The organism is Holdemanella biformis DSM 3989, assembly GCF_000156655.1.
Lineage (GTDB): Bacteria > Bacillota_I > Bacilli_A > Erysipelotrichales > Erysipelotrichaceae > Holdemanella > Holdemanella biformis.
Map to the genome: position 1 here is coordinate 45,175 of NZ_DS996851.1, position 46,350 is coordinate 91,524.

Annotated in this window: 47 protein-coding genes, 2 tRNA genes, 1 riboswitch and 2 other annotated features; of the genes, 42 read left to right on the forward strand and 7 right to left on the reverse strand. The window is 35.0% G+C overall.

Features of this window, described 5'->3' with window-relative positions; all coding sequences use genetic code 11:
• The first annotated feature begins 146 nt into the window (after positions 1–146).
• The 16 genes from EUBIFOR_RS11570 to EUBIFOR_RS11645 all read left to right on the forward strand — a co-directional run bounded on the left by EUBIFOR_RS11570 (position 147) and on the right by EUBIFOR_RS11645 (position 13,781).
• Positions 147–362 carry a hypothetical protein gene (locus EUBIFOR_RS11570; RefSeq protein WP_003866256.1) on the forward strand — a complete coding sequence of 72 codons (216 nt, stop codon included), beginning with the start codon at positions 147–149 and terminating at the stop codon, positions 360–362.
• A 183-nt stretch (positions 363–545) separates the two neighbouring features.
• A complete protein-coding gene (locus EUBIFOR_RS11575) occupies positions 546–1,748 on the forward strand; it encodes an iron-containing alcohol dehydrogenase (protein WP_003866257.1) in 1,203 nt (400 codons plus the stop codon).
• A 2-nt stretch (positions 1,749–1,750) separates the two neighbouring features.
• On the forward strand, positions 1,751–3,097 hold the full coding sequence (locus tag EUBIFOR_RS11580) for an aldehyde dehydrogenase (RefSeq protein ID WP_003866258.1): 1,347 nt from the start codon (positions 1,751–1,753) through the stop codon (positions 3,095–3,097).
• Positions 3,098–3,113: 16 nt separating this feature from the next.
• Entirely contained in the window at positions 3,114–3,599 is a 486-nt protein-coding gene (locus EUBIFOR_RS11585) for a hypothetical protein (protein WP_003866259.1), read from the forward strand.
• Positions 3,600–3,610: 11 nt separating this feature from the next.
• Positions 3,611–3,880, forward strand: coding sequence for an ACT domain-containing protein (locus tag EUBIFOR_RS11590; protein WP_040466562.1), 270 nt, complete (start codon positions 3,611–3,613; stop codon positions 3,878–3,880).
• A 12-nt stretch (positions 3,881–3,892) separates the two neighbouring features.
• On the forward strand, positions 3,893–5,248 hold the full coding sequence (locus tag EUBIFOR_RS11595) for a PFL family protein (RefSeq protein ID WP_003866261.1): 1,356 nt from the start codon (positions 3,893–3,895) through the stop codon (positions 5,246–5,248).
• Between the two features lie 135 nt (positions 5,249–5,383).
• A complete protein-coding gene (locus EUBIFOR_RS11600; RefSeq protein ID WP_003866262.1) occupies positions 5,384–5,734 on the forward strand; it encodes an Hpt domain-containing protein in 351 nt (116 codons plus the stop codon).
• 260 nt (positions 5,735–5,994) lie between these two features.
• Positions 5,995–6,202: a binding site (T-box leader), on the forward strand.
• A 103-nt stretch (positions 6,203–6,305) separates the two neighbouring features.
• Positions 6,306–7,067, forward strand: a complete 762-nt coding sequence (locus EUBIFOR_RS11605) for a transporter substrate-binding domain-containing protein (RefSeq protein WP_003866263.1) — start codon at positions 6,306–6,308, stop codon at positions 7,065–7,067.
• Positions 7,068–7,087: 20 nt separating this feature from the next.
• On the forward strand, positions 7,088–7,771 hold the full coding sequence (locus tag EUBIFOR_RS11610) for an amino acid ABC transporter permease (protein WP_003866264.1): 684 nt from the start codon (positions 7,088–7,090) through the stop codon (positions 7,769–7,771).
• The gene (locus EUBIFOR_RS11615; protein ID WP_003866265.1) at positions 7,764–8,495 is read left to right on the forward strand and encodes an amino acid ABC transporter ATP-binding protein; all 732 of its coding nucleotides are present in this window, start codon (positions 7,764–7,766) and stop codon (positions 8,493–8,495) included. Before EUBIFOR_RS11610 ends, EUBIFOR_RS11615 begins: the two co-directional genes overlap by 8 nt.
• The gene (locus EUBIFOR_RS11620) at positions 8,492–9,583 is read left to right on the forward strand and encodes an aminotransferase class I/II-fold pyridoxal phosphate-dependent enzyme (RefSeq protein WP_003866266.1); all 1,092 of its coding nucleotides are present in this window, start codon (positions 8,492–8,494) and stop codon (positions 9,581–9,583) included. The genes EUBIFOR_RS11615 and EUBIFOR_RS11620 overlap by 4 nt, the downstream gene beginning before the upstream one ends.
• A gap of 29 nt (positions 9,584–9,612) precedes the next feature.
• Positions 9,613–10,125, forward strand: coding sequence for a DUF1307 domain-containing protein (locus EUBIFOR_RS11625; RefSeq protein WP_040466563.1), 513 nt, complete (start codon positions 9,613–9,615; stop codon positions 10,123–10,125).
• 43 nt (positions 10,126–10,168) lie between these two features.
• Complete coding sequence (locus EUBIFOR_RS11630; RefSeq protein ID WP_040466564.1) at positions 10,169–10,789, forward strand: metallophosphoesterase; 621 nt, start codon at positions 10,169–10,171, stop codon at positions 10,787–10,789.
• A 32-nt stretch (positions 10,790–10,821) separates the two neighbouring features.
• On the forward strand, positions 10,822–11,544 hold the full coding sequence (locus EUBIFOR_RS11635) for a GntR family transcriptional regulator (RefSeq protein WP_003866269.1): 723 nt from the start codon (positions 10,822–10,824) through the stop codon (positions 11,542–11,544).
• Positions 11,541–12,380 carry an ROK family protein gene (locus EUBIFOR_RS11640; RefSeq protein ID WP_003866270.1) on the forward strand — a complete coding sequence of 280 codons (840 nt, stop codon included), beginning with the start codon at positions 11,541–11,543 and terminating at the stop codon, positions 12,378–12,380. The genes EUBIFOR_RS11635 and EUBIFOR_RS11640 overlap by 4 nt, the downstream gene beginning before the upstream one ends.
• A gap of 36 nt (positions 12,381–12,416) precedes the next feature.
• The gene (locus EUBIFOR_RS11645; protein ID WP_040466565.1) at positions 12,417–13,781 is read left to right on the forward strand and encodes an MATE family efflux transporter; all 1,365 of its coding nucleotides are present in this window, start codon (positions 12,417–12,419) and stop codon (positions 13,779–13,781) included.
• 71 nt (positions 13,782–13,852) lie between these two features.
• Here the strand turns inward: EUBIFOR_RS11645 and EUBIFOR_RS11650 are convergent.
• A tRNA-Glu gene (locus EUBIFOR_RS11650) sits at positions 13,853–13,928 on the reverse strand.
• A 624-nt stretch (positions 13,929–14,552) separates the two neighbouring features.
• Here EUBIFOR_RS11650 and EUBIFOR_RS11655 point away from each other — a divergent pair.
• From EUBIFOR_RS11655 to EUBIFOR_RS11665, 3 genes are all read left to right on the forward strand, one after another.
• The gene (locus EUBIFOR_RS11655; RefSeq protein ID WP_003866272.1) at positions 14,553–15,812 is read left to right on the forward strand and encodes a substrate-binding domain-containing protein; all 1,260 of its coding nucleotides are present in this window, start codon (positions 14,553–14,555) and stop codon (positions 15,810–15,812) included.
• A gap of 93 nt (positions 15,813–15,905) precedes the next feature.
• Positions 15,906–17,414 (forward strand): sugar ABC transporter ATP-binding protein, encoded by a 1,509-nt coding sequence (locus EUBIFOR_RS11660; protein WP_003866273.1) that lies wholly within the window; start codon positions 15,906–15,908, stop codon positions 17,412–17,414.
• An 11-nt stretch (positions 17,415–17,425) separates the two neighbouring features.
• Entirely contained in the window at positions 17,426–19,084 is a 1,659-nt protein-coding gene (locus EUBIFOR_RS11665; protein ID WP_003866274.1) for an ABC transporter permease subunit, read from the forward strand.
• 16 nt (positions 19,085–19,100) lie between these two features.
• Here the strand turns inward: EUBIFOR_RS11665 and pfkB are convergent, their stop codons facing one another.
• On the reverse strand, positions 19,101–20,012 hold the full coding sequence (gene pfkB, locus EUBIFOR_RS11670; protein WP_003866275.1) for a 1-phosphofructokinase: 912 nt from the start codon (positions 20,010–20,012) through the stop codon (positions 19,101–19,103).
• Positions 20,013–20,170: 158 nt separating this feature from the next.
• Here pfkB and EUBIFOR_RS11675 point away from each other — a divergent pair, with 158 nt between their 5' ends.
• From EUBIFOR_RS11675 to EUBIFOR_RS11685, 3 genes are read left to right on the forward strand one after another with little or no spacing between them, the layout of a single operon-like run.
• Positions 20,171–21,433 carry a zinc-binding dehydrogenase gene (locus tag EUBIFOR_RS11675; RefSeq protein ID WP_003866276.1) on the forward strand — a complete coding sequence of 421 codons (1,263 nt, stop codon included), beginning with the start codon at positions 20,171–20,173 and terminating at the stop codon, positions 21,431–21,433.
• Between the two features lie 58 nt (positions 21,434–21,491).
• A complete protein-coding gene (locus EUBIFOR_RS11680; protein WP_003866277.1) occupies positions 21,492–22,253 on the forward strand; it encodes a DeoR/GlpR family DNA-binding transcription regulator in 762 nt (253 codons plus the stop codon).
• A 23-nt stretch (positions 22,254–22,276) separates the two neighbouring features.
• Positions 22,277–24,133: a PTS mannitol transporter subunit IICBA gene (locus EUBIFOR_RS11685; protein ID WP_003866278.1), complete on the forward strand. Its 1,857-nt coding sequence runs from the start codon at positions 22,277–22,279 to the stop codon at positions 24,131–24,133.
• 17 nt (positions 24,134–24,150) lie between these two features.
• On the opposite strand, the gene EUBIFOR_RS11690 is transcribed toward EUBIFOR_RS11685, so the two are convergent.
• The 3 genes from EUBIFOR_RS11690 to EUBIFOR_RS11700 form a co-directional block, all read right to left on the reverse strand.
• Positions 24,151–24,687, reverse strand: coding sequence for an LOG family protein (locus EUBIFOR_RS11690; protein WP_003866279.1), 537 nt, complete (start codon positions 24,685–24,687; stop codon positions 24,151–24,153).
• A 65-nt stretch (positions 24,688–24,752) separates the two neighbouring features.
• The gene (locus tag EUBIFOR_RS11695; protein WP_003866280.1) at positions 24,753–26,117 is read right to left on the reverse strand and encodes a sodium-dependent transporter; all 1,365 of its coding nucleotides are present in this window, start codon (positions 26,115–26,117) and stop codon (positions 24,753–24,755) included.
• 141 nt (positions 26,118–26,258) lie between these two features.
• A tRNA-Glu gene (locus EUBIFOR_RS11700) sits at positions 26,259–26,334 on the reverse strand.
• Between the two features lie 148 nt (positions 26,335–26,482).
• Here EUBIFOR_RS11700 and EUBIFOR_RS11705 point away from each other — a divergent pair.
• From EUBIFOR_RS11705 to EUBIFOR_RS12260, 7 genes are all read left to right on the forward strand, one after another.
• Positions 26,483–27,307, forward strand: a complete 825-nt coding sequence (locus EUBIFOR_RS11705; protein WP_040466566.1) for a DegV family protein — start codon at positions 26,483–26,485, stop codon at positions 27,305–27,307.
• A 69-nt stretch (positions 27,308–27,376) separates the two neighbouring features.
• Positions 27,377–28,291 (forward strand): nucleotidyltransferase family protein, encoded by a 915-nt coding sequence (locus EUBIFOR_RS11710; RefSeq protein WP_003866282.1) that lies wholly within the window; start codon positions 27,377–27,379, stop codon positions 28,289–28,291.
• Positions 28,292–28,323: 32 nt separating this feature from the next.
• Positions 28,324–28,425, forward strand: a riboswitch (purine riboswitch).
• A 57-nt stretch (positions 28,426–28,482) separates the two neighbouring features.
• Entirely contained in the window at positions 28,483–29,790 is a 1,308-nt protein-coding gene (locus EUBIFOR_RS11715; protein ID WP_003866283.1) for a uracil-xanthine permease family protein, read from the forward strand.
• A 77-nt stretch (positions 29,791–29,867) separates the two neighbouring features.
• A complete protein-coding gene (locus tag EUBIFOR_RS11720) occupies positions 29,868–30,617 on the forward strand; it encodes an FAD binding domain-containing protein (protein ID WP_003866284.1) in 750 nt (249 codons plus the stop codon).
• Positions 30,607–31,068: a (2Fe-2S)-binding protein gene (locus EUBIFOR_RS11725; RefSeq protein WP_003866285.1), complete on the forward strand. Its 462-nt coding sequence runs from the start codon at positions 30,607–30,609 to the stop codon at positions 31,066–31,068. The genes EUBIFOR_RS11720 and EUBIFOR_RS11725 overlap by 11 nt, the downstream gene beginning before the upstream one ends.
• A complete protein-coding gene (locus tag EUBIFOR_RS11730) occupies positions 31,061–33,337 on the forward strand; it encodes a xanthine dehydrogenase family protein molybdopterin-binding subunit (protein ID WP_003866286.1) in 2,277 nt (758 codons plus the stop codon). Before EUBIFOR_RS11725 ends, EUBIFOR_RS11730 begins: the two co-directional genes overlap by 8 nt.
• Positions 33,330–33,869 carry a nucleotidyltransferase family protein gene (locus tag EUBIFOR_RS12260; RefSeq protein ID WP_003866287.1) on the forward strand — a complete coding sequence of 180 codons (540 nt, stop codon included), beginning with the start codon at positions 33,330–33,332 and terminating at the stop codon, positions 33,867–33,869. The genes EUBIFOR_RS11730 and EUBIFOR_RS12260 overlap by 8 nt, the downstream gene beginning before the upstream one ends.
• Here the strand turns inward: EUBIFOR_RS12260 and EUBIFOR_RS12265 are convergent.
• A complete protein-coding gene (locus tag EUBIFOR_RS12265) occupies positions 33,866–34,678 on the reverse strand; it encodes a choline kinase family protein (protein WP_003866288.1) in 813 nt (270 codons plus the stop codon). The genes EUBIFOR_RS12260 and EUBIFOR_RS12265 overlap by 4 nt on opposite strands.
• A gap of 179 nt (positions 34,679–34,857) precedes the next feature.
• Here EUBIFOR_RS12265 and EUBIFOR_RS11745 point away from each other — a divergent pair, with 179 nt between their 5' ends.
• The 6 genes from EUBIFOR_RS11745 (at position 34,858) to rplL (ending at position 38,609) form a co-directional block, all read left to right on the forward strand.
• Positions 34,858–35,493, forward strand: a complete 636-nt coding sequence (locus EUBIFOR_RS11745) for a MerR family transcriptional regulator (protein ID WP_003866290.1) — start codon at positions 34,858–34,860, stop codon at positions 35,491–35,493.
• A 10-nt stretch (positions 35,494–35,503) separates the two neighbouring features.
• Complete coding sequence (locus EUBIFOR_RS11750; protein WP_147349293.1) at positions 35,504–36,232, forward strand: hypothetical protein; 729 nt, start codon at positions 35,504–35,506, stop codon at positions 36,230–36,232.
• 143 nt (positions 36,233–36,375) lie between these two features.
• Positions 36,376–36,795, forward strand: coding sequence for a 50S ribosomal protein L11 (gene rplK / locus EUBIFOR_RS11755; RefSeq protein ID WP_003866292.1), 420 nt, complete (start codon positions 36,376–36,378; stop codon positions 36,793–36,795).
• 14 nt (positions 36,796–36,809) lie between these two features.
• On the forward strand, positions 36,810–37,496 hold the full coding sequence (gene rplA, locus EUBIFOR_RS11760) for a 50S ribosomal protein L1 (protein ID WP_003866293.1): 687 nt from the start codon (positions 36,810–36,812) through the stop codon (positions 37,494–37,496).
• Positions 37,497–37,526: 30 nt separating this feature from the next.
• Positions 37,527–37,646: a sequence feature (ribosomal protein L10 leader region), on the forward strand.
• A gap of 32 nt (positions 37,647–37,678) precedes the next feature.
• Positions 37,679–38,218, forward strand: a complete 540-nt coding sequence (rplJ, locus tag EUBIFOR_RS11765) for a 50S ribosomal protein L10 (RefSeq protein ID WP_040466567.1) — start codon at positions 37,679–37,681, stop codon at positions 38,216–38,218.
• Positions 38,219–38,240: 22 nt separating this feature from the next.
• The gene (gene rplL, locus EUBIFOR_RS11770) at positions 38,241–38,609 is read left to right on the forward strand and encodes a 50S ribosomal protein L7/L12 (RefSeq protein ID WP_003866295.1); all 369 of its coding nucleotides are present in this window, start codon (positions 38,241–38,243) and stop codon (positions 38,607–38,609) included.
• 143 nt (positions 38,610–38,752) lie between these two features.
• On the opposite strand, the gene EUBIFOR_RS11775 is transcribed toward rplL, so the two are convergent.
• Positions 38,753–39,556: a Cof-type HAD-IIB family hydrolase gene (locus EUBIFOR_RS11775; RefSeq protein ID WP_040466568.1), complete on the reverse strand. Its 804-nt coding sequence runs from the start codon at positions 39,554–39,556 to the stop codon at positions 38,753–38,755.
• A 225-nt stretch (positions 39,557–39,781) separates the two neighbouring features.
• On the opposite strand from EUBIFOR_RS11775, the gene rpsL reads away from it, so the two are divergent.
• The 7 genes from rpsL (at position 39,782) to EUBIFOR_RS13330 (ending at position 46,326) form a co-directional block, all read left to right on the forward strand.
• Entirely contained in the window at positions 39,782–40,195 is a 414-nt protein-coding gene (rpsL, locus tag EUBIFOR_RS11780; RefSeq protein WP_040466569.1) for a 30S ribosomal protein S12, read from the forward strand.
• Between the two features lie 25 nt (positions 40,196–40,220).
• Positions 40,221–40,691, forward strand: a complete 471-nt coding sequence (rpsG, locus tag EUBIFOR_RS11785; RefSeq protein ID WP_003866299.1) for a 30S ribosomal protein S7 — start codon at positions 40,221–40,223, stop codon at positions 40,689–40,691.
• An 18-nt stretch (positions 40,692–40,709) separates the two neighbouring features.
• Positions 40,710–42,806, forward strand: a complete 2,097-nt coding sequence (gene fusA / locus EUBIFOR_RS11790; protein ID WP_003866300.1) for an elongation factor G — start codon at positions 40,710–40,712, stop codon at positions 42,804–42,806.
• 72 nt (positions 42,807–42,878) lie between these two features.
• A complete protein-coding gene (gene tuf, locus EUBIFOR_RS11795) occupies positions 42,879–44,063 on the forward strand; it encodes an elongation factor Tu (protein ID WP_003866301.1) in 1,185 nt (394 codons plus the stop codon).
• 171 nt (positions 44,064–44,234) lie between these two features.
• On the forward strand, positions 44,235–45,542 hold the full coding sequence (locus EUBIFOR_RS11800) for an O-acetylhomoserine aminocarboxypropyltransferase/cysteine synthase family protein (RefSeq protein WP_040466570.1): 1,308 nt from the start codon (positions 44,235–44,237) through the stop codon (positions 45,540–45,542).
• Positions 45,543–45,704: 162 nt separating this feature from the next.
• Complete coding sequence (locus tag EUBIFOR_RS13600; protein ID WP_482793269.1) at positions 45,705–45,800, forward strand: DUF6198 family protein; 96 nt, start codon at positions 45,705–45,707, stop codon at positions 45,798–45,800.
• A complete protein-coding gene (locus EUBIFOR_RS13330; protein WP_003866304.1) occupies positions 45,790–46,326 on the forward strand; it encodes a DUF6198 family protein in 537 nt (178 codons plus the stop codon). Before EUBIFOR_RS13600 ends, EUBIFOR_RS13330 begins: the two co-directional genes overlap by 11 nt.
• Positions 46,327–46,350: the final 24 nt, after the last annotated feature.

Here is a 46,350-nt window from a genome sequence, read left to right on the forward strand (position 1 = left end):
AATCGAACAAGGCAGCGAGAATAATCGTAAAGAAATGTATCAAACAATGGTAGACAAAGGATTCAGTATTTCAAGTATCGCATCCATCTTCTCAGTAAGTGAAGAGTCGATTGAAAGGCTGTTGATGAAAGCTTAGGTGAAGTTAAATGTGTGAAGCTGAAAAGAGATGGCTTGAAGTAAAGTCAAAAGAATGGGAAGCTGAAGGGATAAGAAAAGGAATCGAACAAGGTATTGAACAGGGTGTAGAACTAGGACAGGTTCTTTTGTACAAGACGATGTTAATGAATGGAATGAGTGTCAATGAGATTTCTAAGGTTTGTTCGATATCTGTTGAAAATCTAAAACGAGTATTAAGTAATTGATAGGAGGAGATGAAAAATCTCTTCTTTTCTTTTATACAGGGGAAAGGCCTTGAAATGCGGCTTGTTGGCTTTTTGAAATTGTAGAAGTAGATGAAAAGTACATGGATGTGTCTACACTTTTATAGTTGACAAAGTGAACAAATAAATATAAAGTATACAAAGTTAACTAAAAGGAGGTGCTTTATGAATACATTCAAGAAAATATATTGTCGAATTTTTCAGAATTGTTTTAAACTCGTGATACCGGTTTTGCCCTATCGAACTCCAGAAATATTAAAGAGTACATCTTTAATTTCTCATGTTTGTAAGGATAATCATATTTCTAAAGTCATGGTTATCACAGATTTTACTGTACATCAATTAGGAATACTAAATCGTATGTGTGAACACTTAGATCATCATTCTATTGAATATGTGATATATGATAAAACGGTCGCAAATCCAACAAGTGATAATGTAGAAGATGCCAGAAACTTATATTTATCTTCGAATTGTCAGGCTTTGATTGGTTTTGGTGGAGGATCTAGCATGGATTGTGCTAAGGCCGTTGGTGCTAGACTTGCTCGTTGTAAAAAACCACTATCAAAGATGGAAGGAATTTTAAAGATTTGGAAGAAATTACCATTACTTATTTGTGTACCTACCACTGCTGGAACAGGAAGTGAAACAACTCTTGCAGCTGTCATTGTAGATTCAAAAACACGCCATAAGTATGCGATCAATGATTTTTATTTGATTCCTGATTATGCCGTTTTAGATCCTAAGCCTACATTATCTCTGCCTCCATTTATTACGGCATGCACAGGGATGGATGCTTTAACTCATGCGATTGAGGCTTATATTGGTAATTCGACCACAAAGAAGACGCGTGAATATGCGTTAAAGGCTACAAAACTAATTTTTGAGAATATATATAAGGTGTATGAAGATGGAAATGATTTAGAAGCTAGAAGCAATATGCTCGATGCTGCCTACTATGCAGGACATGCCTTTACAGTATCCTATGTAGGATATGTGCATGCAATTGCTCATTCATTAGGTGGTAAATATAATATTGCGCATGGACTAGCCAATGCGACATTACTTGATGTTGTGTTGAAACAATATGGAGATAGTGTGTATAAGAAACTCTATGAAATGGCTTTGTATTGTGGCATCTGTAATGCGAAGGATTCTTATAAGGTTGGTGCTGAGCGTTTTATAGAACAAATCACTTTAATGAAAAAGTATTTTGGTATCTCATCTACATTTAGTGAATTAAAGAAATCGGATATACACGAATTAGCTCTTTATGCAGATCATGAAGCCAATCCATTATATCCAGTTCCAGTTTTGTGGGATGTAAAAGAGTTAGAAAAAGTGTATGATTTAGTAGTGGAGGATTAAGTATGGATCCAATCGTTTTAAAACAAAGAGAATTTTATAATCAACATAAAACACTGGATATTCATTTTAGAATAAACGCCTTAAAAACTTTAAAAAAGGCAATTTTAGCTTATGAAGACAGAATTAACGAAGCTATTAAAATGGATGTCGGAAAATCAAATTTTGAGTCTTATATGTGTGAAGTTGGGTTAGCTTTAAGCGAATTAACTTACATGGAAAAACATGTTCATAAATTTTCAAAAGAAAAAACAGTTTATACGCCATTATCTCAATTTTTATCACGTAGCTTTGAAAAGCCAAGTCCTTATGGTGTGGTGTTAGTCATTAGTCCTTGGAATTATCCTTTTTTACTTTCTATTGACCCATTAATTGATGCACTTGCAGCTGGAAATACGGTGGTATTAAAACCTAGTGAATTTAGTCCATACACATCACAAGTCATCAAAGATATGATTGAAGAATATTTTGATTCTGAATATGTAGCTTGTGTACTTGGAGATAGTGAAGTGAGTTCTAAATTACTAGATTCAAAGTTTGACTACATTTTCTATACAGGATCAAAACGTGTAGGAAAAATTGTGATGAATAAAGCTAGCCAACATTTAACACCAGTCACTCTAGAATTGGGAGGAAAAAGCCCTTGTATCGTTGATAGGGATGTTGATGTTAAATTAGCGGCACGACGAATCGTTTTTGGAAAATATTTGAATTGCGGACAAACTTGCGTGGCACCAGACTACATGTTAGTACATGAATCGATAAAGGATAGATTTATCGAATGTGTGATATCCGAAATTAAGCGTCAATATGCGAGCTTAGATGATTATGGTCATATTATTAATGAAAAGCACTATAAGAGGATTTTAGAGTTGATTGATATGGATAAGGTTGTTTATGGTGGAAAACATCATAATCTACAAATTGAACCAACGGTAGTGGATCGTGTGGATTTTTCAGATCCAATTATGCAGGAAGAAATATTTGGCCCCGTTATGCCAATATTGACATATTCAAATTTAGATGTAGTTATAGATAAAATCAATTCCATGCCTTCTCCTTTAGCTTTATATATTTTCACAAATAATAAACAAGTATCAAAGAAAGTAACGAGTGAAGTTTCATTTGGTGGAGGTTGCATCAATGATGTGGTGATTCACTTAGCTACAAGCAATATGGGCTTTGGTGGTGTTGGTGAAAGTGGTATGGGTTCATACCACGGAAAGCGTGGTTTTGATACGTTTAGTCATACAAAGAGTATTGTGGATAAAAAAAGAATCATTGATTTACCTATGCGTTATCAGCCTTATACAAAATTGAATGAGAAATTGATTCGCTTTTTCTTAAGATAATCTTTATAATGAATATATGGAAAAAAAAGAAAAATTTGAGTATGACATCGATTTAGGTGCCATCATGGACTATGTAGAAAACCGTTTTATGTTAGTAATAAAAGATGAGGATTGGACACAGGAGGAAATTGAAATGTTGAATAGTGGTATTGATCTTCATTTTTGTTACACAAATGATATTGCGATATTTGTGCTTGAGGGTGGAGATATTGACAATAGTGATTTTTATTTCAATATTCAAGAATGTGATTGGAAAGATCATTTGTTTGCGAGTGACTGCTTAGATGTCGATATTATTTTACTAAATAAGGCAAATGAGATTTGTTTTAAAAAGTCAAAAACTTTGACAAAAGAACAAAGTCAAATTATTAAGGATTGTCTAAAACAACAAAATGAGGTATCCTTTATGCCAAGTGAATATGATGTGAATGTGCAAGGAATCCAGAGTGCATATGAACCATATGAGCTAGTACGTTTTGAAAAATGTGCAATAAAACTATAAGGAGAATGATGATGAAGGCTGTTATTAGTGTAATTGGAAAAGACAAAGTAGGAATTTTGGCTATGATTGCCAATGAATGTGCAAACTACAATTTAAATGTATTGGATGTAACACAAACAATTGTAGATTCAATGTTTACCATGACTATGATTGTGGCAATTGATGAAATGAGTATTCCATTAAATGAATTTGCAGAAAGAATGGAGAACTTAGGAAAAGAAAAGAACTTAGTAATTCGTTGTATGCATCAGGATATTTTCAATTCTATGCACAAAATTTAATGAGGTGTTCCTATGCAGACAAATGAAATTTTAGAAACAATAAAGATGATTGACGAAGAATATTTGGATATTCGTACAATCACAATGGGTATTAGTTTATTGGATTGTATGGATCCAGACATTCATGTTTCATGTCAAAAGGTTGAAGAAAAGATTTGCCGCTTAGCTAAAGACTTAGTAAAAGTAGGAAATGATTTCAGTAAGACTTATGGTATTCCAGTTGTTAATAAGAGAATTAGTGTAACACCAATTGCAATGTTAGTGGCTTGTTCTGGCGGAAATCCAGTTGAATATGCATTAACTTTAGAGCGCTGCGCTCAAAAATTAGGTGTAGATTTTATTGGTGGATATTCTGCACTTGTACAAAAAGGATATGCGGCAGGAGACAATGCGTTGATTGAATCCATTCCTGAAGCCTTGGCGAAAACACAACATGTTTGTGCAAGTGTTAATGTAGGTAGTACAAAAGCTGGAATCAATATGGATGCCGTTGCACAAATGGGTCGTATTGTGAAGTGTTGCGCGGAATATACAAAGGATGATAATTGCTTGGGTGCTGCAAAATTAGTTGTATTCTGTAATGCACCTGAAGATAATCCATTTATGGCAGGAGCTTTCCATGGAGTAGGAGAAGCTGATTGTGTAATCAATGTTGGTGTATCCGGACCTGGTGTTGTGCGTGCTGTATTAAGTAAAGCCGATAAATCATTGCGTATGGATCAGATTGCAGATTTAATCAAACGTACAGCTTTTAAGATTACTCGTATGGGACAATTAGTTGGAACTGTTGCGAGTGAAAAATTGGGTGTTCCATTTGGAATTGTGGACTTGTCTTTGGCACCAACACCAGCAATTGGTGATAGTGTTGCCTACATTTTAGAAGAAATGGGATTGGAAACATGTGGCGCTTATGGAACAACTGCATGTCTTGCGATGTTGAATGATGCCGTTAAAAAAGGGGGCGTTATGGCAACAAGTAATGTTGGTGGATTATCTGGTGCTTTTATTCCTGTAAGTGAAGATGCAGGAATGATCAATGCGGCAAGAACAGGTGCATTAAAATTAGAAAAATTAGAAGCAATGACTGCTGTATGTAGTGTTGGATTGGATATGATCGTAATTCCAGGAGAAACAAGTGCAAGTGTTATTTCAGGAATTATTGCGGATGAAGCAGCAATCGGTATGGTTAACACAAAAACGACAGCCGTACGTGTGATTCCAGCTATTGGAAAAGATGTTGGGGATGAATTAGATTTTGGTGGTTTATTAGGTGCAGGTCCTGTTATGCCAATTTCTCAAATTTCAAATGACGTTATGATCAATCGTGGCGGAAGAATTCCAGCTCCTTTACAAGCGTTAAAGAACTAATCATTTAGGAAGCTTTTGCTTCCTTTTTTTATATTGCTTTTTCTTTGGTTAGATTATAGAATATATGTGTTTTAAAAAAGCTTTAATTAAAAATGTTAATTTAATATTCAGTTATATTATAGAGAGGAAAATAGAATGACAATTGAAGAATGTTATATAAAAATGGGTGCTAATTATCAAGATGTTATTAAACGTTTACCAAGTGTTAGTATGATTGAGAAATTTGCACTAAAATTTAGAGAAGATACGAGTTTTCAAGAACTTGAAAAAGCTTTAAATGATAAACAAGTGGAAATAGCTTTTCGTGCAGCTCATACATTGAAAGGGGTATGCATGAATTTAGGCTTTGATCATTTGTATAAACCAAGTTTTGAAATCACAGAAAGTTTACGTGCAGGAAACTTGGAATTGGCTTTGCAACAATTTGATGCAGTGAAAGAGCAATATACGAAAACAATTGATGCTTTAAATGAATTTGCAGCATAGATCTCGAAAGAGGTCTTTTTTCTTGTTGAATGAGCACCTCGATATTCACGCTTTAAAAATTTAAAGGCACATTCTATTACCGAAAAATGATTTTTTTTCAAAAAATGGGAATAGGAAATGCGTTATGCAATTTATTGTTAGAAAGAAATATTTAGATGAGTAGATGGTAACAAGAAGAATGATAATTTATTATTTGTAAATAAATGTAAAATAATTTCATTTTTATCTTGCAAGTTTTCAGAAAATGAATATAATAATTTACATAAACAAAGAAGAGAAGAAGTACAAAAGTAATTTCTCTAAAGAGAGATAACGGAAGGTGTAAGTTATTGTGAAATCTTTTGGAACGTGTCTTGGAGTTATTTGGTCGAAGATTTGAGGCTAAATCGTGAATTCGCGTTAAGAATGAGGTGTCATCTGTATAGGCAGATGGAATTTTGGTGGTACCGCGTATATTACGTCCAATGTATATTTGGGCGTTTTTTTATTGGAAAGGGTGTGTGTGAATGGAAAGTGATCGACGATATGAAATAATTTTTGATTTACACACGAAGAAAGGTAGGAATAAAACATGAAAAAAATTATTAAATTAGGTATGGCGGCATTAACCGCATTAACAATGGCAGGATGTTCAAGTGAATCAGAGGATGTAAAAACAATTACTGTGGGGATTTCTCCAGATTATGCTCCTTATGAATCTGAAAATAAAAAGGGAGATATCGTAGGATTTGATCCAGATATGATGAAGTGTTTTGAAGAATATTTAAGTGACGAAGAAGGTGTTACTTACAAGTTAGAAATGAAGAAGATGGATTTTGATAATATCATTACTCAGCTTCAAGGAGACCAAATTGATGTAGGTATTTCTGGATTTACATATGATTCAAAACGTAAAGTAGAATGGTCAGATCCATATTTAGGATCAAGTCAAGTTGCGGTAGTTCCTAATGATTCAGAAATTGCATCGGTTTCAGATTTAGAAGGTAAATCTTTAGTTGCTCAAACAGGAGCTACTGGTGAGACGGCTGCAAAAGAAGTTAAGGATGCTAAAGTGACTGGATTAAAGAATGTGCAAGACATTATGAATGCATTAAGTGCAAATCAATATGATGCAGCAATCGTTGACTTGGGTGTAGCTAAAAACTATGTGAAGAGTGGCGAATTTAAAATGTTAGATGAATCTTTAATGGATGAACAAAACTATATTATTGCGAAAAAAGGAAATACAGATGTGATTGACAAGATGAATACATGTATTAAAAAATTCTTGGCTAGCGATGATTATGTTAAGTTGTGCAAAAAATATGGTTTATCTCCATTAGAAACAAAGTAAAGGAAAAGTGAGGAAAGTGTATGTTTGTTGCGATTGATCAGGTATTTACATTAGAGAATATACTCTATTTGGCAAAGGGTGCGCTGTTGTCGGTTGCGATTGCAGCGCTTTCCCTTTTAATTGGTTTAGTGCTTGGCATTTTAGGAGCAAGTGGAAGAAGAAGCAAACATAAGGTGCCTAGAGCTATAGCGTTTGTGTATGTCACAATCATTCGTGGAACCCCATTGCTTCTACAGATTTTGATTATTTTCTCTGTTATTCCATCGATTTATACGGCATTTACAGGCAATGTATTAAGAATCAATCCCATCGTAATTGGTATGATAGCTTTAAGTATTAATTCCGGTGCTTATCAAACTGAACTTTTGCGTTCAGGCATTAATGGAGTAGATAAAGGTCAATGGGAAGCTTGTGAAACATTAGGATTATCGAATTGGAAAACAATGAAGTTAGTAATTTTACCCCAAGCTTTCAAACGTGTTGTACCACCATTGATCAGTGAATTTATTACTTTGATTAAAGATAGTTCTTTGATTAGTTGTATTGGAGCGGTTGAACTATTAAAAGGAGCTCAAGTTATTGGGGCTGAATATTATGATGTAATGTCGCCATATATGCTTGCGGCAATATTCTATTTGATTATGACATGTATTGTCTCTTGTATTGGAAATAAAGTGGAAAAGAGGTTGGCTGTAAGTGATTAGAGTAGAGAATGTTTCAAAACAATTTAATAAAACACGTGCCCTAAAAAATGTAAGCTTAGAAGTCAATAAGGGGGATATTATCTCGTTGATTGGTCCTAGTGGATCGGGTAAAAGTACATTATTACGTTGTATTCATGGTTTGGAGCATGTGGATTCAGGAAAGATTTATATGGATGATGAATGGATGAGTCTGGATGATGAAAAGAAATTTCGTGCACAAAGAAATCGTATGGGATTTGTGTTTCAACACTTCAATTTATTTCCGAATATGTCGGTTTTACAAAATTGTAAGTTAGCACAAGTTGAGGTGTTGAATAAAACGGATGAAGAAGCTGAAAAAACAGCTTTAGAGTATTTAGATAAAGTTGGATTATTAGAAAAGAAAGATGCGTATCCAAATAATTTATCTGGTGGGCAAAAACAGCGTGTTGCGATTGCAAGAGCACTATGTATGAATCCGGATATTATGTTGTTTGATGAACCAACAAGTGCTTTGGATCCTGAAATGATCAAGGAAGTACTTGAAGTAATGAAAGATCTTGGTAAGCAAGGTATGACGATGGTTGTTGTTACACATGAAATGGGTTTTGCCAGAAAGGTAGGGACTCGAGTTGTTTTCTTGGATCAAGGAGAAATTATAGAGGAAAACGCAAGCGAAGAGTTTTTTGCGAATCCTCAGTCGGATCGTGCAAAAGATTTTTTGAGCAAGGTATTCTACGAATGAGATTGCCGGATTTTAAAGTCGAACAATGGATGAATGATTATGAAAATGATGCCATCTATAATATGACGGATACGTGTGTAAAAGCGTTAACTTTAAAGGAACTATTAGATTGTGAGGATTTTGATTTTAATGAATTGACTTTGGATTATGGTCAAATCACAGGGGATGTTGAATTAAAAAAAGAAATCTTATCTTTATATGCGAGTGGAACGATTGATAATATCACAACGGCACAAGGTTGCTTGCAGGCCAATGAATTAGTGATGAATACTTTATTGGAAAAAGGGGATGAAGTGATTTGTGTTGTTCCTGGGTACCAGCAATTTGTGGATGTTCCAAAATCAATTGGATGCATGGTGCGTTTAATTGAGTTTGATGAATATGATTGGCAGGTTGGTGTAAAAAAGTTTAGAGATGTTTTTAATTCATCAACGAAAATGATTATTTTAAATAATCCATCGAATCCAACGGGGACAGAATATTCTAACGATTTTCTAAATGCATTGATTGAAGTATGCAAACCATATGGTACTTATATTCTTTGTGATGAGGTATATCGTGGTTTAAATCAGGAAGTCTCAATAAGTGATATATATGAAAATGGAATTTCGACATCGAGCTTAAGTAAAGTGTTTTCGCTTGCTGGATTACGTCTTGGCTGGATCAAAGCCAATGAGTATGTGATTCATCAAATTAATGTGAGAAGAGATTATTCTATGATTTCTACAGGTCCTTTAGTGGACAAATTGGGATGGATTGCCCTTAAGCATAAGGATGAATTGATTTTAAGGGCTAAGAATATTATTTCAACAAATAAAAATATCGTTCATGAATGGCTTAAAGAGAATCCTCGTTTTGAATGCGTATTGCCGGATGGTGGTACAGTGTGTTTTTTGAAGTATTATTTTGATTTAAAAAGTGAGACATTTGCGAAATTATTATTGGCAGAAAAAGGCGTTTTCTTTGTACCGGGATCTTGTTTTGATAAAGAATATTATTTCCGTTTAGGCTTAGCGCAAGATAGTAAGTTGTTTAAGGCTGGCTTGAATGAACTTTCGAACTTTGTGGATGAACATTTGATTTCATGATAAAATAATTTGCGTAAGGGGGAATACTTATGCGAATTCAATATTTGTTGTGTATAAGCCTATTACTTTGTGGGTGCACAAAAGTGAGTGATCTTACGCATCAAAAAAGTAAGTCAACAGAAAAGGCGCCTGTAACAGTAAAAAAGACAAATAAAGTAAAGGTGATTGATTGTAAAAATGATTCTTCACAGCAGGTTACTTTTGAAGCAAAAGGGGATAAAATTCAAAAGATGACACAAAAATTTACAATGGGTTTTTCGGATTTGGGGATTACGGAAGATATGAATTCTGAACAGATTCAATCTAAAATCAACTCTTCATTGGATGATAAATACAATTCGATTGAAGGGGTACATGTTTCGACGCAATTAAAGGACAAACAGGTTGAAGTGACGTTGGAAATGGATTTTAAAACGGCAAATATAGATATGTTGATTGAAAATAATTTGTTGGATAAAGGGGAAGCCCAATCGGATTATGTAAGTTTAAAGAAAACGCAAAATGCTTTTAAAAAAGAAGGGTTTGCGTGTATAACAAAATAGCGGAATTTCCGCTATTTTCTAGTTTGAAAGGATGCGTAAAAAGATGCGTTATTATATTGCGGACACACATTTTTTTCATCGTTCATTAAATGAAAAAATGGATCAAAGAGGTTTTGATGATATTGATCAAATGAATGAATATATGATTGATCAGTGGAATAGTAAAGTGCGTAAAAATGATGAGGTTGTTGTGCTTGGCGATTTTTCATGGGGAAATGCAAAGGAAACAACAGAAATTTTGGATGAATTAAAGGGTAAAATTTATTTGATTCGCGGAAATCATGATCGTTTTCTAGATGACAAAAATTTTGATACTTCAAGATTTGTTTGGATCAAAGATTATGCGGAATTAAATGAGAATAAACGAAAAGTCGTATTATCTCATTATCCAATTGCTTGTTATGATGGGCAATATAGAAGGGATGAGTTTGGGAATCCTAAAACTTTTATGTTGCATGGACATATTCATGCGACGCAAGATCAGCAGTTTTTGGATGCTTATCAAGATTATGTACAGCAACAAAAACATCCAAGAATTTCAGATGGCCAATTAGAAAATGTGCCTTGCCAACTTATTAATTGTTTTTGTATGTATAGCGATTATGTGCCAATGACATTAGATGAGTGGATTGAAATTGACAAGCGAAGAAGAAATATCCTATAATTGTTATAACAAATATATAAGGAGATCATGTTATGCATAAATTGGATACAACGCCTGGTCATCTTCCTTACTATAAACAAATTAAGGAATTCTACAAAAAAGATATTCAAGAAGGAGTATTGGCTGTAGGAGATCGCGTTGATAGTGAAATGGAAATTCAAGAGATGTACGATGTTTCAAGAATTACAGCAAGACAAGCTATTCTTGAATTAGAACAGGAAGGTATGGTAAAGCGTGGCCGTGGCAAGGGTACGTTTGTGACATACAGACCTAAAATCAAAGAAGAATTGTCGCATATTCGTAGTTTTACAGATGAAATGACAGCTTTAGGAAGAAAACCTGGAACGAAGTCTTTTCACATCACAAAAGAAATCCCGGATCAAGCCACAAGAGAATTGTTTGGCTTGGACGAAGAAGTGATGTATTGTGTTCGAAGAGTTCGTACGGCGGATGATGTTTTATTGGTATATTTTGTGTCTTATTTTCCTTTAAGTTTAAATATACCTATGAATATGGAAGAACATACACAGTCTATTTATGAAGTGATTGGCGCACCGACAAGAATAGATGAAGAGTTTTCGGCAATTAATCCGAGTGAAGAAATATGCTTGGCATTAAAAATACGTAAAGATCAGCCGGTTTTAGCTCGTAAACGTGTTTCTTATGATAAAAAGAAAAAAAAGATGGAGTATACAATGTGTTACTATCGTGGTGATTTGTATAGTTACACAATTTCAACGTCGCAAAAATTATGATTTTAACGATCGACATTGGTGGTACCAATATTAAATATGGATTATGCGATGAATTAGGGAATATTCAACAAAAAGGGGAATATCCTACTTTGGATACGGCTGATAAAATTGTGCAATCCATTTGTGATTTACCATTTGAATATACTGGAATTGCGATTAGTATGCCTGGAATTGTGAATGAAGATCATTCTAGTGCATTTATTACGGGTAAGCTTGCTTTTCTGTCAAACTACCCTTTAAAAAAGCAATTGGAAGAAATCAAAGGTTGTAAAGTGACAATTGAAAATGATGGACGTTGTGCGACGTGGGCTGAACTTGGATTTGGAAATTTGATAAATTCAAAAAATGCACTTGTTGTGGTTCTAGGTACATATATTGGAATGGGGATTGTCATTGATCATAAGGTATATGAAGGTTCACATTTATTGGCAGGTGAATATTCGGATGCGCATATGGATACAGAAAAGACTTTTAAGAATACGATGGCGGCCTACTTTGGAAAAGATGGTCTTGAAAGAGCAACGGGTTTAACGGGCAAAGAACTTTTTGATCATTTAGATGATGAAAAAGTGTATGAAGGATTGAATCAGTATTGCCAAAATTTAGCTTGGATGCTAAGTAATATCCAGCTACTTCTAGATGTAGATACCATTCTGATTGGCGGAGGTATATCGGCACAACCAAGATTAATTGAGTGTATCAAAGAAAGTATGAAGGGCTTGACACAATGGTTTCCAACATTAGAGGAACCTGTTATCAAAGCTTGTAAATTTAACAATGATGCAAATTTATTAGGCGCATTGTGTTACTACAAAAATAATACCGAGAATCATTAAGTGTTCTCGGTATTTCTTACATTGAGGGGGAAGGACATGAAATCGTTAATTGGTGATAAGAAGTTTTATCGAATGGTTTTGATTGTATGTATACCGATTGTGATACAGAATGGTTTTACCAATCTTGCCAGTTTATTAGATAACATTATGATTGGACAATTAGGAACACTATCTATGAGTGGTGTATCTATTTCAAATCAGTTGTTTCAAGTGTTTAATGTGAGTGTTTTTGGCGCAATGTCAGGAGCTGGAATATTCTTGGCACAATTTTATGGACGTGGAAATAGGGATGGTGTACATCATTGTTTCCGAATTAAAATGTTGCTTGGTCTTTTGATTTCAATATTGGCCATATGCATTTTTAAATTGTTGGGGCCTTCCTTAATTTCTTTATATTTAAATGATGATCCGACAGATAGTATGACAACATTGAGCTTTGGCAAGCAATATATGGATGTGATGTTGATTGGATTGATTCCTTTTGCGATTACACAAGTGTTTTCTTCATCGCTTAGAGAAACAGGCAACACGGTTTTGCCGATGAAAGCTAGTGTTATTGCGGTTATCGTTAACTTTTGCATCAACTATATTTTGATTTTTGGTCACTTTGGCTTTCCTAAACTTGGCGTTATTGGTGCGGCCATTGGTACGGTTGTTTCAAGAATTGTAGAGATGGGGATAAATATAGCAGCAGGCTTAAATAACAATTATTTAAGGGATGCGATGCATTTAGATAAGATATCGGGTGATATATTTAAGAATGTTGTTAAAAGAGGAATGCCTCTATTATGTAATGAAATATTGTGGTCGATATCCATTGCGCTTATTTCTCAATGTTATTCAACAAGAGGACTTTCGGCAGTTGCAGCCATTAATGTTACAACAACAGTAACCAATTTTTTTATGATCATTTGCTATGCAATGGGTAATTCCATTTCGATTATTGTTGGGCAAAGACTGGGTGCTGGTGAAATAGAGTATGCTAAAGATTGTGATTTAAAGATGGTATTTATGAATTTTATGATGTGTTTATGCATTGGTGTGGCATTGTTTTTATGTTCGTCTTTTATTCCTCAAATCTACAATACGTCTATTGAAGTAAAATCGTTAGCGACATCTTTGTTAAGGGTTTCTGCTTGTATGCTTCCCATTATTTCTTTGTACTATAGCAGTTACTTTACAATGCGTGCAGGAGGAAAAACATTGCTTACCTTCTTTTTCGATAGTGGATATACATTTATATTTACATTTATGGTTGCGCTATGTTTAACTCGTTTTACGAATTTACCTATATTCAATGTGTACTTATTGGTGCAATGTGTGGATATTCCTAAGGCAGTATTAGGAATCACATTGGTTAAAAAAGGAATATGGGTACATAATATTGTCAATGAACTTTAGCCTTCTTTTTGGAAGGCTTTTTCTTTTGAAAAGCAAAAAAAAAGAAGTCCTTTCGGACTTTGTTTGAAAAATGGTGACGCGTACGGGATTCGAACCCGTGAATGCATGCGTGAAAGGCATGTGAGTTAACCGTTTCTCCAACGCGCCATGTATATTAAACTTGTCTTCCTTGACAAGTGCTAGTAAATGATACTATAAGTTTATATTAATTGCAAGTAAAAAAATAAAAAAATCAAAAATATTTTTTGCATTTCTTAAATGAGTCAAAATAATAAGATGAAATTATTTGTTAACATAGTGATTATAAAGCTTTTAAATAGGCGATGATAATAACGATTTGTATATATGATGGGCAGATATTATTAAAGTTACAGAGCGATTTTGTAGACAATAATACATACGAATTTGATAGGAATATAGTTATATTTTATACATGATAATAATATTTGAATCTGAATAAAAATAGTGATTATACAAATAATAGTTATAAATAAAAAAATTAAAAAAATAGTTGAAAGCGCTTGCAAACATGTGTTAGAATGCAGTAGTAAAAAGACGCATCTCATTGAGGAGGGTACATAGCTGACTTTACAAGTATAGAATAGATTATATAAATTGATTTCATGACAAATGGCTTTGTTTCAAATACAACAAGCAAATAACAAATAACTAATTACTTTTGGAACACCCGGCTGCCAATCATATTATAATCAAGTGAAGTATCTATATGGGAAAGTGTCTTAATGTAAAAATCTACATTAGGAGGATAATATGAACAAAAGATTTTTAACAATTGCTGCAGCTTTATCTATGGGTGTTGCATTAACTGCTTGTAGCAGTGGAGGAGATGAAGGAAAAACTGGTGGTTCTAGTGTTGCAAATGCTGACAAACCATTAGTATGGTATAACCGTCAACCTTCTAACAGTTCTACTGGTGAATTAGACATGGATGCATTAAACTTCAACAAAGATACTTATTATGTTGGTTTCGATGCAAATCAAGGTGCTGAACTTCAAGGACAAATGATTAAAGAATATATCGAAAAGAATATCGATACATTAGATCGTAACGGAGATGGCGTTATCGGTTACGTATTAGCTATTGGTGATGTTGGTCACAATGACTCTATTGCTCGTACAAGAGGTGTTCGTAAGGCATTAGGTACTGGTGTTGAAAAAGATGGTGAAATCGTAAGTGATCCAGCTGGAATCAACAATGATGGTTCTTCTAAGAACGTTAAAGATGGCTCATTAGAAATTAATGGAAAAACTTATACAGTTAGAGAACTTGCTTCTCAAGAAATGAAGAACTCTTCAGGTGCAACTTGGGATGCTGCTACTGCTGGTAACACAATCGGTACATGGACTGCATCATTTGGTGATGAAGTTGACGTTGTAGCTTCTAACAACGATGGTATGGGTATGTCAATGTTCAATGCTTGGTCAAAAGAAAACAAAGTTCCTACATTCGGATACGATGCTAACTCAGATGCAGTTGCTGCAATCGCTGAAGGATATGGTGGAACAATTTCTCAACATGCTGACGTTCAAGCTTATTTAGCATTAAGAGTATTACGTAATGCTTTAGATGGTGTTGATATCGATACAGGTATCGGTACAAAAGATGATGCTGGAAATGTTTTAACTGATGATGTTTATACATACAATAAGGATCAACGTTCTTACTATGCATTAAACGTTGCTGTTACTGCTGACAACTATAAAGATTTCTTAGATTCAACAGTTACTTATGCTCCAGTTTCTAACCAATTAGGTGAAAAAGATCACGCTAAGAAGAGCGTTTGGTTAAATATCTACAATGCTTCTGATAACTTCTTAAGCTCAACTTACCAACCATTATTAGAAAAATATGATGACTTATTGAATTTAGATGTTGAATATATCGGTGGAGATGGACAAACAGAATCTAACATTACAAACCGTTTAGGAAACCCAGACAAATATGATGCATTCGCAATTAACATGGTTAAGACTGACAATGCAGCTTCTTACACAGGAATCCTTAAATAAATAATTCAATAAAACTTAGGATTAAGCTTATTAGGGAGAAATTATTTCTCCCTAATGTTATTTAGATAGTAGTAAAAAAATAGGAGAGATTTTATGGCAGATAAGAATGAAGAATTGGTCTTATCTATACGTGGAATGAGTAAGTCTTTTGGACGTAACCGTGTTTTGGATCACATTAATTTGGATTTAAAACCAGGTACAGTTATGGGACTTATGGGAGAAAATGGTGCTGGTAAATCAACAATGATGAAATGTCTATTCGGGACATATCAAAAAGATGAAGGTACGATTTTTTTAGAAGGAAAAGAAATTAATTTTTCCGGACCTAAAGAAGCACTAGAAAATGGTATTGCCATGGTGCACCAGGAGTTAAATCAATGTCTTGAAAGAAATGTTAAAGACAATTTATTCTTGGGACGTTATCCCACAAATTCATTAGGCATGGTAGATGAAGATCGAATGAAAAAGAAATCATCTGAGCTTTTTAGAAAGCTTGGCATGACGGTAAACTTAGATACACCAATGCGAAATATGTCAGTTTCACAAAGACAGATGTGTGAAATTGCCAGAGCAATTTCATATAACTCAAAAGTTATTGTATTAGATGAACCAACATCTTCTTTAATGACACAAGAGGTTGACAAATTATTTGAAATGATGCGTATGCTTAAAAAACAAGGCATTTCGCTGATCTATATTTCGCATAAAATGGATGAAATTTTTGAAATTTGCGATGAAGTATCGGTTCTAAGAGATGGAAAAATGGTTATGACAAAACCTACTTCAGAAACCAACATGAATGAGTTGATTGCAGCCATGGTAGGTCGTTCATTGGATAACCGATTCCCACCTGTTGATAATGTTCCTGGAGAACCAATGTTATCTATTCAACATGTATCAACAAAATATGAGCCATACTTAAAAGATATTACATTTGACGTTAAAAAAGGTGAGATTTTCGGTCTATACGGTTTAGTAGGAGCTGGACGTACAGAGTTGTTAGAAACGATTTTCGGTATCCGTACAAGAGCCTCAGGTCGTGTTTATTTTGACAATAAGTTAATGAACTTTAATAGTGCTAAAGAAGCAATTGAACATGGTTTTGCCCTGATTACTGAAGAGCGTAAAGCAAATGGATTGTTCTTAAAGTGTGATTTAACATTCAATACAACGATTGCAAATTTACCTTCTTATATGAGCAAGGTAGCACTTTCTGATAATAAAATGGTTCAAGCTACGAATAAAGAAATCAAAACCATGAGAACTAAGTGTATGGGACCAAATGATGCGATTACAAGTCTATCTGGTGGTAACCAACAAAAAGTTATCTTCGGTAAATGGTTAGAGAGATCACCAAACGTATTTATGATGGATGAACCTACACGTGGTATTGACGTAGGTGCTAAATATGAAATTTACGAATTGATCATCAAAATGGCTAAACAAGGAAAAACTATTATTGTAGTTTCAAGTGAAATGCCAGAAATCTTAGGTATCACAAACCGTATTGGCGTTATGTCAAATGGACGCTTAGCCGGTATTGTAAATACAAAAGATACTAACCAGGAAGAGTTGTTAAGACTCAGTGCAAAATACCTATAAAGGAGATAATTATGACAAATACAGTTACAAATATTCTTAGTCGTGATGAAGAGCTTGCACTACGTAAACCGATTGAAGATTATGTAGGGAAGATTCAAGCTGAAATTGATGAACTAAGAGAAGAAGGAACAAATAAAGTATTGGAATATTCTGAAGAAATCGAGGTTCTAAAGAGAGATAAAATTTATACTAAAAGCGAAAAAGAAGCTCGTATTTCAGAATTGAATACAAAATTACAAAAAGCTAAAGAAATCGAAGTTCAAAATAAACAGCCAATTAATGAAAAAATTGCAGTAGCTGAAAAATATTTAAAGGATCACTATCAAACAGATTACTACAACAAAGTTGTTGAAAGTAATAAGTATGAGGTTCAAAAAGCTAAGGCAGACTATGATAAAAAATTAAAAGAATTAGAAAAAGAACACAAAGATATTTTATCAGGTCTTAGTGATAAAGAAGAAATTAAAGAAGAGAACTTTATTTATAAGAACCGTTTGTTCGATGCAAAACTTGAATATACTAAAAATATGCAAGAGGCAAAAGATCGTAAACATGATGCGTTTACATTTGAATATCACTTAATCGATTTATTGAAGATGTCAAACTTCTCATTTGCAGAAAAACAAGCTCAAAAAATCGAGAACTACAAATATTCATTTAATACTCGCGATTTCTTGTTGAAAAATGGTTTATATATTGCGATTATTTTAGTATTCATTTTCTTATGTATCATTACACCAATTAAGAAGAATGGTTTACAACTTTTTACTGTTAATAACATTTTAAGTATTATGCAACAAGCATCTCCAAGAATGTTCTTGGCATTAGGTGTATCTGGTTTAATTATGTTAGCTGGTACTGACTTGTCCGTTGGACGTATGGTTGGTATGGGTATGACAGCCGCTACAATTATTATGCACAATGGACCTAACACGGGTTCAGTATTCGGACATGTATTTGATTTCTCAACTATGCCAGTTGGAGGAAGAATTCTTTTAGCATTAGTTGTTTGTGTTGTGTTATGTACAATGTTTACAACGATTGCCGGTTTCTTTGCAGCTAAATTTAAGATGCACCCATTCATTTCTACAATGGCTAACATGTTAGTTATCTTTGGTTTAGTAACTTATTCAACTAAGGGTGTTTCTTTTGGTGGTATTGATCAATCAATTCCAGGGAAAATTATTCCTAAAGTTGGTGGCATTCCTACAATTATTTTGTGGGCTGTTGCTGCAGTTGTGATTGTTTGGTTCATTTGGAATAAAACAAAATTTGGTAAAAACTTATATGCCGTAGGTGGAAACCCAGAAGCTGCTTCTGTATCTGGTATTTCAGTGTTTAAAGTAACTCTTGGAGCCTTCATCATGGCAGGTATCTTATACGGATTTGGTTCATGGTTAGAATGTATTCGTATGATTGGTTCTGGTTCAGCTGCGTATGGACAAGGATGGGAAATGGATGCGATTGCTGCCTGTGTAGTAGGTGGTGTATCATTTACTGGTGGTATCGGTAAAATTTCTGGTGTAGTAGTTGGTGTATTGATCTTTACTGCATTAACTTATTCATTGACAATTTTAGGTATCGATACTAACTTACAGTTCGTATTCTCAGGAATTATCATTCTTATTGCCGTAACTCTTGACTGCTTGAAATACGTACGTAAAAACTAATTAATTAAAAAAACTCTTAGTTTTCGCTAAGAGTTTTCTTTACGTTTTCTACATCTTCTTTAGTCGCAAGACCTACTTGGAAGGCACTTGCACTACCACAACACAAACCGTTGATAAAGGCTTTTTCGTAGTTACCTGTTTCTAAATATCCTGCAAGAAAACCTGCAACCATCGAATCACCAGCACCAACTGAATTTACTACGATTCCTTTTGGTGCTTTACTTTGAATCACTTCATTATTATCACTTACAAGCACTGCACCTTGTCCTGCCATAGAAATCAATACGTTTTGAGCACCCATTTCCTGTAGCTTTTTGGCGTAAGGAATGACTTCATCTCGAGTGTTTAATTCGACATTGAAGATTTCACCTAATTCATGATTGTTTGGCTTAATTAAAAAAGGTTTATATTTTAATACTTTTAATAATAGGTTGTTTGTCGCATCGACAACAACTTTTATTTTCTTTTCCTGAACTCGTTCTATAATCTGTTCGTACATTGTATCAGGCAAAGTGCTTGGAATACTTCCTGAAATAACGAGAACATCTTTTTCTGTTAATGTATCTAATTGATTGAATAATTCTTGAATATCTTCCGGTTGAATGTCAGGACCCATACCATTGATTTCTGTTTCTTCATCCGATTTCATCTTAACATTGATTCTAGATAATCCTTTTTTCACATGAATGAAATCGGTTTTAGCTCCATAGCTTTCTAATTTATGCTCAATTTCTTTTCCTGTAAAACCTGCCATAAAACCAAGGGCTGTACTTTCGTGTCCGAGATTGGATAGGACAATTGAAACATTAATGCCTTTTCCTCCCGGAAGGATTTCTTCGAATTTTGTTTTATTAATGATACCAGGCTTAAAATGATCGACTTGAATAACGTAGTCTAAAGAGGGGTTAAAAGTAATTGTATAAATCATATTGATCTCCTTTTCTTTATCTGATTATAGGATACTCCTTTTATTGTTGTTTCGCAAGTGAAATATTTTTGAAATAACAGTTGACAATTAAAATAATTCGGTTATTATGTAGATGTAGCTTTTGAAACAACAATTTACAGAGAGAGGAGACTTTTGAAATGAAAGCAAAGGCAGTGCGATTACATGGAGCTAATGATTTAAGATTAGACGAATTTGAATTACCAGAAATTAAGGAAGATGAGATTTTAGTAAAGGTTGTCTCAGACAGTGTCTGTATGTCAACTTACAAATGTGCCATCTTAGGAGTGAATCATAAACGTGTTCATGAAGATGTTGCGGATCATCCAGCTATTATGGGACATGAAATGGCGGGTGATATTGTTAAGGTTGGTGCTAAGCATCAAGACAAATTTAAACCGGGAATGAAGTTTACTTTACAACCAGCATTAAACTATAAAGGAACAATGTGGTCACCTGGTTATTCTTATGAATTTTTTGGTGGAGATACAACTTACTGCATTATTCCAGCTGAAGTAATGGAGCTAGGATGCTTACTGGAATATAAAGGTAAAGCTTATTATGAAGCAAGTTTAGCTGAACCAATGTCATGTTCGATTGGAGCGTTTAATGCAGCTTATCATACACATATGGGTGTGTATAAACATGAAATGGGAATTAAGAAAGATGGAAAACTTGCGATTCTTGCAGGAGCAGGCCCTATGGGACTTGGCGCATTAACATATGCGTTGCATAGAGATATTCGCCCTAAAATGGTAGTAGTTGCGGACGTAAATCAAGAAAGATTAGATCGAGCAGCTCACTTATTCCCAGTTGAAGAAGCGGCAGCAGATGGAATTGAATTGCATTTCGTGAACACAGGAAAGATGGAAGATCCTGCAGCCGGCTTAAGAGAAATTACAGGTGGAATTGGTTTTGATGATGTATTCTGTTATGCACCGGTTGAAGCGGTTGTGGAATTGTCAAGCGCTGTATTAGGTCGTGATGGATGTTTAAATTTCTTTGCGGGACCTACGGACAAACAGTTTAGTGCAAGAATGAATTTCTATGATGTTCACTATAATTCGACACATGTAATGGGAACTACAGGTGGAAATACAGATGATATGATTGAATCTTTACGCTTAACAGCAGAAAACCGTATTGATCCAGCTGTTATGGTTACGCATATTGGTGGTTTGAATGCAGCGGCCGAAACAACATTAAATTTGCCTAAGATTCCAGGCGGAAAGAAGTTGATTTATACGCATTTAAATATGCCATTGGTTGCATTGGCAGATTTAAGAGAAATGGGAGAAAAAGATGATCGATATACTGCGTTGGCAGATATCGTAGATGCTCATAAGGGATTGTGGTGTCCTGAAGCCGAAGAATATTTATTGGCTCATTTTGAACAAGAATAGATTTTATTAAACCGAGAATCTTGTGTATACTAAATACAGTAAATACAGGAGGTATTGTATGGAAGTAATGGATCAAAGAAGAAACGAAATTGTAGAGTTTGTGAATGAAAATCAAACGGTAACTTTTACACAATTAAAAGAAAAATTTCCTTCTGTGTCTGAAATGACATTGCGTACAGATTTAAAATATTTAGATCAAGCTAAAAGAATTGTTCGAATTCATGGGGGAGCCAAATCTATGGATGTGGTTTCTGGAAATGATGATGTATTAAAACTTCGTTACGGACGGAATGTAAACGAAAAGAAAGAGATAGCGCAAAAGGCATTATCCTTTGTAGAACCAGCTAAGACAATTTTTGTGGATTCAGGCAGTACGACTACAATGTTGGCACATGTTTTAAATAATCAAAATAATATTTTTTATACAAGTGGCTTAACGTGTGCTATAGAGATGGCAAAACTTTCTAAATCGAAAGTGTTTGTGACAGGTGGAAATCTAAATATGCAAAGTTTTAGTGTGAATGGAATGGATGGACTTCGCTGTTTAGAGAAGGTCAACTTTGATGTTGCGTTTATTGGTGTAACTCGTTATGCGAAAGATACGGGGTTTACATGCGAATCTTTAGAGGATTGTGAGTTAAAGCGAAAGGCAATTGAAAGATCTAAAAAAGTAATTGTGTTAATGGATTCTAGTAAAGTGGAAAGAAAGGGTACATATACAATTTGTGATTTAGATCAAGTGGACGTGTTGATCAGTGATTCGTTACTTTCAGATAGTTTTAAACAAGAATGTGAAAAACGAGGACTATCTGTATATTAAAGAAGTCCTAAGAAAGGACAATTATGAAAACAACTCTTCAAAAGCTTGGTAAAAGCTTATCTGCGATGGTTATGCCTAATATTGGTGCTTTTATCGCTTGGGGATTTATAACAGCTTTATTTATTGCGGACGGATGGTTACCAAATGAACAATTGGCATCGATTCAACCATATATGTTGACTTATTTATTACCAGTATTAATTGCGGCAACCGGAGGAAGAATGGTTGGCGGTGATCGTGGACTTGTGATGGGCTCGATTGCGATTATTGGATGTATTGCCGGCGTTGGTGGAACCCAAGGACAACCTATGTTGATGGCAGCCATGGTTATGGGACCATTTTCTGGCTGGGTAATTAAAAAATTTGATCAAATGATGGATGGACATATGCCTGCTGGCTTTGAAATGTTGATCAATAATTTCTCTGTCGGTATTTTAGGTATGTTGATTGCGATATTAGGATACTATATTATTGGCCCTTTTATGACAGGTGTTTTGACTGTGTTAACATATGGAGTTGATGTACTTGTAAATAAGGGATTAATTCCTTTGGTAGCAATCTTTATTGAACCGGCTAAGGTTTTATTCTTAAACAATGCGATCAACCATGGAATATTTACACCAATTGGAGCTGAACAAGCTGCACAAACAGGCAAATCCATAATGTATATGTTGGAGGCTAATCCAGGTCCTGGTTTAGGTGTACTATTAGCTTATTGGTTATTTGCGAAAGATAAAGCAACGAAAGATTCTGCGCCTGGAGCTATTATTATCCATTTCTTAGGTGGAATTCATGAAATTTATTTTCCATATATTTTAATGAATCCAGTTGTGATCGTTGCTCCAATTTTAGGGAATATTTGTGCAATTGCATTTTACTCTATTTTCAATATCGGATTGAAAGGTCCATCAAGTCCAGGTTCAATTATTGCTTTCTTGTCTATGGCAGAAAAAGGCTCTGTGTTCATGACAGCATTAGGTGTTTTGATTGCGGCTGGCGTTTCATTCTTGGTGGCAAGCCCAATTGTTAAGCTTGCTGGGGAAAAGAATTTAGATGAAGCTAGTAAAAAGATGCAGTCTATGAAAGCTGAAAGTAAAGGAAGAAGTGAAGCTTTATTAGATGTTTCTTTGGTGCGTAAGATTGTATTCGCGTGTGATGCAGGCATGGGATCTAGTGCAATGGGAGCTACTAAATTTAGAAACCGTTTAAAAGGTGTGCGACCAGATTTAACTGTAATGAATACTTCTGTGGATAATATTCCAGTGGATTGTGATGTTGCGGTCGTACAAGAAACTTTGGTAGAGCGTGCAAAAAAATCTGCACCTTTTGCGAAAGTAGTCACAATTTCAAACTTCTTAGCCGATCCGGCTTTAGATAATTTGTTCTTCCAGTTGTCGACAGGAGATTCGATTATGACAGAAGCTGTTAAGGAAGAGGTTGAAGAATCAAAACCGGTTCATGAAGATGTGATTCAATTGGATGGAATTAAATTAAACCTTCCTTCTGTATCAAAAGAAGAAGCGATTACAGAGGCTGGTAAGTTGTTAAGAGAATTAGGCTATGTGGATGGCGCTTATATACCGGCTATGTTAGAACGTGAAGAATTAGTAACTACATATATTGGTATGGGATTGGCTATTCCTCATGGCACTACACATGGTGATGATGTGATTCATAAAACAGGTATCGTATTGCTTCAATATCCAGATGGAATTCAGTTTGGAGATGAAAAAGCACAGCTTGTGATTGGTATTGCAGGTAAGGGTGGAGAACATATGGAAGTGTTATCTAAAATATGTTTGGCCCTTGAAGATGAGACCGTACTTAATAAAATGAAGACAACGAATGATAAAGAGTGGATATTAAAACAATTATCATGATAAAGAAGGACGAGAATTTACTCGTCCTTTAATACATTTGCGATTTCATCGATTGAATCTAAGAAATAGATGTTTTGTTGCTGCTTTGGTGTGGATAATTCACAATCAATCATGTGTTGTAAGAATGCTTTTAAATGATCATAATATCCATTTACATTATAGAAAATGCATGGGCATTCAAGTTGGTACAGTGAAAGTTTTGATAAGATTTCACTGATCTCTTCTAATGTTCCAGTTGCACCAGGAAAGGCAATGAAAGCATCTCCAAGTTCAATCATTCTTGTTCTTCGATCGGCAATATCTTTTTCAATATATAGCTTGGTAAGATTATCCATGTGGACACCTTCATCCACAAACATTTGAGCTTCTACACCAATCACTTTGCCACCTGCATTCAAGGTGCTGTTGGCAAGTTCTCCCATCAATCCGGTTTTTGATCCACCAAATACTAATGTATGATTATTTTTGGCAATCCATGTACCTAATTCTATTATTTTTGTTTTAAAGTCAGGATCATTTCCATAGGTTGATCCTAAATATACTGTAATGTTCATAAACTACCTCCTGCATTTAGTTTACATTAAAATTGTGCACAAAAAAAGCTTAGCACAGGCTAAGCTTACATAGAAATGAATCCAAATGCATTCGCAATCGAACTTAATAAAATGATGAATGCGAAAATTGGACATAAGTATTGAATCATGAAATTGAATATTTTCTTACGTTTGAATGAATTTCCATCTTGTGTGATTTCTGCTTCGACTTTTTCTAATCCAACAACTCTTGAAACAAAGATACAAATCGCAATGGCAGCGATAGGCATCATGACAGAGTTTGTCAAGAAATCAAAGAAGTCTAAAAATTGCATTCCGATGATTGTTACGTTTGACAATGGTCCATATCCTAAACAAGAAAGTGTTCCAAGTCCAATCATAATAATTCCTAAAATGATTGTAGATTTCTTTCTGGACCAATGTAATTCATCTTGAAATGTAGATACAGCACTCTCTGTTAATGCGATTGAACTTGTGATAGCTGCGAATAACACCAACAAGAAGAAAATGATACCGATACCTGTGCCTAGTCCCATACTTGCGAATACTTTAGGAATTGTGATGAACATCAAGGATGGTCCAGCTTTTAATGTTTCCATATCTCCTCCAGAAAAAGAAAATACAGCTGGAATAATCATCAATCCTGCCATGATCGCAATGGCTGTATCGAAAATTTCTACGTTTTCTGTTGAACCTTCAATGGAAACGTCTTTTTTCATATAAGAACCAAATGTGATCAAGATACCCATCGCAATAGATAATGAATAGAACATTTGTCCCATAGCGCTAACAACGGTCATCCAAGAGAAGTTATCAAAGTTAGGAATTAAGAAATATTTAACACCTTCAATTGCACCAGGTCGACTGATTGAGTATCCTGCAATAATTACAGATAATACGACAAGAACTGGCATCATAAATTTGGATACTCTTTCAATTCCGTTTTGAACACCTGCATAGATAATAGCTAGTGTAAAAAAAGTGAAAAGTATAAAACATATTTCTGTAGATACTCCATTTGAAATGAAAGTTGAAAAATATGTGTCAGTAGCCAGTAATTTTGCGTCACCTTTTAAATACTCAAATAAATACTTGATGACCCATCCTCCGATTACAGAATAATAAGGAACAATCAAAATAGGTATAATGGCATTGATCCATCCGGAAAATGATGCGAACTTCGTTTTTGCGAAAGTATGAAAAGCTCCAACTGGACTTTTCTTTGTCATTCTTCCAAGTGTTGTTTCGGCTATGATCATTGTATAACCGAAAGTTAAGGCAAGAACAATGTAAATAAGTAAGAAGATTCCTCCTCCGTATTTAGCGGCTAAATAGGGAAATCTCCATATATTGCCTAGACCAACACTGGCTCCTGCGGCAGACAAGACAAATCCTAATTTGCCAGAAAATGTACTACGTTTATTGTGCATAATAAAAACACCCTTCCTCAGTGATTATGATTATATCATCTATGAAAGGGTTTACGCAAATTTGTAAAAAAATAATGTTAAATTTTCTGAAAAATGTGTTTTGGATAAAAAAAGAAGTCCTTTCGGACTTTGTTTGAAATATGGTGACGCGTACGGGATTCGAACCCGTGAGTGCATGCGTGAAAGGCATGTGAGTTAACCGTTTCTCCAACGCGCCATGTATATTAAACTTGCCTTTCTTGACAAGTGCTCACTAATATTACTACAACATTTTAATTAATGCAAGTATTTTTTTAAAAAATTTGACAGATTGCTTTAATAGTATATAATGTGAACAGTTAACATGGTTAACTGTGGAGGAAATTATGATTCGATTATTAGTAGATTCAGCAAGTGATTATACGCAAGAAGAGATAGAAAATAAAAATTTATATTTTGTGCCTTTACAAATTCAAATTGAAGGAAAGAACTATTTGGATGGTGTTGATATTGATAAGGAAACGTTTTATGAGAAGATGATGAATTCAAAAGAATTTTTTAAAACATCACAACCATCACCACAAGAATTTTTAGATATTTTTGAAAAAGTGAAGAAGAAACAAGAGACATTAATATGTTTATCCTTATCTAGTAAATTGAGTGGAACCTATCAGAGTGCTTGTCTGGCAAAAGACATGGTGGATTATGAGAATATCTTTATTATTGATACATTAACAGCAGCTGCTGGAATTCGTTTACTATGTGAAGTGGCAATAAACTGGATTGGTGAAAATAGAAGTGTTGAGAGTATTGTATCTGGTTTAGAAGAATTAAAAGAACGAGTGCATATTTATGCTGGTTTAGATACATTGGAATATTTGGCTAAGGGTGGAAGAATTTCTAAGACAGCAGCAGCCATTGGAACTTTGGCAAGTATTAAACCAATTATTTGTGTAAACCATGGAGAAGTTGTGGTTGCCGGTAAGACACGTGGTGTGAATAAGGCAACAAGTGTTGTATGTGAAAAGATGCAGTCAGATATTGTTGATACATTGTATCCAGTTTATACATTGTATTCATATGGTTTAGAGAATGTTGAAAAACTAGAATCAAAATTGGATTTAGATGTGAATCGTGCTCGTATTGGTTCAACAATTGGAGTTCATATTGGACCAAATGCATTTGGTGTTTGTTTCGTATCTAAACTATAGTTAACTTGTGAAGGTGTATACATTTTAGTATAATGGATATACGGATTTACAAGGAGAGTTTTTGATAATATGAAAACAACATTAATTATTATGGCAGCTGGAATTGGTTCTCGTTTTGGTGGCGGAATCAAACAGTTAGCTAAAATGGGTCCAAATGGTGAAATCATTATGGATTATTCAATCTATGATGCCAAAGAGGCTGGCTTCGATAAAGTCGTATTTATTATTCGTAAGGATATTGAAGAGGAATTTAAAGAAGTGATTGGAAATCGTATCCAAAATTATATGGATGTAGAATATGTATTCCAAGATATCAATGATTTACCAGAAGGATTTACTTGTCCTGAAGGTCGTACTAAGCCTTGGGGAACAGGCCAGGCTGTATTATGTGCGAAAAGTGTTGTGGATACACCATATGTGATTATCAATGCGGATGATTATTATGGTAAAGAAGCATTTGTGAAATTACATGATTTCTTGATTAACCATGAAAAAATGGGAAAAGAATTTGATATGGGTATGGCCGGATTCATTTTAAAGAATACATTAAGTGAGAATGGAACTGTAACTCGTGGTGTATGTAAAGTGGATGATAATAATTTATTAAAAGAAGTTTATGAAACAACTGGAATCAAGGCTGAAGCAGAAAAAATTGTATGTGATGATCCTGAAGTAGAGGCTTGGGCAAAACCCGAAAGTAATGTTTCTATGAATATGTGGGCTGGATATCCGGATTTCTTAGACTATTTAGAAAAGGATTTTAGTACTTTCTTATCAAATATTTCAGATAATCCAATGAAGAAAGAATATTTGCTTCCAAATATTGTAGCTGAATTATTGAGGGAAGATCGTATCAATGTGAAGGTACTTGAAACACATGATAAATGGTTTGGTGTAACATATGCCGAAGATAAGGAATATGTGCAAAATGCCTTTAAACAATTGATTGAAAACGGTGTATATCCTGAAAAATTATGGAAATAGGACGATTTGTCCTATTTTTTTTGTTCGATTAATGATATAATCCAAACGTGTTTCGTATATGTCGACTAATACGGAGTCGACGTTTCTACCCCTAAACCGTAAATTCAGGGACTATGAATCAACCTACTATTTTTATTGTGTCGTGTTGATTCTCGTTTTTGTGCGAGACTTTTTTATTTTCGGAGGAAAACATGAGAAAAGAAGATGTGAAAAAGGGTTCTATATATGAACTTGATGGTGTTGTACCTTTAAAAGAGGCATTGCCTTTAGGAATTCAACACGTATTGGCTATGTTTCTAGGAAACATCAGTCCATTATTAATTATTGCAGGAATGCTTGGATTATCACCGGATTTAAAATCTGCATTGATTCAAAATGCGATGTTTATTGCTGGAGCTGTTACTTTAGTTCAGTTATATCCAGTGTGGAAAGTGGGAGCTAAACTTCCAATCGTTATGGGTACTAGTTCTGGATTTATTGGAACTGCCAAAGCCATGGGTACTTTATATGGTTATGGTGCATTGATGGGAGCAAGTTTAATTGGTGGTTTATTTGAGATGGTTTTAGGTTTCTTTATTAAACCATTAAGAAAATTATTCCCACCTGTTGTTACAAGTTTAGTTATCATTTCGATTGGGTTATCATTACTTCCTGTTGGTATCAATTATTTTGGTGGCGGTAGTGGTGCTGCTGATTTTGGAGATCCTAAACATTTATTGGTTGGTACATTTGTTATTTTGGTGATCATTATCGCAAAACAAATCAAAGGATTTGTGAATAATGCATCCATCTTGATTGGTATTATCGCAGGATATATCTTGGCTATCGTACTTGGAATGGTTGATTTTACACAAGTTCAAACCGCTTCTTGGATTGCACTTCCAACTTTTATGCCAGTTAAAATGGAGTTCAATTTAGAAGCTATTATTGCGATGGGAATTATGTTTATTGCGACAACAGTTGAAACAGTCGGAGATGTTTCTGGTATCACAAATGGTGGTTTAAATCGTGAAGCAACTTCTGAAGAATTACAAGGTGGCGTATTGGCAGATGGTTTAGGTTCTGTTGTAGCCTCATTGTTTGGCGTTTTACCAAATACTTCATTCTCTCAAAATGTTGGTTTGGTTTCAGTGACTAAAGTTGTTAACCGTTTTACAATTATGACAGGAGCTATCTTCTTGATTCTTTGCGGTTTCTGTCCAAAATTAAGTGCTTTATTTGCGGTTATGCCTCAGTCTGTACTTGGTGGAGCAGCTGTTATTATGTTTGCGAGTATTTTAGTGAGTGGTATTCAATCATTGATGCGTGTTGAATTCAATGAAAGAAACACTTTGATTATTGCCTTGGCAATCGGCCTTGGAATTGGTATTGGACAAGTTCCTACAGTTCTAGCACAATTACCAAGTTGGGTTGGAAATATTTTTGCACAAAACGGAATTATTATGACGTTTGTGATCGCAACCGTATTAAATTTAATTTTGCCTGGCAAAAAAGACTAATAAATAAGTGTTAAACATTGTGTTTAACACTTTCTTTTTGTGTTAAAATTTTAGTAAAGAAAGAGAGCGTATCCATTATGTTAAGAATAATGAATTATGCGACGCCAGAATCTTTGGATGAGGCGTATGCGCTATTAACAAAAAATAAGAAGAATATGATTTTGGGCGGTATGATTTGGTTAAAGATGGAAGATATTCAAATTCCAACCGCTATCGATTTGAGTAAACTAGGTTTGGACCAAATCGAAGAAGAAGATGCGGAATTTAAAATTGGAGCCATGGTAACTTTACGCCAATTAGAAACGCATGAATCATTTAATAAAGCAACTTGTCATGTGTTTAGAGATGCTGTAAAGGATATTGTCGGTGTGCAATTAAGAAATTTGGCGACAGTTGGAGGAAGTGTATATTCACGCTTTAGTTTTAGTGATGTCATCTGTAGCTTGTTATGTTTAGAGTGTGATGTACAAACACATGCACATGGTCGTATTTCACTTGAAGAATTCATAAGTCTTCCATATGAAAAGGATATAGTAGAATACATTTATGTAAAGAAGACGAATTTGCCAAGTGCCTTTGTTTCAGTAAGAAAAAGTGCTACGGATTTAAGTGTTTTAAATGCATCTTGTACTAAATATGCTGATCATTATCGTTTCTGTTTTGGGGCAAGACCTGCCATTGCGAAAGTGTATAATTGTGATTTAGATCATATTGATCTAGATGTATATTGTGCAGATAATATGCGTGGAAGTAAGGAATATAGAGAAAAACTTGTTGAGGGATTAACTCAGAAGTTATTGAGAAAGGTAGAGTCTTATGTTGGTTAAAATTAAAGTGAATGGAAAATTGATTCAGGATGATGTACAGCCACAAACTTTATTGTTAGACTGGCTAAGAGATCATGGGTGTTACAGCGTGAAAAGAGGGTGTGATACCGCAAACTGTGGGTTGTGTACAGTGTGGAAAGATGGAACACCAATTCTTTCTTGTAGTACATTAGCTGTTCGATGTGATGGTCATGAAATTACAACGCTTGAAGGCCTTCAAAAAGAAGCCAGTGAATTCGGTATGTTTATGGCTAAACAAGGGGCTGAACAATGTGGCTTTTGTTCGCCAGGATTTATTATGAATGTTTTGGCAATGGAAAAAGAATTAGTGAATCCAAGTGATGACGAGATTCGTGCTTATTTAGCCGGTAATTTATGTCGTTGTTCTGGATATATGTCGCAAATGCGTGCTATTAAGGCATACTTAAGTCGAGGTGAAAATCATGAATAGTGTAGGAAAAGGTGTCATCAAAAAAGATGCGATGGCTTTAGTTACAGGGCAGCCTGTATATTGTGATGATTTAGCGCCTAAGGATTGTTTGATTGTCAAACTTTTAAGAAGTCCACATGCATATGCGAAAATTAAAAGTATTGACACTTCCATTGCGAAAAGAATTCCCGGAATTGAAGCTATATATACATATGAGGATGTTCCAACTTCTCGTTTTACATTGGCAGGGCAATCTTATCCTGAACCAAGTCCTTATGATCGAAGAATCTTAGAAAATGTAGTTCGCTATGTAGGCGATGAAGTGGCGATTGTTGCAGGAGCTAATGAAGATTGTGTGGAGCGTGCTTTAAAAGCAATCAAAGTGGATTATGAAGTATTAGAGCCATTGTTGGATTTTGAAAAATCGATCGATAATACAATTGTGATTCATGAAGAAGAAGATTATAAGTGTCTTTGTGAGATTGGTAATGACGTAAAGCGTAATATTGTCAGCAGTGGAGAAAGTGTTGTTGGTGATGTGGATGCCGTATTAAAAGAGTGTGATGTAGTCTTAGAAAGAGATTATCATACAAAAGCGAATGCACAGGCAATGATGGAAACAATGCGTTCATATTGTTATATTGATACATACGGTCGTTTGAACTGTGTAAGTTCTACACAGATTCCTTTCCATGTTCGTCGAATTTTAAGTAATGCTTTAGAAATTCCAAAATCAAAAATCAATGTGATCAAGCCAAGAATTGGTGGTGGTTTTGGGGCTAAACAAACGGCTTGTTGTGAAATTTTTACTGCATTTGTTACGTGGAAACTTAAAAAGCCAAGTAAAATCGTTTATACTCGTGAAGAAACTTTTGCGGCTAGTAACTCAAGACATGAAATGAAAATGCATGTTCGTATTGGCGCTACAAAAGATGGAACGATTGAAGCGATTGATTTATATACATTATCAAATCAAGGTGCTTATGGTGAACATGGTCCAACTACAATTGGTTTGGCAGGACATAAATCTTTGCCTTTATATAACCATGTAAAGGCAAGCCGCTTTACATATGATGTAGTTTATACAAATACAATGCGTGCAGGTGCTTATAGAGGATATGGGGCTACGCAAGGTCAGTTTGCGGTTGAATCTATTATTAATGAATTGGCTGATGAATTGAATATGGATCCTTGTGAAATTCGTTTTAAGAATATGACGCGTGAAAATGAAGTGTTATCACAATATTATAATGAAGAATTGAATGCATGTGCATTGGATCGTTGTTTAGAAAAAGCTATGGAAATGATTGGCTACAAGAATAAACCTTTAAGACGTGATATGGGGGATTTTGTTCGTGGTTTAGGTGTTTCTTTATCTATGCAAGGTAGTGGTATTTCAGGTCTTGATGTAGGTTCTGTTGAAATTAAACTACAAGATGATGGCTTTTATACATTAAGTATTGGTGCTACAGATATGGGTACAGGATGTGATACGATTCTTGCCCAAATGGTTGCGGAATGCATGGATTGTGATGTAGATCAAGTTGTCACTAGTTCATTGGATACAGACCATGCACCATATGATACGGGTTCTTATGCATCAAGTACAACGTATGTAACGGGTATGGCTGTAGTAAAGGCTTGTGAAAAATTAAGAAATTCTATTTTAGAAGCGGCAGCCGGATTCTTTAATGTGGATAAAGAAGATATTGAATTTGATGGTAAGAAAATTAATACATTAGATCATGCGCATGAAATGAGTTTGGCTGAGTTTGCGGATACATGTTTCAACGGTGGTATCGCAAAAGCATTGATTGCCAGTGACTCTCACATGTCGCCTACGAGTCCGCCTCCATTTATGGTTGGTATTGCGGAAGTGGATGTAGATAAGTTAACTGGAGAAATCAAGGTTCATGATTATGTTTCTGTAGTTGATTGTGGTACAGTTATCAATCCAAATCTTGCCAGAGTACAAGCTGAAGGTGGTATTGTACAAGGTATTGGTATGGCTTTAAGTGAGGATATCACATACTCAAATGAGGGCAAGATGCGTAATCGTAATTTCTTACAGTATAAGTTACCAACAAGAGTAGATGTTCCAAGTGTTCGTGTTGAGTTTGAAAGTAGCTATGAAGACAATGGTCCTTTTGGTGCAAAATCTATTGGTGAAGTTGTTATTAATACGCCGACAAGTGCAATTGCAAGTGCTATAAAACATGCGACAGGAGTGCAGGTTCGTACTTTGCCTATTACTGCTGAAAAAGTGTTATTAGGAAAAGAAGATGAATAATATTTCTTTGATTATCTTAGCGTCTGGTTTTTCCAGACGCTTTGTTTCAAATAAACTTTTGTACGAATTTCATGGTAAGAAACTTATTGAATATGCTTTTGATAAGGCAAGTGCTTTTTTGGATGTGATAGTTGTCACACAATATGAAAAGATAAAAGAAATGGCTGAAACTTTAGGTTATCGTGTCGTTATGAATGATCATCCTGAATATGGTCAAGGTCATTCTATCGCTTTAGGTGTGGGTGCTTGTCAAAATAATGCATGCATACTGATGGTTGCAGATATGCCATATTTAAAATTGGATACGTTAAAGGAAATGGCTTCCATTCAAGATGGAAAGCATATTGTGATTTGTGAATATAATGGTATTTTATGTAATCCTATGTTGTTGCCAGAATGTTATTATGAAAAGGCAAAACGGTTATGTAATGATAAAGGGGCCAAACAAATCATTGGTAATGACATGTATTTAACGGTTTCTTTATCAGAAGAAGAATTTATGGATATAGATGAAAAAACAGAGGCTATTTAGCCTCTGTAATGTTTTTCTTTGTCTTTGGCAATGTCAAAATAGATTTGTTCGCCTCTTTGTTCATAAAGCATATTTGCCCAATATCCCCAAAGAATATCTTCCATTCTTTCAAATGCCTGCACTTGTACATCAATCATGGGGTCGATTTCTCCATCAAAATAGGTTTGGTAGAATTGATCTCTTTGGTCAATGTAGTGAATATTGTTCTCTGAAAAGAAACTGGCGATATCAAAGCGATAATCGTTTTTAGCTGCATATTCATAGTCGATCAAATAGTCTTTTGTATCGCTGTAAAGAATATTTCCTTGTACAAAGTCGTTGTGACATAGTGTATTTGGCTTATATTCTTTTTTTAATGCTTCTAAAAAGTTTTCTTCATTTGGAAAAGATACGATACATTCTTTGATTTGGGATTTATAGAATTCAATTTTTCCAAAAGGGTTAAAAATAAATAAAGGTGCTTTTTTAGTATGAAGAGATTTCATTAAATTTGCACATCTAGCGAATTTGTCTTTGTCTTTACATTCATTAAATGTTTTTACATCTTCAATATAATGAGTGACTTTAATGCCTTCTTTTTCGTCGAATAAAACAGTAGGCACATCTAAATCGGAAACAAGTGTCAAAATTTTCTTTTCGTGTTCATGTTGTAAGCCAAGTGATTCATGATTCTTTTTAGGCACACGTATCATGTATTTGGTGTCGTTGATTGTCAATATATAGTTATGGTTACTGATACCTTTATCTGTTTTTTCAAGTGTATATTTTGTTGTGTTAAATTTTTCTTCGATCCATTTTTCTAAGTTCATGTGGATATATTAACATTATTATTCTTTAAACTCAATGCGGTCGTTATGCCGCTTTTTTTGTTCGCGAAATCTGCAAGGGCTCTTATGGCAAAAAAGTGTGGAAGGAGGGTAGAAGAAATAACTTTTTGCTTGCGTTGTTCTTGGAACAAGGCTGTAGATTGGAAAAGGAGTCATGCACTATGAAATATAAGGTGAAATGGATTGAAGATCATATGTCAATCACAAGGAATATGATTCGTAGATATGAAAAGAAAGGAGTGATTTTAAGAAATGAAAAGGGAAAAGATCGAGAGTTTGATGAAGATGACTTGATTCAATTATGGAATATAAGGGTAATGGTAAGTTTAGGCTTTAGTTTGGATGATGTCAAAGAAGTTTTGTGTGGATCAAATTTAAGAGAGGTGAGTGAGAAAAGATTAAGGGCTTTGAATGAGAAGTGTAGAGATTTACAAGGGAAAATCAATTTTTTAAATGTAGTTAAGACTACAGGGGAAATGCCTTCATGTTTTAAAGTGAGTGCAAATAATTTTGAAGAAATCTATAATTTAGGGCTTATACAATATGTAAGTCCGTTTGAAAGAGCAAAAGATATTTGGGTGTTGATGGATATGTTGCAGCTTTTGGAAAAGTTATGTAATACAAGTGATAAAAAAATAATGGATGAATTGTATGAATGGTTTGGAATAGGCAATGATAGAGAGATATTTGTACAGGTGTTTGAAACGTATTTATTGTGTGATGAAAGGTTTGAAGAAATATTTGGAAAGGAAAAATGTTGTGAGTTATCGGCTTTAATAGCTACTTATGGAAAGTGAGTGAATAATAATGAAAAAGTTGATGTGTTTAAGTTTGTGCTTCGTTCTTTGCGGATGTGGGGCTATGCCTACTGCACAGAATGTTGAAGTAAAGAAAGTAAATGTAAATGTAATTGAGGTATCTGCTTCTTCGCTTGATGAAATAGAGGAGATGGCATCAAAGGATGTTGAGGATACAAAGGAAAAGTTAGAGAGTGAAAGGAATGCATTGGGTGAGAAAATTACAGATTTTGATACATATACGAAAAATGTAGATAAGGTAAAAGCATTTTATGACCAGGCTTTAAAACAAACGGAATTGTTGTCAATACGACTTAGAGAATATGCATATAAGTATGCTGAACTAGTTATGAATGAAGATGCATCGTATAAGGTGAAATACAAAGATTTGAGTGGTATATATGAGTATATTTATGATGATGCGGCTAAGACTATGTATGATATATATGATAAGACACTAAAAGATATGTATGATATATATTATGATGGAGTCATTAAGGCTGCGTATGATGTTGTTGATTACGAGCAGTGGTATGACGCACGTTCAGACGCGTACGATGATTGGTATGATGCAAGAAGTGATGCTTATGATATATGGTATGATACTCGTTCTGATATTTATGATTTTCAATATGATTTGAGAAGTGAAGTATATGATCATGATGACAAAAGAGCTCAAAAGAAGATGGATAAGTTTAAAAAGTCAATTCTTCGTATGAAGGAGGATGTGAATGATTAGAGAGAATCAATGATTTTCTCTATTTTTTTTAAAATGCGCTTGCATCACTGGATGTAGTGGTGTATAGTAGTTAGGCATGCGTGGGAGAATGCGTAACTGTTCGTATTACCACAGCATAGGACAAAATATAGGAGGAACGTCTTATGAGCAAGAAAAAAGTTACAAAAGTTTGTAAGTTGCAGTTCCAAGCTGGTGGAGCTAAACCAGGTCCAGCATTAGCAAGTGCTGGTATCAACATGCCTCAGTTCTGTACAGCTTTCAATGATGCAACAAAAGATCGTAAAGGTGATATTGTTCCAGTTGTCATTACTGCTTATGAAGATAAGAGTTTTGATTTCGTATTGAAAACAACACCTGCTGCTAACTTATTGAAAAAAGCAGCAAACGTACAAAAAGCAAGTGGAGATCAAAAAGTAGTTGCTGGTACAATTACAGTTGATCAATTAAAAGAAATTGCTGAGTACAAAATGCCAGACTTGAATGCCAACGATGTAGAAGCTGCAATGCGTATTGTTGCTGGTACTGCACGTAACATGGGTATCAAGGTTGAAGGATTTGAATAGGAGGAACATCAATAATGGCAAAAGTAAGTAAGAGATATGCTGAAGCAGCTAAATTAGTTGATCGTTCAAAAACTTATTCAATTGAAGAAGCTGTTAAATTAGCTAAAGAAACTAGTAAAACAAAATTCGACGCAAGTGTTGAAGTAAGTTTCCGTTTAAACGTAGACCCTCGTCACGCTGATCAACAAATCCGTGGGGCAATGGTATTACCTAATGGAACTGGTAAAACACAACGCGTTTGTGTAGTTGCACAAGGCGAAAAAGAAAAAGAAGCTCAGGCTGCTGGTGCTGATTTCGTTGGTGGTGCAGATATTATCGAAAAAATCTCTAAAGGTTGGTTCGATTTTGATGTATTGGTAGCTACTCCAGATATGATGGGTCAATTAGGACGTTTAGGACGTGTTTTAGGTCCTAAAGGATTAATGCCAAACCCTAAGACTGGTACAGTAACAATGGATGTTGCTAAGGCTATTGATGAAATCAAAAAAGGTAAAGTTACTTACCGTGTAGATAAAGAAGGAAATATCAACTTAGCTATCGGTAAAACAAGCTTTACAGATGAAGCATTAGTTGAAAACTTCAATGCAATCTTCAATACAATTGCTAAGGCTCGTCCTACAACTGTTAAAGGTGCATACATGAAGAACTTAGTTGTTTCAACAACAATGGGTCCTGGAATCCACGTTGAAATCGTTAAGTAATTGACAAATCTAGTAAAATAAATTAAACTACAGATTGTTATCAATATTCCAAAGACAGTAACGGCGTATGCTTAATAATGTTACCGAGGGTATGATGCATTGACTTTGCACAATTAGCCCGTCTTTGATGCGGGCTTTTCTTTTGAATATTGTTACAATAGATGAAAGAAGAGGTGGATCGAATGAACAAAGACATCCTTGCACAAAAGGAAGCTGACGTTATCGCCTTATCTGAAAAAATGGAATCTGCTAGTAGTATTGTATTAGTAGAATACCGTGGATTATCAGTAAAGGAAGTAACAGAACTTCGTCGTGCTTTGCGTGAAGAAGACGTTGAATTCAAAGTTTACCGTAACGCAATCGCTCGTCGTGCAGCTGAAAAATTAGGTCACGAAGATTTCGCAAAAACTTTAGTTGGACCTAACGCATTGGCATTTGGTAAAGATCCAGTTGCTCCTGCTCGTGTATTAGCTAAATTTGCTAAAAAACATGAAGCATTGGTATTAAAAACTGGTATCGTGGATGGAGCTATGGTAGACGAAGCTACTATCCAAAAATTGTCTGCATTACCTAACAAAGAAGGTATGTTGGCTAAATTCGCATCTTGCTTAAATGCTCCAGTTATCAAATTTGCTATGACTGTTAAAGCATTGGCAGAAGCTAAAGAAAACGGATCTGTAAAAACAGAAGAAGCACCAGCTACTGAAGAAGCTGCTGCGTAATTAATTATAGGAGGAAAATAAAATGGCTAAATTAACTCAAGAAGAAATTCTTTCTTATTTAGAAGAAGCAACAATTTTAGAATTAAACGACTTAGTAAGTGCAATCGAAGAAAAATTTGGTGTAGTAGCTGCTGCTGCTGTTGCTGCTCCAGCTGCTGCTGCTGAAGAAGCTGCAGGACCTAGCGAAGTAACTGTTACATTAACAGATGTTGGTGGAACAAAAGTTGCTGTAATCAAAGCCGTACGTGAAATCACTGGTTTAGGATTAGTTGACGCTAAGAAATTAGTAGATGGTGTTCCAGCTGCTATTAAAGAAAACGTATCTCCAGAAGAAGCAGAATCAATTAAAGAAAAATTAGTTGCTGCTGGAGCTACTGTAGAAATTAAGTAATTTAAGCTTAATTTGTTATTGAAGCCTTTGTCCTTGGATAAGGGCTTTTTTTCTGTTCATTTAATGAATATGGATTTAAATGATACTATTATGATATTAAAAAAGACATCATTCTAAGTTAGGGTGATGTCTTTTATAGATGTTTATTCGTCTTTTAATATTTTTGTGACTGCATTATAGATTCCGTTATCGTATGTAGATGTTGTGGCAAAATTGGCATAGCTCTTTACAAAATCACTTGCATTTCCCATTGCGACGCCAATATCGGCTTTCTTTAACATGTGGATATCATTTGTACTGTCTCCAAAACAGATGGCATCTTTCCATGTGAATCCTGTTTTTTCTAGAATCATTTCAATACCTTTTGATTTATCATTATCAGCATTGAAGATATCAAAGCAGAATCCATCGGTTTTAACATTAATTAAATCGTTTCTTAGATTTGGATGAGTCTCCATGAATTGGTCAACTAATTTTTTATCTTTAGTAAGAACTACGGCGTTAAAGGCTTTGTGTCTTAAATGATAAGATTGACTAGGGTCATAGAACAGTGAATCTAGCACGTTACAGTATTTACAGAAGTCATACATTGGGTAAAAGTTATTGTAAATGTATGTAGCATCGCCAAAGTGAAACATTAGACCGGTTTCGTGTTTTTTGCTGAAATTGACTAAGTCATTCACGTTGCCTTGTAAGATTGGGTAGCTTCCGATTTCTTGAAAGTCTTTGTCTAGAATGTAACTTCCGTTAATCAATACATAATAATCAAATTGAACACGTTGTAATATAAGTTTCATTTGATTTAAGGGACGGCCAGTAGCCGCACAGACAATATATCCTTTATCTTTTAGTGTCTGTATAGCGTCTAATGCGCTTTCTTGAATAACGTCATTTTCGGTTTGATAAAGTGTTCCGTCCATGTCGAAAAATACAATTTTGTGTTTCATAAACTTACCTCTATTCATGTCTATATTATACTTTAATGAATGGGGAATGCGTATAAAAATTTATTATAAAAAAATCAATAAAAAAGATTTGACAAATCATCTCGAATACTGTATCTTAATATTGCATGCGAAAATAGGTTCTGAAAAGAGCCTATATTTAATGGATGGGCAAGACCCACCCGGCTTCGTTTGCTTGGAAATTGAAAATTTTGAAAGGAGGATCTTATGCCTACAATCAACCAGTTGATTCGTAAAGGTCGTAAGGCCAGTCAAAACGTTTCAAAGTCTCCAGCTTTGAACCGTGGTTACAACTCATTGCAGTCTAAACCAACAAACCTATCAAGTCCACAAAAACGTGGAGTTTGTACACGTGTTGGTACTATGACACCTAAGAAACCAAACTCAGCACTTCGTAAATATGCGCGTGTTCGTTTAAGTAATGGTATGGAAGTTACAGCTTACATTCCAGGTATCGGACACAACTTACAGGAACACAGTGTTGTATTGATTCGTGGTGGACGTGTTAAAGACTTACCAGGTGTTCGTTACCACATCGTTCGTGGAACTTTGGACTGTGCTGGTGTAAATGACCGTAAACAATCTCGTTCATTATACGGAACTAAAAGACCTAAGAAATAGATCAATCGTGAAAGGAGGAAATTAGATGCCTAGAAAAGGACACATTGCGAAACGTGACGTACTAGTCGACCCAATTTATAACTCTAAGTTGGTTACTCGTTTGATCAACAAAATCATGATTGATGGTAAAAAAGGGGTTGCACAAACTATTTTGTACAACGCGTTTGAAATCGTAGAAGTAAAAACAGGAAAAGCACCAATGGAGGTTTTCGAACAAGCTTTAGAAAACGTTATGCCTCAATTGGAATTGAAAGTTAGACGTGTAGGTGGAGCCAACTACCAAGTACCAGTTGAAGTAAGCGACGAACGTCGTTTGACTTTAGGACTTCGTTGGATCGTAAACTACGCACGTTTACGTAACGAAAAAACAATGGAACAGAGATTAGCAGCTGAAATTATTGATGCTTCTAATGGAACTGGTGCCAGTGTTAAAAAACGTGAAGACACTCACAAAATGGCAGAAGCTAACAAGGCTTATGCTCACTACCGTTGGTAAGAGAAGGAGTAAAGAAATATGGCTAGAGAATATGCTTTACACGAAACTCGTAACATCGGTATCATGGCTCACATCGATGCCGGAAAAACAACAACAACAGAACGTATTCTTTACTACTCTGGTGTAAACCACAAGATTGGTGAAACACATGATGGAGCTAGTACAATGGACTGGATGGAGCAAGAACAAGAACGTGGTATCACAATCACTTCTGCTGCTACAACGGCTCACTGGAAAAAGACAGATGGAACTGGTAAAGAATGCCGTATCAATATCATCGATACACCAGGCCACGTAGACTTCACTGTAGAAGTTGAACGTAGTTTACGTGTATTAGATGGTGCCGTAACAGTATTAGATGCTAAAGCAGGTGTTGAACCTCAAACTGAAACAGTTTGGCGTCAAGCTACTGAATATAACGTTCCACGTATTGTATTCTGTAACAAAATGGATGCTACAGGTGCTGACTTCTTAATGTCATGCAATACAATCATCGATCGTTTAGGAGCTAAATCTTGTCCAATTCAGTTACCAATTGGTGCTGAATCAGACTTCGAAGCTATCATTGATATTATCAAGAGAAAAGCTTACGAATTTAGTGGAGATTATGGTCGTGTAATCACTGAAATCCCAGTTCCAGAAGATATGGTAGATCTTATGGAAGAATACCGTGCTAAATTACTAGATTATTTAGCAGATTATGATGAAGATTTCATGATGCAAGTATTAGAAGGTGAAGAACCTTCAATCGAAGAAATCAAACGTGTATTACGTATTGCTGTATGTAATGGTGACTTCTTCCCAGTATTATGTGGATCTGCATATAAGAACAAAGGTGTTCAATTAGTATTGGATGCAGTAGTAGATTACTTACCAAGTCCATTAGATGTACCTTCAATTAAGGGTACTACATTAGATGGTGAAGATGATGTTCGTCACCCTGGTGATGATCAACCATTCTCAGCATTAGCATTTAAAATCGCTACAGACCCATTCGTTGGAAAATTATCTTTCTTCCGTGTTTATTCAGGTACTGCAAAAGCAGGAAGCTATGTATTAAACTCAACTAAAGATAAAAAAGAACGTTTCGGACGTATCGTTCAGATGCACGCCAACGCACGTAAAGAAATCACTGAAGTTTATTCAGGTGATATCGCTGCTGCAGTTGGTTTAAAGGTTACTACAACAGGTGATACATTGTGTGATGAAGATCACCCAATCATTCTTGAATCTATGGAATTCCCTGAACCAGTAATCGAATTGTCTTTGGAACCAAAAACTAAAGCTGACCAAGACAAAATGGGATTGGCTCTTGCAAAACTTGCAGAAGAAGACCCTACTTTCAAAACATATACAAACGAAGAAACAGGACAAACAATCATTGCCGGTGTAGGTGAACTTCACTTGGATATTATTGTTGACCGTTTACGTCGTGAATTTAAAGTTGAAGCAAATGTTGGACAACCACAAGTTGCTTACCGTGAAACAATTCGTCAGGCTGCTGATTGTGAAGGAAAATACATCCGTCAGTCAGGTGGTCGTGGACAATATGGTCACGTATGGATTAAATTCGAACCAAACGAAGGAAAAGGATTTGAATTCGTTGATGCTATCGTTGGTGGTAGCGTACCTAGAGAATATATCAAACCAACTCAAGAAGGTTTGGAAGCAGCATTGGAAAATGGTATGGTTGCAGGTTACCCAGTAATCGATGTCAAAGCTACATTATTTGATGGATCATACCACGATGTCGACTCTAGTGAAATGGCTTATAAGATTGCCGCTAGTATGGCATTAAAAGAAGCTGGAAAGAAATGTAAACCTGCTATTCTAGAACCAATTATGTTCGTAGAAGTAACTGCACCAAGTGAATACTTAGGTAGCGTTATGGGTGACATTTCAAGTCGTCGTGGACAAATCACTGAACAGGAAGAACGTGGAAATGCCATTATCGTTCGTGCACATGTTCCATTGTCAGAAATGTTCGGATATGTTACAGACTTACGTAGCTTTACTCAGGGACGTGGAAACTACTCTATGAAGTTCGACCACTATTCAGAAGTTCCAAAGAGTATTGCAGAAAAAATTATTAAAGAGAATTCAAGCGAAAACTAGTTGATTTTCGCTTGGTTCTGAAATACAATATTTATTGTATGAAATATGTTAGCATTTAGGAGGAAATTATAAATGGCTAAGGAAAAATTTGACAGAAGTAAAACTCACGTTAATATTGGTACTATCGGTCACGTTGACCACGGTAAAACAACATTAACAGCAGCTATTACAACAGTATTAGCTAAAAAAGGTATGGCTAAAGCTGAAGCTTATGACCAAATCGATGGTGCTCCAGAAGAAAAAGAACGTGGAATCACTATCAACACTGCACACGTTGAATACCAAACAGAAAAACGTCACTATGCACACGTTGACTGTCCAGGCCACGCCGATTATGTAAAAAACATGATCACTGGTGCTGCTCAGATGGACGGAGCAATCTTAGTAGTTGCTGCATCTGATGGACCTATGCCTCAAACACGTGAACACATCTTGTTAGCACGTCAGGTAGGTGTTAAATATATCGTTGTTTACTTAAACAAATGCGATATGGTTGATGATGAAGAATTAATCGACTTAGTAGAAATGGAAGTTCGTGAATTATTAAACGAATACGGATTCGACGGAGACGAAACTCCAGTTATCCGTGGTTCTGCATTACAAGCTCTTCAAGGAGATGCTAAATACGAAGAATCAATCTACGAATTGATGGATGCTGTTGATACTTGGATTCCAGATCCAGCTCGTGAAATGGATAAACCATTCTTGATGGCAATCGAAGACGTTATGACAATTTCTGGTCGTGGTACAGTAGCTACTGGACGTGTTGAACGTGGTCAAGCTCACTTAAACGACGAAGTTGAAATCGTTGGTATCAAAGACACTCAAAAAACAGTATTAACTGGTTTGGAAATGTTCCACAAACAATTAGACGTTGCTGAAGCAGGTGACAACATTGGTGCATTGTTACGTGGTATTGCACGTGACCAAATCCAACGTGGACAAGTATTAGCTAAACCTGGAAGTGTACACCCTCACACTAAATTTAAAGCACAAGTTTATGTTTTAACTAAAGAAGAAGGTGGACGTCACACTCCATTCGTTTCTAACTACCGTCCTCAATTCTACTTCCGTACAACTGATGTTACAGGTGTAATTACATTGCCAGAAGGAACTGACATGGTAATGCCTGGTGACAACGTTGTTATGAACGTTGAATTGATTGCTCCAATCGCTATCGAAACTGGTACTAAGTTCTCTATCCGTGAAGGTGGACACACTGTAGGTGCTGGTAACGTTACTGAAATTGACGCTTAATTAAACTTATAAAAACTAAGGACTGATACATTTGTATCGGTCTTTTTTTTGCTGAAAATGTAATAAATGTAAACGAAATGTAAAAATGTAATATTTCTTTATTGACATTATAAACATTTTGCATTAACATACAAAACATATAAGAATAGTATGTAATAAAGGAGTATGATTATGACAAAAATAACCAGAGATCAACGAAATTTCAAATTCGAAACTTTACAACTTCATGTAGGACAAGAACAAGCAGATCCAACGACTGATGCACGTGCAGTTCCAATTTATCAAACTTCATCTTATGTGTTTAGAAATTGTGATCATGCTGCAGCACGTTTTGGATTGAGTGATGCAGGAAATATTTATGGTCGTTTAACCAATCCAACTGAGGATGTATTTGAAAAGCGTATAGCAGCTCTTGAAGGTGGTGTTGCCGCATTAGCCGTAGCATCTGGTGCAGCAGCAGTTACTTATACGGTTTTAAATTTAGCTCAAAATGGAGACAATATTGTTTCGGCAAAGAATATTTACGGTGGTTCATTTAACTTATTTGAACACACATTACCTCAATATGGTATTCAAACAACCTTTGTAGATATTTTTAATGAAAAAGAAGTAGAAAATGCTATTAATGAAAAGACAAAGGCTTTGTATATTGAAACATTAGGAAATCCAAATTCGGATGTAGTGGATATTGAATCTGTCGCAAGGATTGCTCATAGACATAAAATTCCATTAGTAGTGGATAATACTTTCGCAACACCATATTTAGTAAGACCAATTGAATATGGAGCTGATATTGTCGTTCATTCAGCAACAAAATTCATTGGAGGACATGGAACAAGCATTGGTGGTGTCATTGTTGATGGGGGAAAATTTGACTGGGAAGCTAGTGGAAAATTTGATTCATTAACAAAACCAAATCCAAGCTATCGTGGCATTAGTTTTACAAAAGCATGTGGACCGGCGACTTTCGTTACTAAAGTACGTGCTATTCTTTTAAGAGATACTGGAGCTACGGTTTCTCCTTTCAATGCATTCTTATTCTTACAAGGATTAGAAACATTGTCCTTACGTGTAGAACGTCATACTTATAATGCTTTAAAAGTTGTTGAATATTTGAATAATCATCCTCAAGTAGAAAGTGTGTCTCATCCAAGTGTTTCTACAGATCCTAAACAACAAGAATTGTATAAAAAGTATTTTCCTAATGGAGGAGGTTCTATCTTTACATTTGATATTAAGGGCGATGCACAAAAGGCTAAAGATTTTATTGATAATCTAGAATTATTCTCTTTATTAGCTAATGTTGCCGATGTAAAATCTTTAGTCATTCATCCAGCAACTACAACGCATTCTCAATGTACAGAAGAAGAGTTGCTAGATCAGGGTATTCGTTCAAATACAATTCGTTTAAGTATTGGATGTGAAAACATCGATGATATTATTCAAGATTTGGATGAAGCATTTAAAGCTGTCGCATAGTGAATGAAAGTCAGGAATATATTTCTGACTTTTTATTAATGGGATGATTTTAGGATATTTGAATATCAAAATATACTTGTTCAGAATATAATAGTTTTGATAGAATAACATTGCTTTTTTGAAAGGATGGTTTGATTGGATAAAAAAAGATTGCGAATTTTAGTGTATGTGGTTGGGATGTTTATATTAGCTTTAGGTCTAACTTTAAATACAAAGGCGAATCTAGGAGTCACTCCCAATAATATCGTTGCCTTATAGTATATCGCAAATTACAGGATTAAATTTTGGAGATTTAACTTTTGTGGTATACACCATATTTGTCCTCGTTCAGATTATAATTCATATTCGATTAAAAAATCATAAGAGAATTGCATCAGACATATTACAGTTACCGCTAAGTTTAATATTTACGCGTTTATTGAACATATTTACTGTATATATTCCAACTTCACAAAATTTAGGAATTCGTTTTATAATACTTACTTTTGCGATAATTTGTACTGGAATAGGTGCAGCAATGTCATTAAGTATGCAAATTGTTCCGAATCCTGGAGATGGGATTGTACAAGCTTTAGCGGAAAGATTTGATAAAAGCGTAGGCATAACTAAAAATTTGTTTGATTGTATGAATTTAAGTATCACGTTATGTATTAGTTTATTTATTACTCATCAAATTATTGGTGTTGGAATAGGGACAGTGATTGCAGTGGTAGGAGTAGGTAGAGTGATAGCTTTATTCCATCATATATTCGAATCTAAGATTGAATATTTAATTTTTGATTAACTAACTGGCATGTGCCAGTTTTTC

Excerpts from the sequence above, each read along its gene's own strand:
- EUBIFOR_RS11570 (WP_003866256.1), top strand. The coding sequence starts at position 147 with ATGTGTGAAGCTGAAAAGAGATGGCTTGAAGTAAAGTCAAAAGAATGG.
- EUBIFOR_RS11575 (WP_003866257.1), top strand. The coding sequence starts at position 546 with ATGAATACATTCAAGAAAATATATTGTCGAATTTTTCAGAATTGTTTT.
- EUBIFOR_RS11580 (WP_003866258.1), top strand. The coding sequence starts at position 1,751 with ATGGATCCAATCGTTTTAAAACAAAGAGAATTTTATAATCAACATAAA.
- EUBIFOR_RS11585 (WP_003866259.1), top strand. The coding sequence starts at position 3,114 with ATGGAAAAAAAAGAAAAATTTGAGTATGACATCGATTTAGGTGCCATC.
- EUBIFOR_RS11590 (WP_040466562.1), top strand. The coding sequence starts at position 3,611 with ATGAAGGCTGTTATTAGTGTAATTGGAAAAGACAAAGTAGGAATTTTG.
- EUBIFOR_RS11595 (WP_003866261.1), top strand. The coding sequence starts at position 3,893 with ATGCAGACAAATGAAATTTTAGAAACAATAAAGATGATTGACGAAGAA.
- EUBIFOR_RS11600 (WP_003866262.1), top strand. The coding sequence starts at position 5,384 with ATGACAATTGAAGAATGTTATATAAAAATGGGTGCTAATTATCAAGAT.
- EUBIFOR_RS11605 (WP_003866263.1), top strand. The coding sequence starts at position 6,306 with ATGAAAAAAATTATTAAATTAGGTATGGCGGCATTAACCGCATTAACA.
- EUBIFOR_RS11610 (WP_003866264.1), top strand. The coding sequence starts at position 7,088 with ATGTTTGTTGCGATTGATCAGGTATTTACATTAGAGAATATACTCTAT.
- EUBIFOR_RS11620 (WP_003866266.1), top strand. The coding sequence starts at position 8,492 with ATGAGATTGCCGGATTTTAAAGTCGAACAATGGATGAATGATTATGAA.
- EUBIFOR_RS11625 (WP_040466563.1), top strand. The coding sequence starts at position 9,613 with ATGCGAATTCAATATTTGTTGTGTATAAGCCTATTACTTTGTGGGTGC.
- EUBIFOR_RS11630 (WP_040466564.1), top strand. The coding sequence starts at position 10,169 with ATGCGTTATTATATTGCGGACACACATTTTTTTCATCGTTCATTAAAT.
- EUBIFOR_RS11635 (WP_003866269.1), top strand. The coding sequence starts at position 10,822 with ATGCATAAATTGGATACAACGCCTGGTCATCTTCCTTACTATAAACAA.
- EUBIFOR_RS11640 (WP_003866270.1), top strand. The coding sequence starts at position 11,541 with ATGATTTTAACGATCGACATTGGTGGTACCAATATTAAATATGGATTA.
- EUBIFOR_RS11645 (WP_040466565.1), top strand. The coding sequence starts at position 12,417 with ATGAAATCGTTAATTGGTGATAAGAAGTTTTATCGAATGGTTTTGATT.
- EUBIFOR_RS11655 (WP_003866272.1), top strand. The coding sequence starts at position 14,553 with ATGAACAAAAGATTTTTAACAATTGCTGCAGCTTTATCTATGGGTGTT.
- EUBIFOR_RS11660 (WP_003866273.1), top strand. The coding sequence starts at position 15,906 with ATGGCAGATAAGAATGAAGAATTGGTCTTATCTATACGTGGAATGAGT.
- EUBIFOR_RS11665 (WP_003866274.1), top strand. The coding sequence starts at position 17,426 with ATGACAAATACAGTTACAAATATTCTTAGTCGTGATGAAGAGCTTGCA.
- pfkB (WP_003866275.1), bottom strand. The coding sequence starts at position 20,012 with ATGATTTATACAATTACTTTTAACCCCTCTTTAGACTACGTTATTCAA.
- EUBIFOR_RS11675 (WP_003866276.1), top strand. The coding sequence starts at position 20,171 with ATGAAAGCAAAGGCAGTGCGATTACATGGAGCTAATGATTTAAGATTA.
- EUBIFOR_RS11680 (WP_003866277.1), top strand. The coding sequence starts at position 21,492 with ATGGAAGTAATGGATCAAAGAAGAAACGAAATTGTAGAGTTTGTGAAT.
- EUBIFOR_RS11685 (WP_003866278.1), top strand. The coding sequence starts at position 22,277 with ATGAAAACAACTCTTCAAAAGCTTGGTAAAAGCTTATCTGCGATGGTT.
- EUBIFOR_RS11690 (WP_003866279.1), bottom strand. The coding sequence starts at position 24,687 with ATGAACATTACAGTATATTTAGGATCAACCTATGGAAATGATCCTGAC.
- EUBIFOR_RS11695 (WP_003866280.1), bottom strand. The coding sequence starts at position 26,117 with ATGCACAATAAACGTAGTACATTTTCTGGCAAATTAGGATTTGTCTTG.
- EUBIFOR_RS11705 (WP_040466566.1), top strand. The coding sequence starts at position 26,483 with ATGATTCGATTATTAGTAGATTCAGCAAGTGATTATACGCAAGAAGAG.
- EUBIFOR_RS11710 (WP_003866282.1), top strand. The coding sequence starts at position 27,377 with ATGAAAACAACATTAATTATTATGGCAGCTGGAATTGGTTCTCGTTTT.
- EUBIFOR_RS11715 (WP_003866283.1), top strand. The coding sequence starts at position 28,483 with ATGAGAAAAGAAGATGTGAAAAAGGGTTCTATATATGAACTTGATGGT.
- EUBIFOR_RS11720 (WP_003866284.1), top strand. The coding sequence starts at position 29,868 with ATGTTAAGAATAATGAATTATGCGACGCCAGAATCTTTGGATGAGGCG.
- EUBIFOR_RS11725 (WP_003866285.1), top strand. The coding sequence starts at position 30,607 with ATGTTGGTTAAAATTAAAGTGAATGGAAAATTGATTCAGGATGATGTA.
- EUBIFOR_RS11730 (WP_003866286.1), top strand. The coding sequence starts at position 31,061 with ATGAATAGTGTAGGAAAAGGTGTCATCAAAAAAGATGCGATGGCTTTA.
- EUBIFOR_RS12260 (WP_003866287.1), top strand. The coding sequence starts at position 33,330 with ATGAATAATATTTCTTTGATTATCTTAGCGTCTGGTTTTTCCAGACGC.
- EUBIFOR_RS12265 (WP_003866288.1), bottom strand. The coding sequence starts at position 34,678 with ATGAACTTAGAAAAATGGATCGAAGAAAAATTTAACACAACAAAATAT.
- EUBIFOR_RS11745 (WP_003866290.1), top strand. The coding sequence starts at position 34,858 with ATGAAATATAAGGTGAAATGGATTGAAGATCATATGTCAATCACAAGG.
- EUBIFOR_RS11750 (WP_147349293.1), top strand. The coding sequence starts at position 35,504 with ATGAAAAAGTTGATGTGTTTAAGTTTGTGCTTCGTTCTTTGCGGATGT.
- rplK (WP_003866292.1), top strand. The coding sequence starts at position 36,376 with ATGAGCAAGAAAAAAGTTACAAAAGTTTGTAAGTTGCAGTTCCAAGCT.
- rplA (WP_003866293.1), top strand. The coding sequence starts at position 36,810 with ATGGCAAAAGTAAGTAAGAGATATGCTGAAGCAGCTAAATTAGTTGAT.
- rplJ (WP_040466567.1), top strand. The coding sequence starts at position 37,679 with ATGAACAAAGACATCCTTGCACAAAAGGAAGCTGACGTTATCGCCTTA.
- rplL (WP_003866295.1), top strand. The coding sequence starts at position 38,241 with ATGGCTAAATTAACTCAAGAAGAAATTCTTTCTTATTTAGAAGAAGCA.
- EUBIFOR_RS11775 (WP_040466568.1), bottom strand. The coding sequence starts at position 39,556 with ATGAAACACAAAATTGTATTTTTCGACATGGACGGAACACTTTATCAA.
- rpsL (WP_040466569.1), top strand. The coding sequence starts at position 39,782 with ATGCCTACAATCAACCAGTTGATTCGTAAAGGTCGTAAGGCCAGTCAA.
- rpsG (WP_003866299.1), top strand. The coding sequence starts at position 40,221 with ATGCCTAGAAAAGGACACATTGCGAAACGTGACGTACTAGTCGACCCA.
- fusA (WP_003866300.1), top strand. The coding sequence starts at position 40,710 with ATGGCTAGAGAATATGCTTTACACGAAACTCGTAACATCGGTATCATG.
- tuf (WP_003866301.1), top strand. The coding sequence starts at position 42,879 with ATGGCTAAGGAAAAATTTGACAGAAGTAAAACTCACGTTAATATTGGT.
- EUBIFOR_RS11800 (WP_040466570.1), top strand. The coding sequence starts at position 44,235 with ATGACAAAAATAACCAGAGATCAACGAAATTTCAAATTCGAAACTTTA.